Origin of the sequence: Serratia sp. 2880STDY5682894 (assembly GCF_001537385.1) — a bacterium.
Lineage (GTDB): Bacteria > Pseudomonadota > Gammaproteobacteria > Enterobacterales > Enterobacteriaceae > Serratia > Serratia nevei.
In genome coordinates this window covers 56068-112681 of record NZ_FCJA01000002.1, presented here as the reverse complement: position 1 = coordinate 112681, position 56614 = coordinate 56068, and the positions used below count along the sequence as shown (strand labels likewise).

The window sequence follows — 56614 nt, the reverse complement described above, 5'->3', positions numbered from 1 at the left end:
GCGGATTGAGATCGCTGCCGTCGATCGGGAAATTCGGCAGCGTGCGGGTGAACGGGTTGGAGGTCATGATAATGAACAGCAGGAAACCGGCGGTGATCATCCCCATCACCGACAGCACCCGCGCCACCGCATCCTGCGGCATCGCCCGGCTGCACAACGCCACCGCCAGCGACCAACAGCTCAGCAGCAGCACCCACAGCAGCAGCGACCCCTCATGCGCCCCCCAGGTGGCGGCGATGCGGTAATACACCGGTAGTTGGGTATTGGAGTTGGTGGCCACGTAGGCGACGGTAAAATCGTTGACCACGAAGGCGTGCACCAGGCACAGGAACGCCAGCGCAATCGCGGCGAACATGCCGTAGGTCAGCGGGCGGGCGACCGCCATCATGCGGCTGTCTTGCCGCGCCGCGCCCCACTGCGGGTAAATGCTCAGCAACAGCGCAATCGCCAGCGCCAGGCACAGCAGAAAACTGCCCAGTTCCGGCATCATGACTTGGCGCCCTCCGCCCGCGGCGCGTTATACGCTTCCGCCGGGCCTTTGTGGTTCTCTTTCATCGCGTCGGCCACTTCCGGCGGCGTGTATTTCTCGTCGTGTTTGGCCAGCACTTCGCGCGCATTGACCACGTTGCCCTCGCCCAGCACGCCCTGCGCCACCACGCCCTGCCCTTCGCGGAACAGGTCCGGCAGAATGCCGGTGTAGGTCACGCCGATCGCGCCGCGCGCGTCGTAAATCTTGAAGCTGACCTGCAGCGTATTGGGATCGCGTTTTACCGAGCCCGGCATCACCATGCCGCCGATGCGCAGCCGCTGGCCGACCTCGGGCTTCTCATGATTTTCGCCCTTGCCCTGCAGGATCTCACCCGGGGTATAGAACAGATCGATGTTGGAGCGCAGCGCGTACAGCATCAGGGTCGCGGTCAGCGCGATGCCGATCAGCACAACGATCGCCAGATAAAGGCGGCTTTTACGACGTGGATTCACAATGATTTCTCCCGCGGTGCGGCGGATTTTTGTTTTGATTGTTGCGCATGGCGAATGCGCCGCTCGCGCGCCTGACGGCGGCCGATCTCGGCGAGCAACTGCCGCCGTTGCCAGACGGTGTGCGCCACCAGCCCCAACAGCGAAATCAGCGTGGCGGCGACCGCCAGCCAAACATAGAAGGCGTAACCGCCCATGGCGAAAAACGCCGACCAGGAATCGAATGCGGCGTTCATGACTGACGCTCCTTATTCACCAGCCCGGCGACCCACGGGCGCTGGCGCTCCTGGAACAGGATCAGATTGCGCAGGCGCATCAGCGTCAGCGTGACGAACAGCAGCAGGTAACCGAGGATCGCCCAGCGCAGCGGGGTGCGCATGCTTGGCGCGATAGACTGCTGCATATTGGTCGAGCCCTGATGCAACGTATTCCACCATTCGACCGAAAAATGGATGATAGGGATATTTACCACGCCCACCAGCACCAGAATCCCGGCGGCGCGGCCCGCCAGACGGCGGTCTTCAAAGGCGTTGTACAGCGCGATGACGCCCATATAAAGGAACAGCAGCACCAGCTCGGAGGTCAGACGCGCATCCCACACCCACCAGGTGCCCCACATCGGCTTGCCCCAGGCGGAGCCGGTCACCAGCGCGATAAAGGTGAACACCGCGCCGATCGGCGCCATCGCCGCCACCACGGTATCGGACATTTTCATCTGCCACACCAGGCCGATAAACGCCGCCACCGCCATCGAGGCGTAGATGCCCATCGACCACATGGCCGCCGGCACGTGAATATAAATGATGCGGAAGCTGTCGCCCTGCTGATAATCCTTCGGCGCGAAACCAAAGCCCCATGCCCAGCCCAGCAGCAGGCAGGCCGCCGCCGCCAGCCCCAGCCAGGGGATAAAGCGGCCGCAGACGTGATACAGCCGTTCAGGCCGCGCCAGTTGATGTAACCATTTCCACATTGTCGTCAGTGCTCACGGTAATTTTTATGCGTCGGCCGCCCGAGCGATCGAAACGGCGAAAATCTTCTGCGGGGTACGCTCTTGTCGGCCTTGCCCCGTCTGTTCATTCAATACGTTAGCTAGTGCACGCTCACTCGCAGCGCCGCCGCGGTGGCAAACGGCGCCAATGTCACGCTGCCCGCCAGCATCGCGCCCAGTATCGCCAGGTAACCGTCGATCGGCATGCCCATCGAGGCGGCGTCGATCGCGCCGGTGGCGAAGATCAGCACCGGGATATACAGCGGCAGCACCAGCAGGCTGAGCAACACGCCCCCTTTGCGCAGGCCGACGGTCAGCCCCACGCCGATAGCGCCGATCAGGCTCAGCGTCGGCGTGCCGAGCAGCAGCGTCCCCGCCACCGCCAGCCAGGTCTGCATATCGAGCGACAGCAGCAGCGCCACCAGCGGCGATAGGATCAGCAGCGGCAATCCCGTCACGACCCAGTGAGCACACACTTTGCCCAGCACCGTCATCGGCAGCGGCGTCGGCAGCAGCAACAGCTGCTCCAGCGAGCCATCGAGGAAATCGTCGCGAAACAGCCGCTCCAGCGACAGCAGCGAGGCCAACAGCGCCGCCACCCACACGATGCCCGGCGCAATGCGCGCCAGCAGCTGCGGCTCCGGGCCAACCCCCAACGGGAACAGCGTGATCACAATCAGGAAAAACCACAGCGGGTTGACGATCTCCGAACCTTTACGGCAGGCGATCTTCAGTTCGCGGCGCACCAGGGTCAAAAACATCACAGGCTCCCCGCGTCATGTTCCGCCAAACGAACTTTCCCCACCGTTTGGCTGACGCCGGCCAAATCCTGATGGGTGGTCAACAATACCATGCCGCCTCGCTGTGCATGTTGTTCAAAAAGGCTAATCAACTCAGCTACGCCCTGTTTGTCGATCGCCGTCAGCGGCTCGTCGAGGATCCACAGCGGTGCCGCGCTGAGCCACAGCCGCGCCAGCGCCACGCGCCGCTGCTGCCCGGCGGAAAGCTGCGCCACCGGCAGATCTTCGTAACCCACCAGCCCCACTTGCTCCAGGGCGCGCCAGATGGCCGGATGATCGGTTGTACCGCGCACCGCTTGATAAAACTGCAGATTTTCGAAGGGCGTCAATACGGCTTTGATGCCGGGCTGATGGCCGATAAACAGCAAATCTTGCTGGTAACCCGCACGATCGCGCAGCGTGCTGCGCCCGCGCCAGCACACCTCGCCGCCGTCCGGCCGCGCCAGGCCGGCGAGAATGCGCAGCAAACTGGTTTTACCCGCGCCGTTCGGCCCTTCTACCTGAATGATATCGCCCGGCTGAACTGAAAAGCTTAGCTCGCTAAACAGGATGCGCTCATCGCGCACGCAACTCAGACTTTTGGCTTCCAGCATCGGGGAACTCATATTTTTCTTTGGGATAGCGAATCATAGCATAAGCCTTTCCCCGCACGCAGCCCGCGGCGGGCGCGCCGACGGGCCAATATGGCGAGCAGGATCAAGAATGCGTGGAAAAAATCGGCGGATTTTAACTCTTGTTACCTTTTTCTGTATTTCGCCGCATTTGGGCCAGGCAACTACGCTTAATGACGTGAACTCACCCTTAATGAGCAGGAGCGACAGCATGAGCGAGCAGCAGCGCCAAGAGCACGAGCCGGATGAGACGATGCAGGTAGAGAGCGAGGAGCAGGAACAGGGCAAGCGCGAAATCGAAGTCAGGGAAGAGAATCTGCCGTCGCGCGCGGCGGCGGTGCATGAACAGATCCGGATGGAAGGCGAAAAAGAGCTGGAGCGCGACGGGCTGGCGCTGCTGTGGTCGGCGATCGCCGCCGGGCTGTCGATGGGCGCCTCGCTGGCGGCAAAAGGCATTTTCCACGCCCGCCTGCCGGACGATCCCAGCCGCTTTTTCATCGAGAACCTCGGCTATACCTTCGGTTTCATCATTGTCATCATGGCGCGCCAGCAGTTGTTTACCGAAAACACCGTCACGGCGGTATTGCCAATCATGCATAAGCCCACGCCGCGCAACCTGCTGATCCTGCTGCGCCTGTGGGGCGTGGTGCTGCTCGGCAACCTGATTGGCACCGGGCTGGCGGCGCTGGCGTTTACCCATATGCCGCTGTTCGACGCCGAAACGCGCGGCGCCTTCGTCAGCCTGGGCGAAGAGGTGATGCGCCATACGCCGGGAGAAATGTTCGCCAACGGCATCCTGGCCGGCTGGATCATCGCCACCATGGTGTGGATGTTCCCGGCCGCCGGCGCGGCGAAAATCTGGGTGATCGTGCTGATGACCTACCTGGTGGCGATTTGCGATTTGACCCATATCGTGGTCGGTTCGGTCGAGATCCTGTATCTGGTGTTCAACGGCGCGATTAGCTGGCAAGCATTCATTTACCCGTTCGCTCTGCCGACGCTGGCGGGCAACATCATCGGCGGCACCTTTATCTTTGCGCTGATAAGCCACGCGCAGATCCGCAACGATTTGAGCGCCAAAAACCAGGCCGCGCGGCGGCAAGAGAAAAAGCGGCGCCACGGCGGGGAAAAACCGTGATCGCGGTCGGTTAGCCGAGGAAATTTCGGCGTGAACTGGCGAGGTATTGAGCAAACGCGCCGCTAAGCGCTTATTCTGCGGGTAAAAAAAGGTATAATGCCCCGGCAGCGTCGGTTGCCGGCCCGCAACGTCCCCGTAGTTAAACGGATATAACAAGCCCCTCCTAAGGGCTAGTTACTGGTTCGATTCCAGTCGGGGACACCATTCTTTCTTATCACGGCATTCCCCATCATCTGCACCCGCAATTCCCCTGTTCAGGTCCGATTGTCGCCGAGCGTTATAATTGGCATCAGTAAAAAAACTTAATATCCGTCGGCGTTGAAATCGCCGCCGCTTCACCTCTGGCCTGCAATTCGCCCTTCTCATCATCGAAATCGAACAGCGTCACGCTATTGGTGAATACATTCGTCACATAGAGATGGTTACCCCCGGCATCAAAAGCGAGCGCACGCGGCTCAATGCCGCCGGCCTCATAGCGCGTCGGCACGCCTGGCAGACCGTCCCTGCCTATTTTTAATACCAGCAGGTGGTTATCGGTGCCGCGATGGGTGGCAATAAGATATCTGCCGCTCGGGCTCAGGATAATGGCCCCACCGCTTTTCGCCTCCGCCGAATCGAGGCCGCCGTTCAGTTTCACTTTCCCTTGCCGCGTCAATCGATTGTCGTTAACGGCAAACGCCTCGATCTCGCCCGCCATTTCGGTGATGACATAGGCATAGTCGCCTGCCGGCGAGAACACCATGTGCCTTGGGCCGGCGCCGGGCGCAAAGGCGACATCGCGCGAAGCATCCGCCTGCAACGGCTGCGCGTTATCCGAACGATAGCGGTAGGCGTGCAGCTTATCGCCGCCGAGGTCCGCCGCGTACAGGTATTGGCCATCGCGGCTGAAGGTGGTGGAGTGCGCATGCCCGCCTTCCTGGCGCCCCTGCACGATGCCGGAGCCGGGCGTAAACGGATAATGCTGTACGCGTTCACCCAGCCTGCCGTCGCTGCCAATCGGCAATACCGTCACCCCCGCGCCGCCTTTGGCGACGGAATAGTTGGCGACCAACAGAAACTTGCCGTCCGGGCTGAGGGTGGCATGCGTCGGCTGCCGACCCGCGCTGCTCACCGTATTCAGCACCCGCAGGCTGCCAGCCTGGTCTATCGCCAAGGCGGTCACCGTTCCCGCGTCCTCCTCATTGGTGGCATAGGCGAAGCGGCCATCGCGGGATGTGACGATCCACGACGGGCTTTTCATTTTAATGGCATCGAGCAGCGTTAACGTGCCGTCGCCATTAACCGCCAGACGATAGAGCCCTTCACTGGGGCGCGTCGGTTTCTGCACCGTTGGCGCATCCGGAATATGGGTCCAGGTGCCGACTAACGCTATTTGATGCTGTTCCCGATTATTTGCCATCGTATTTCCTGAAAACATGAAGAGCGTTAATGCCAGCGCTAATTGAATTGCCTGCCGGCCTAAACCTTTAACGTTCACTCTGCCAAAGGCAGGCAACGTTAAAGGTAGCATAAAGAGCGCGCGGCGGTGTTTATTAATCGAGCCAGAGGATTTTTCTATACTCATGATGCCTCCTTTCCTCAACACTACGCCACAGGAATAAGTATATCGACATTGATGATCTTACTGTTTAAATGCTCGTGTCTGTATAATTCGATGAAAAAGCTCTCCCTCATTTTGACATTAATAGCCGGCAGATGGGCGTCATAGATACCCTCAAAAAAGGCAATATACTCAGGTAGCTCCCCGATAAAGGGAATGACAATATATTTCCCCATGGGTATATAGAAGTTAAATATGGAATGAAAAACCTCTTGCTCCTTGCCGTTGGCATGCGGCCGCCCCCCTTTTCTTTTTTCTACGCTATAAGCCCTCCCATTTTTACTTAGCCATTTATCATTCGTCTGGGTAATGTCACTGGCATCTCTGTACTTCCTGACGGAGTGGAAAATCAATGCCTTGTACTGCTTCAACATGTCGATGTCATCCGGCATGACCGTATGATAAAAATAGGGTTTATTGTCGCTGCCATACGGTGGAATCTGGGTGGAGAAATCCCATCCCCGGCTGTTCCTAAAGCTGTTGGGCGTTTCGCCAAAGAAACGTTTGAATGCCCGCGTGTAGCATTGCTGAGAAGCAAACCCGGATGCCAGGGCAACATCCAATATGTTACCTTGATGCTGTTTGAGCAGGACAGCGGACCGGCTCAGCTTTCTATTCCTGATATAAGTCCCTAACGTAATGCCAAAATAATGTTTAAATAACCGCTGTAAATGCCATTTAGAGTAACCCGAGATAATGGAAACCTTCTCAACGGAAAGCCCCTCTATAATATTTTTCTCCATATACTCCAAGACCTGTACAAGAATATCCTTTCTATAATCCATGAGCGCTCCCTGCCTTTATAAAGATTGTGTCCTTTTTATTAAAATCGTTAACCTCTCAAATCAAGTCATTAAGATTAATCCTAAAAAAAATCACCCTGTCAATGCAATTTTTACGGCATAGGAAAAGTCATCATATAAATAACTGAAAATGATCATGTTATATAAATACGCTTGCGAAAAATCCGTGAATAAAAAATGCGCCACGCAAAGTGCATCCATTAAAGATGCATTTGCCCCGCCAGGGTGAATCACACTTTATGTTAATTGTTTTATCTTAAAGTGTTTTTTTACGCTCCACGGGCATGGCCGAATAGGAATTTCATCATCACAAATTAAATCGTGTTTTATTGTTTGGCCGGTTGATAAAACTATTGAGCCGAATACGAAAAAGTATGAACGGTGGCGAAGGAAGATGCGGCGGATAAGCGCAAGATCTTAACCTCGGGCCCGATAATCGCAGATCGTCATTGCGAGTTTCTTTTTTATCTTCTCCCGCACGGTGAAGAATCGACGTTTCAACACACCCTGTTCGATGCCCTATTTTCCCTCCATGTCAATGGGATCGCCACTGGTCCCCCGCTGAACCGCCTCCCCTTCCCTCGTAACAGTGCCGCGTCTGCTTGTGCCACGCTTTATTGACCAAGCGCAGCAAAAAGCCCGGCTCGCAAAGCCGGGCTTTTCATTCACGGGCTGCTCAATCAGCCAGGTTGTCGATCTCTGCGGACCTGTGCTTACGCAACAGATACAGCAGCAAAGACACCCGCCGCTCGGTGCGTTCCGGGGTATCCGGCGGCAGGTTGTAGCGCAGGGTATAGCGCTCGTTGTTCTCGTTGCAAAAATCGATGACGAGCACGGGCGCAGAGGCCCCGGCTACTTTTCGATAATTCAGCGAAATGCACGACAGGTTTTTTTTCATCTCAACTTACCGCGAGGGTGCGGCGAGTTGATTCGGCAATCCGCCCCACGCCGGCGCTCAGCGCGGCGCCCAACAGCAGCACCAACAGCGACCCCCATGCGGCGCGCGACAGCTGTTTAGCCGCTTCATCGGCCGCTTCACGCGCTTTCTGCTCGGCCTCAGCCTTGAGTTTCTCCACTTTCTGCACCGCCTGCTGGTAAGCCTGAGCGTAGTTATCGACGATTTGGCTCGCTTCATCACGGCTCTTGCCGGTGCGCGCCGCAACGATATTCACCAACGCATCCTTATCGGCCGCGCTCAACGTCGGCTCACCGGACTGCTTGACGCGGTCGAACCACTGTTTGAGCTCGGAGGCGGCCCGCGCCGGATCGGCCGCCGCGTCCATGGCCGATTGCTTGCCGTCGGCGGTCGCCCTATCGGCCTTCTGTTCCAACCGAGCTGGATCCAGTTCCGGCTTGCCGGTCTGCTTGAGCGTGGCGTTCAACTGGTTTTCCAGGCTTCCCCAGTCAAGGCTGATGCCTTTTTTATCCAGCTGTTGCTTGAGGCCTTCGCCCACGTTTGGCGCTGCCGCAGCCAGGCCGCTGCCCGCCAGCGAAAGCCCTTTGCCCACCGCGCTACCCGCCAGCCCCACCACGCCACTCGCCAATGAAACCACCAGCCAGGTGGTCAGCAAGGTGGTGATCGCCCAGCTCAGCAGGCCATGCAAGCCGCCGCGATTCGGTGCGGTGCGGCCGGCGACGAACGCGCCTGCGGCCAGCGAGGCCAGCGTTGAAACCAGCAGCCAGATCCCGGTGCCGGTGCCAAAGCCGCTCAGCGGGTTGCCCTTTTGCATCATATCCACGGCCTGGGCACCGACAGCCGTACCCAGCACGCTGAAGATCAGATAAGTCACCAGCGCCACGGCACTCCCGGCCAATATCGAGCCCCATGACACCTGAAACGCAAAGCGATTTGATTCATAGACAGTGGTCATCGTTGTTCCTTATATTTTCTGGACAAGTGATTGCACGCACGGCGGATAACCGCGCAGACAAATCCAGTCTGCCGCGCGGCATCGTCGGCCGTCCCGGTTCATTTGCGCCAGAATGACTAGTGCATTCACACCCTGCGAATACGCACGTTATGCACTAAGCTGCTCAGCGAGTAGCGTAACCCGCGGCCCCCGTCAGAGGCCGCTCCCCCTTCTGTCTAGCGGAGAGCACATGAACCCATCCGTCCTGGCCAGCGAAACCCACCGCGGCCACCTGCAGCAAATCATCTCCGGCTTGTCCGACGGCGTGATCCTGACGGATACCGATCAAACGCTGCTTTGGGCCAACGAAGCCGCGTTGGCCATGCATGGCGTGAGCCACCAGAAAGCCCTGGGGGCCAATGCCGACGAGTACGCGGCGCGGTTTGCCCTGCGTTATCGCAACAACCACCCGCTGGCGCTGGAACAGTACCCGCTAAACCGGGTTGCCGATGGCGAGACCTTCACCGATGTGGTAGTGGAAGTTCGGCAGGTCGACGATCCGGACAGCTTCTGGGTGCACCGCCTGCGGAGCCTGATTATCACCGATGCGCAGGGGCAGCCGGAGCTGCTGGCGCTGATCCTGAGCGACGCGACGGAGTGGGCCAGCGCCGAACAGCGCTTTGAAAAAACCTTCAACGCCAATCCAGCGCCGGCGGTCATTTGTCGGCTAAGCGACCTGCGTTACGTCAAGGTCAATCAGGGGTTCCTCGATATGACCGGTTACCAGCGTGAACAGGTCATGGGGCGTTCGGTCTATGAACTCGACGTGTTGGAACAGGCTGAGCACAAAGAGCTGGCGATTCAGCGCCTGGGGGAAGGCGCAACCATTCCACAAATGGAGGCCGAGCTGAAACTGCCCGGTGGCGGAAGCAAGCTGGTGGTGGTTGCCGGCCAACCGCTGGACATCAATGAAGACGACTGCATGCTGTTCACTTTTACCGATCTCGAACCCCGGCGTCAGGCGGAATCGGCGCTGCGGGAAAGTGAAGAGCGGTTCGCCAAGGCATTTCGCCTGAGCCCGGTGCCGACGTTGTTGTGTACGGCGCACGAGCGGCGCGTGCTGGACGTCAACGAAGCCTTCACCCGCACCACCGAGTACGACGCCGAAGCCTTGATCGGCAAAACGGTCGATGAGATCCAATTTATTGACGATCCCGAGGCGAACCGCCGTTTGTTTGCCGCGCTGGAAAAAAGCGGTAACGTCGAAGGGCTGGACATCCGGGTACGCAAGAAAGGGAGCGAGTCGATCGACTGCGTGGCCTCTGCGGATGCCGTCAGCATTCACAATGCGCCCTGCTACCTGCTGGTGCTCATGGACATTACCGAACGCAAACGCTCGGAGCTGGAGCTGGTGAGCGCCATCGAAGAAGTGATGCAGGACGCTTCCTGGTTCAGCCAAACCTTGATTGAAAAACTGGCCAACGTGAAAAGCCTCAACCGGCCCGACCACACCGGATTTAACGCCAGCGATCTCACACCGCGCGAGCGCGATGTGCTGGAATTGATTTGCGAGGGGCTGCCGGACAAGAAAATCGCGGCGCGTCTCAATCTGGCGCTCAACACCATTCGCAATCATGTCGCGACGGTCTATTCCAAACTGGGCGTGCATAGCCGCAGCGAAGCCATCGTCTGGGCCAGGGAGCGCGGTCTGTTTACCGGCGGGCCGGCCACCAGGAACGGCAAGTAGCCTGCAAATGCACTATCCGTACCGATGCAAACGCCCCTTATAGGCACAACGTGAAGTGCATAACATGGAGGTGCAAATGCAGGTTTTCGCCCTGTGCGGAAGCCAAACGGATCGAACCTTAGGAGCGCATCATAATGAACAGCGAAAAAGCCAATGGCATGATGGAAAAAGTGGCGGGCAAAGCGCAGGAAATGGCGGGCGACGTCACCGGAAACGAACGTTTGCAGGCCGAAGGCGCCACGCGCTATGCAGCGGGCGCGCTGCAAGAAAAATACGGCGACGCCCTGAGCTGCGCCGGCAGCATGATGAAGAAAAACCCCCTCGCTGCATTAGCCCTCATTGCCGGCGCTGGCCTGTTGGCCGGCCTGCTGCTGCGCCGCCGTTGATGCGCGCCGACCAGCACACCGTTTTTCCCTGAATGCCGCGCCCGGAGGGTCACCACCGGGCGCGGTTCTTTTCGGCGATGCAGGCCCGATTTGTTATTGAACTCTCAGCAGTTTCTTTAATTCAAGGTATCGAGTATGCAATGAATCATTACCCTCCGTTTTCTTGATTTTATCATCGAGTAAATCAACAAAGTTTTCACCAAATCTATCTTCAATAAACGGATTTGCACCATGTTTAAGCAGAAGATTCATATGGTCAATTCGCCCCAAATAAGCACACTCCACTAATGGTGTTCTCTTTAACCTATCCTGAATGTTAATGTCCGCACCATATTTTATCAGTGTCGCCATTGTCTCTGTATTACTGGATTTAATTGTCTGAAATATTATTGGTAGATCATCAAGTTTGCCTCTTGCATTAGGAGACAATCCCCCATCAAGCAATGCCTTTAACCAAATACCGTTGTCTAATTTTGCCATCCATTCAGCAGGACTGGCACCGCCATTGGGGCGAGGTTGCAGTGGATCGGCTCCGGCCTTTACCAACTCGGTCGCAATCTGCAGCCGTTCCGGCGTGGCATTGTCATGAGTCGACGTCGCCAGGGCATAAAACAATAATGTCATATCGTGTTCACCGGGGCTGTTCAGATCCGTCTCTTTCGCCAGCCGTTTGATGTTGCCGATATTCCCATCGCGGATAGCCTTAGCCAACACAAGCTGTTGACCTGTAAAGTAACCTTCTGGCGGCAAGTCCATTCCTTTCTCCTTACATCCGGTTGTAAACACCAATCCAATCGCGATGAACAGCGCTGCGAACACGTTAAAAACTTGTCTCATCGAGCTTCTATATCCTGTGACCGATTGTGGCGATATCATCGTCTTTTTCCTGTTCGATGCAGTCTATCACTTGTTGGATGCCATGTCGGTCCCCCATATTTCCCACACCGCCATCAAGCGTGTGTTTAACACCAACGGCATCCGGCAAATGTGACGATATTTTTTCCTTCGCGGCCAATAATGCAAGGTTGCCATTAACGTCGATAAAGTCTTGCCTGAGATCGACTTCCTGCAACCTCGTCAAAATTTCGCCCTTCACCCGGTAGGCGTTGATAATATCCTCACTGCACACCAAGGAACCCCCATACTTTTCCACGGTACCCGAATTCAATCCCGCGGCATTAAATGTCCACCCAGATTTACCGCTGGTCATTGATGCCGCCGATGCCAGCCCACCGCCTAGCGAATGCCCGGAGATATCTACCCGGCCCTTTAATAAAGAGCCAATATCTACAGCTCTTTGATAGTATGCAGATTCAGCACCTCTGCCTTGGTTGAAGTTATTCGTCCAGTCTTCCAGGTTCTTTATCTCTGGCAGTTCACGATCGATAAATATCTTCTTCGCCGCATTCAGTTTACCATTAGGAAGTTCAGGCATCCTTGACCCGCGAAAAACAACTGTCGGATTCATATCATCGCCAAACACGGCTTTATCCGGAGCATAAACCCTTGCCAAAAAACCCGGTGATATCTCATTGTCATAAAGCATTTCCCGGCGAACCCCTAAACCATCCAAAAAACCGCCGTCATTACTCACATCCCGCCATCCTTCCGGCACGCCTGGCGTAGCCGCCAACGGATTGGTCGTGTTATAGACATTCTGCGCCAGCTTGGCCTTTTCCACCGCGACGTTATTTTGCGCCAGGCGTTGCGCCGCAATCCGCGCATCCGGATAGATACTTCGCTCCCCCCGACCAATCAGATATTTTCTCGCCTGCCAACGCTCCTGTTTGCTCATTGGGCGAACGACCTCTTTGATGACGGTAAGGCTTGAGCCAACGGCGGCGGCCACCGCCTGCATCAGCGGGGGATTTTTAGCGGTGTTTTGTCTCGGGGGCAAGGAAGTTGGTTTAGGCCTGGCGGCGTATCGGCTGATCATCTCTTCATAACGTTGAATTATACGTTCGACTGGGTACTGCGGCGGTAATACAGTCCCGGGATAACGCTGCAGGCGCCCTTGCGCATTGATGAAAAACGGATATTTGACGGGGCTCCAGGCACCGATACTTGCATCGACGGCAAGCAAACTGCCGCGTTTTAGTTCGTCAAACACGCCGCGCTTCATGCCGCTATCTTCCCGGTAACTCGATACGCCAATACCGGACTGCGTATTGCGCGTGATAGTGTGCCTGCTCGATATCGACGACATGGACGAACCGCCGAACAGGTAATGTCGCTCCAGCTCATAACGCGCATCGGCGGGATTAAGGATGCGGGCGAATTTCTCCGGCGCCAACGATTCCGACATAAAATAAATCAACTGCACAATGGCCTCCCTTCGGCTTGCTACTGGCTTTCCCTTCGTCTGTCAGTGAACGTCACTGGACGAGCCAGTTTTTCATCATACCTACAGCTCTACTTGACCGATACGTGCGTAAGAAATAACGGCCTTATTTTTCACCGTTTCTCCTTATACGTCACATTTATCTTTAACAGGTTTATGTCAGACCTCGTCAATTTCTAATTTCAGTCTGCCAGCAGACAAGTCATTTACCGGTTCATGTTATCTCATCATCTTAATCCTTAAAATCTATGACGGTAATCAGTAAACAGGGTCCTGATATATAACCTGAACATATTAATCAACTTGGGTTTATCACTCATGCCATTAAGTGTTAATATTAGCGCATTACGTGCACGGAGAAATAGCATGTTCCCCAGTAAAAAACATTCACAGCGGGCCACCCCGCTGACCAGCTATCAATTTTCCCGGTTGCATACTTTCGAATGCGTCGCCCGTCATTTATCTTTTGCGCTGGCGGCGCAAGAATTGTCGATCACCCCCAGCGCCGTAAGCCACCGCATTAATCTGCTCGAAAAGGAGTTGGGCTTCCTGCTATTCCAGCGCTTTCATCGCAGAATTACCCTGACCCCGGAGGGCGAGCGCATGCAATGGGCGCTGGACAGCTCCTTCAACACGCTGAATCAGGAAATTCTGGACATCAAAAATCGCGAGCTGACGGGGACGTTGACCCTCTATTCGCACCCCTCTCTGGTGCAATGCCTGTTGCTGCCTCGCATCGGCGACTTTATCGCCCAGCACCCCACCATTCACCTCAACATTCTGACCGGGCAGGAGATCATCAACCTGGCCAACCGCGGCGTGGACTTGGCGATGTACTTCGGCAAACTGCCCTCGGGGCGGCATCTGGACGAGGCTTTTATGCAGGAATCGATGGTGCCGATCTGCACGCCGCAGTATGCCGCCGCACATAGCCTGTACGATGCGCCGGAAAACCTGGCCCACTGCACGCTGCTGCACGATCGCTACAACTCCGGCGAAGACGAGTGGCAAACCTGGTCGCAACACTTTGCGCTGGGGCTGGATACCGACAGCAAGAGCATGGAGTTCGACCGCTCCGATCTCGCGGTGCTGGCCGCCACGCGGCACCTTGGCGTCGCCATGGGGCGGCTCAATCTGGTGCAGGATTGGATCAAAAGCGGCGAGCTGATCATTCCGTTCACCGACATGACCGTGCCCTGCGAGCACTGCTATTTCACCTCGACCATCTCCGAGCGGCAGTGGCCGAAAATCCTCGCGTTTAAGCAGTGGATCATGAAAATCGCCCCTCTGGTCTGATGGCCAGAGGGTTAGCGCTCTATTTTGGGGGAATAAGAAAAATGCAGCGCGCAGGCGTAGAGCCGGCCGGCCTTTGAATAAGAGATATATTTGCGGTTTTTATCCCAGGTAAGCAGGGAATTATTGGCAAAATAATAAACTTCCAATTGTCTCCCATTAGCTAACCTCGACCAGCCTCGGCTTCTTATCACGGTAAAATCACCGTTATCGCTGAGCGTGATCAGCGGCACGCCCCAGGCATAGCGGGATATTTGCAGCTGAATAATGAATTGGCTTTCGCAGCTTATTTGGTAGTTCTGTACATCAACATCCATAATTTATATTTTGGGTGCCACCCTTCGGTCAAAATAAATAAGATAAGAACAACTCACCACGATTAATCCCAGCACGATCAGCACGGCCCCCAATACAAACTCAATTTGCAACGGCTCGCCGAGAATAACGACCCCCGCCAGGATACCGAATACCGGCGTCATAAAGGTGAGAATGCCCAGTGAGGAGGCCTGATAGCGACGCAGCAGCGAAAACCAGATCAGGTAGCTGAAAAACGACACCACCACGGTCTGGAACAGCAGGCTGTACCAGGCCACCGGGCTCAGGGTGAAATGCAGGTTTCCCGTCGCCAGCGCCGGCAACGACAACAGCACACAGGCGCCCGTCAGCTGGCACAGCAGCGTCTGTTTGGCCGGGCACTCCGCCAGGCGCGTGGTGCGGATCACCAGGGTAGAGGCTCCCCAGGCGATCCCCGCCAGCAGGCCGTAGAGATCGCCTTTCAGCCGTTCGGCTCCGCCGCTTCCCTCAGCCATGCCCGATATGGCCAGCACCACGCCGCCAAAGGCGATGAGCATGCCCAGCCACTGCACCGGCGACAGGCGCTCCTGAGGAAGGAGAAAATGCAGGCCAAGGGCGGAAAACAGCGGCGCGGTGTACAAAAACACCGCCATATGCGAGGCGCTGGTGTAACGCAGCCCTGCGGAGACAAAAAAGAACTCCAGCGCGAACAATGCCCCCACGCTCAAACCGGCGCACAGCGTGGCGCGATCCCAGGTGAAGCGCTCGCCGCGGCCGCGCGCCAGCAGGTAAACCGCCAACGCGGCGAGACCCGAGCGAATGGCGATTTGCAGCACCGCCGACACATCCGGCTCGGCGGCCTTGATTGCCACCTGTTGCATTCCCCAGATGGCGCATAGCATCACCATCGCGGCGGCAGCCCTGCCGTCGATTCCGATTCTCGCATTCATAATAGGGTTCTCGCCACCGTGAGAATAATAACGGGCAACCGTCGCGTTATTCTTTATAAACCACGATTTCCTGATAAAGCTTAATAACCTCACCATCGCTATCGACAGAGTCGGTATATTCCGTTTGCTGCGCCAGATGAATCACCCTCCATCCTTTACGCGCTAATTCAGGGATCGTCAGGCGCCCCACGCCGCGGCAGGTGAACAGGGTGTCATCCGACAGCCTAAGCTTACTAACCTCTGCATAATCATACGCTTGAGAATGACAAACGTGCGACTCCGCCGCCATCGCCGGCAGTGAAAACAGCCCCACTAACAACATTAACAGGTTTCTCATGGCGACCTCCCAATCGCTTATTCATGCCGGCCGATTACGCAGACAAAGGCTGACGTTAATACACCGGTAAAAGGCTCAAATTAATTACCTCTTGCACGGATGAAATTACAGGCTGGCGCCGGTGACTGACAAATGAAAAATATAAACCTTGGCGTTAAATGAATTCATCCGAATCGAGAAACATGAACAGCGGCCCTTTGCACCGCACGGAATGGTCAAAAACCGGCCAATAATTAGCAAGAAAAGTAATTATTTATGTCCCTGTTTATGTTACAAATGCCGCCCGCCGCTAAAACACCAAAAAAAACCGTCAAAATGCGCAAAAACGCAGCGTTCTGCGCAAAACATCGGCATGGCGGCGCTGATGGGGGCGGTCATACATAAAACAGGGATAACACATGGCAATGAAATTGCGCGTATTGACTCAAGCGGTGGCGCTGGGTCTGGCGATCGGCAGCGCGTCGTTCGCCGCTCAGGCGGAAATCACCCTGCTGAAGCAGGATCCACAGGCCGGTGATCCGCTCAGCCGCCTGAACTTCACCGTTGGCGGCAGCATCCGTCCGCAGTTCAACAACATGACGGGCGACGGCGACAAAGGTTCCTACAAGCGTAACGGCTTTGACGGCGGCACCCGCTTCCGTTTCGCGGCGGACTACTACCTGTTCGACGATATCAGCTGGATCAGCTACTACGAGCTGGGCGTAAACATTCCGGCGCTGTTCGACTGGGATCATCACTATGCCGACGGCGCGAGAAACACCAGCCGCCGCATGCTGTACACCGGCCTGAAAAGCAACACCTGGGGCCAGATGACCTTCGGCCAGCAGAACAGCGTTTACTATGATGTGGTTGGCGCCAAGACCGATATCTGGGACTACGACATGTTGGCCCAGGCGCCGGGCAACGGCATCAACGGCGACTACGACGGCTCTTACCGTTCACGCAAAATGCTGAAGTACAAGAACCGCTTCGGCGATGCGGACGTTTATGCGTCGTACCTGTTCAGCGACAGCGACTACCTGCCGGGCAACGGCCTGCGCTATAAGCGCAAAGGCGGCGGCTCACTGGGCGTGGATTACCACATCACGCAGGATCTGACCTGGGGCACCGCCTGGAACTACACCCGCGCCGAAATGCGCAACCCGTCCACCAGCGGCAGCAAGAGCTACGATCAGAACATCGTCGGCACCGCCCTCAGCTGGAAACCGGACAACTGGACCCTCACCTTCGGCGGCGGTTACTACCACGACTTCCTGACCACCAAGAAAGCCGACGTCAACAATTACTTCGCCGGCGATGCGTGGGGTATCGAATACCTGGCCGGTTATACCGTGCCGGTTGGCCAGTACGCGGTGAAATCGGTGATGCCGTACTTTATGGGCGATCGCCTGGAATACGTCACCGGGCGCAACTACCAGCGCATCGACAACGGCCTCGGGGTTACCGTGCAGTTTGACTACGGCTTCCGCGTTGACGTAGAGCACGTGCTGACATCGAGCACCGACAACCTCGGCGATATGACCGTGGTGCGTCTGCGCTACGATTTCTGATTGCTCAGAACGTAAAAAAGGCCGCGCAAGCGGCCTTTTTCGTTTATGGGCGCAGCGTCAGAAACCGCCGCGCGCCGAGCGCCCTACCGCTTCGCCCAGCTGCCATACCGCCATGGCGTAATGGGTGCTGTGGTTATAACGGGTGATGGTGTAGAAGTTCGGCAGGCCGTACCAATACTGGTAGCCGGTGCCGACGTCCAGCCGCAACAGGCTGGCTTCCTGGTTATCCCCGAGCGATCCCTGCGGGCTCAGGCCGGCTTCCGCCAGCGCGGTGACCGAGTAGCGGGTCTTGAAGCCGTTTTCCAACCCCGGCGCCTGGCCGTTGGCCTGAATCGCGACCGGCTCGCCTTTGGACCAACCGTGCGCCTTGAAGTAATTGGCCACGCTGCCGATGGCATCGACCGGATCCCACAGGTTGATATGGCCATCGCCGTTGAAGTCGACCGCATAGCTCTTGAAGGAAGAAGGCATGAACTGCCCATAGCCCATCGCGCCGGCGAAGGAGCCGCGCAGCTCGAGCGGATCGTCGCCTTCGGTGCGCGACATCAGCAGGAAGGTTTCCAGCTCACCGGCAAAGTAATCGGCGCGGCGCGGGTAGTCGAAGGCCAGCGTCGCCAGCGCATCGATAATGCGGGTTTTACCCATTACGCGGCCCCAGCGGGTCTCCACGCCGATAATCCCCACGATGATCTCCGGCGGCACGCCGTACACCTGCCAGGCACGCTGCAGCGCATCCTGATATTGATTCCAGAACACCACGCCGTTTTGCACGTTATCCGGCGTGATGAACTTGTTGCGGTAGCGCAGCCAGGAGCCATTCGGCCCGGTTGGCCCCTGGGTCGACGGCGTCGGCGCCTGCCTGTCCATCAGCCGCAGTACCGAATCCAGGCGCCGTGCCTGCGCCAGCACGTCGTGCAGCTGCTGCCGATCAAAGCCGTGTTCCTGCACCATCTTATCGATAAAGCGCGCGGTATTCGGGTTATTGGCGAAATCACCACCCAGCGGCGCGCCGCTGTGCGCCGGGCTCAGCAAAAAGCCGCCCTTTACCGGGGTGCCCTGCGGCGTAGCGGTGGGACTGGGTTTCGGCGTGCTGCTACAGGCAGCAAGCAAGGTAATCAGCGGTAAAAGCGCAACCAGGTGACGCATCGGATATCCATATAACCATGCAAGAGATAAGTGGGAGTTATGTTAATGCATTGTTCGGCGCGAACAAACTGGATTATGTCGCCAATTACCGCGTCAGGTAGCCAAACGTGCCAAATTGTGACGTTTTGCACGGTGAAAGGACGCCCGGTGCGGCCGCGCGGAATCTCAACCGCGACTAAATGAGAAAAATTATCACCTTGACGCCCCCTTTTACCCCGATAAAATGCCCGGCTGCTTGCCATCCGGCTATCGCCGCAATGATCACAACAATGGACTGTAATGGAATCTCTCGGACAACTCGCCAAAGATCTTTACCGTGGGCGCATCTCGCGCAAACCCTTTGTTTTCTCGCTGGCGATCTTCGCCATTGGCATCGTGTTGCTGTCGTTTCTGTCGACCTACCTGGATAAAAACCATTTTCGCGCCCATGCGCACGGCGATACCGAGGAATTCGTCTCGGTATTGCTGTACCTGCTGTGCATTATGGTCTGGGCGCTGTTCTGTTTCGGCCTGGTGACGTGGTTTATGGCCAAAACCGCGTTTCGGCTCAACGATATCGGCCTGCCGGGTTGGGCGCTGGCCGTGGCGTGCTATGTTTGCTCGGTGCTCAACAACTACTCCCCCGGCCCGGTGGCGCGCTGGCTGCCGCTGTTCAGCCTGGCCGTCATGATCTGCGCCCTGCTGTTGCCGCCGGGCGGGCTGCGCCGCAAGCCGGACGGCAACGCTGACGACTAACGCAGCTGCACCACCTTGTTCGCTGCCGGTTCGGCCGCCGTCAGCCTGCCGCTGACCTGGCTGATGCCGCCGCCGCTGTTATGGGACACCACGGCGATCGGCAAATGCCGCAGCTGCCGGGTTAACTCCGGCGTGATATAGCCGATGTGGGTGTTCGGTTGCTGTTTCCGCCAGCGGCCGGCCGCCCTGCGGCGGGAGAAATACTGGTTGTATTTGGCCCAGGCGATCAACGTGACGGCATTGAACAACGCCACAATGATATACAGCGAGATCACCTCCAGCAGCGACAGGGCGGAACCCACCCCGTGCTGATCCATCACCGACATCAGGCCTCGGCTGAACAGATAAAGGAAGCCGCACCAGGCAAAAAGCGTCAACAGGCTGTCTACCACGCGCGGCAGCAGGCCGCGTTCGGAATAAATCAGAACGTCCGTCATTCTTTGATCCTCCCAATGCCCCGATCGGGGCTGATCCAGCGCGCACGCCCGCGCCGAGCTTTCAACATCACTTTGGAAAACGCCACCAGCGTGGTCAGCAGGCTGAGCAGCCAATACACCAGCGGATACCAGATGATCCAGAACAGCGAGCGGCCGAAGCCCTTCTCATAGCGCTTCTCCAGCAGCAGGCTGACGGTGAACTGCAGCAGGCACACCACGCCCAGCACCAGGCCGGTAAACGCCGGCGTCAGCAACGAGTGAATGCGAATGCCCTCCGGCAGCGGCACCGCCAGCCCGACCAGGAAAATCAGCACGCTGACCAGGTAAGTGAACGCCCACAACGTAGAGAGGCAATACTCGGCGAACAGCAGCCACATATGCCGGTGCTCCCAGGCCCACAGGTTGCGCAGATTCTTTAAAAACACCTCGGCGCCGCCCTGCGCCCAGCGCAGGCGCTGCTTCCACAGCCCGCGCAGGGTCTCCGGCATCAGGATCCAGCACAGCGCCCGCGGTTCGAAGAAGATAGCCCAGTGCTTGAGCTGCAGCTTCCAGCTGATGTCGATGTCTTCGGTGATCATGTCCTGGCTCCAGTAGCCGACATCGGTAAGCGCTTGCTTACGAAACGCGGCCACCACGCCGGAGATGGTGAACAGGCGGCCATAGACGCGCTGCGTGCGCTTGATAAGGCCGATGATCGACGAAAACTCACCGACCTGGATGCGGCCGATCAGCGTGGAGCGCGTGCGGATGCGCGGGTTGCCGGTCACGGCGCCGACGTGCGGATTGGCCAACAGCGGCGCCACCAAATAGGCCGCCGCATCGCGATCCAGCAGCGCATCGCCGTCGATGCACACCAGAAACTCGCTGCGCGCCGCCGCCGCGCCCGCCTGCAGCGCGATCGCTTTGCCCTGATTTTGCGCCAGATGGATCACCCGCAGGCGGGGGAACTCCAGCGTCAACTGATCCAGCACCTCGGCGGTGTCATCGCTGGAACCGTCGTTGATGGCGATCACTTCGATATTTTCATAGCGCTGCGCCATCGCCGCCGAAATGGTTTCACGCGCGTTCAACCCTTCGTTGAAACAGGGGATCAGTACGCTGATCGACGGGTTGCCCGGCAGCACCGGCGCGGGCATGTCCGGGCTCCAGCGCCAGTGGCGCTCGCGGTGCAGCCAGAAATAGATGCCGCCGGCGATCCAGATACCGGACATGAACAACGGCCAGAAAAACACGAAGTTGAGCAGCACTTCGCCGGTAAACAACAGGACGATGCCGAAAGGCACGCTCAACACCAGACACAGAATAAATAAGGCAATTAAACGATCGGTCATGGCAGTGGGAACCAGGCTGAGGACAACACCGGGCGAACGGCATCCAGCTTAGGCCGATCGTCGAGGAAGTTGTCGGGGTAATAACCAAAGCTCTGAGCGCCATTGCGCTGCAGGCGACGCATCCATTCGGCCAGCAGTTGACCGTCATCCAGGCTGATCCGGCGCTCCTTGCGCCAGTCGACGGCCTGCAACTCAAACACCGTTTTATCGAGCGCGCCGGGGTAAGCGGCCACTTTGCCCACCAGTTGATCCAGCCAGCGGCCGCTGTCGGCGCGCGACACGTTTTCCATCAGCGGCATCGCCATCGGCGCCACCCAGTCGTAGGCCTGCAGGAAATCCGCCAGATTCTGGCCGAACCAGGCTTCGCTGGCGGGATCGAGCACCGGCATCGCATAGATGTTGCGCGCGGTTTGCACCTGCGGGCCGCGGATCGCCCGCACCCGCTCGGTCAGCGACTGGGTAAACGCGATCAGCGCCCGGCTCTTGAAGCGCGTCCAGCGCACCATCTGCTGCGGATCCTGGCGTATCGCCGCCACCGAATCGGCGAAGCCGGCCTGGCGGTAGGCCGCAACGGCGTCGGGGCCGGCGTCCTCGAAGTCCGACAGCAGGGCATCGTCGTGGAACAGGATCCCTTTGAAGGTGGCGTGGGCCGCCAGATCCTCGTAGATCTCACCGATGCGCTGGCGCGCCACCGGGCTGAACGGCGACAGGCGGCGGTACTGCTTGTCGTCTACCGACAGCTGCCCGCTTTGCGGATCGAGGCGCTGTACGCGCGGCACGTCAGAGCCCAGTTCGAACGCCAGCACCGGCATCCAGGCATACACGGCCACGCCGGTGCGCGAAGAGAGCTGCCAGGAGACCCGGTTGAACAGGTCGGCCTTCATCGGCAGCCAGCGGTTGGGGAAATAGAGCTCGCGCACGTTGCCGTCGCCTTTTGGATCGGCGAACGCCTGCAGGAAAACGGTATTGATGCGCAGGTCGTAGATGCGCTGGATCAGCTTGTCGAGGTTTTTGGCCTGCTGCTGCGGATCGGGATCGTAGAGGTAGTCGAGATCGACGTGCGCCACCCGCATGATCTGCCGGTTCTGTATCTGCGTCAGCTGCTGGGCGAAGCTCGTCAGCGACGGGTTACCGGCCACCAGCATGCGCGGCACGTTTTCAGGCGCGTTGACGTCTCCCAGCCCGTTCTCCAGCGTCAGCGCCATGCGGTAACCGTGCTTGCGCGCGATGTCCAGCGCCACGCCGCCGGCCGCGCCGTACGGCCAGACCCACACGCGCGGCGCCTTACCGGTGGCGGCGGTGATGCGCTGGGTGATCAACGCCACGTCCTTCTCGATGCGTTGGCGATATTCCGCCTCGCTTTCGTAGCGGCCCTGTTTGGCGTCGTACAGCCGATTGGCGACCGCCGGTTCGGTATTGCCCTGCGGGTTGGCGATGCCGCCGTAATGCGACGCGTAGGTGTGCGCGCCGATCTCCACCAGCCCGGAGTCCGACACCTCCCGCACCTGCTGCCAGGTGAGGAAGCGATCGCGCGGCGTCATCAGGCCGCCGAAATCGACCGGCTTGCCGGCCGGCGCATCCAGCCAGACGCCGACCGGCGCCAGCACCGCCGGCCAGTTGTAGGCCTTCAGCAGCGGGAAGACCCGGCTGTAGAAGCTGCGGTAGCCGTCGTCGAAGGTCAGCAGCACCGCCTTGTTCGGCAACGCCGGGCCGCCGTTTTGCGCCTGCAGGATCTGCTCGACCGACACCGGTTGGTAGCCGTTTTGCTTCAGCCAGGCGAACTGTTCGTTGAGCGCGCTGGTGCGCACCGACATGTAGCGCTGGTCCGCCGCGCCGTCTTCCACGTCGTGATACGCCAGCACCGCGTAACGGTTGGCCGGCCAAGGGCGTTCCATCGGCCCCACGGGGCGCTCCGCCGGCGGCGTGAAGCGCGGCACGTCCGCCTGGCTGCAGGCGGTGGTCAGCAACGCGGCCAACACGAAAAGCGAGGATCGAATAAGCATGATTATTCCTTTAAAAACGATAATTCAGATCAAACGTCACGCCGATGTTCCGCTCGCGTTTGCCGTCGTACGGATGCTTCTCAAACTGCAGCATCGCGCCGGCGTCCAACACCCCGTTCCAGCTGATGCGCTGGCCGTAACCCAGCTGGGTGATCGGCTTGTGCGCATAGTCCCGCTGCCAATAGCTGCCGGCACCGGCCTGGAACTGCTGGCTCCACTCGGTCTGATAATGGCGATACAGGGTGTGATCGAGCGTTAACGACGGCAGCAGCGTGAAGTCGCGCTTCGGGTTGTAATACGGCACGTTCTCCTGGCTGTTGCGGCTGCCGGACAGCGTCAGGTTCATGTCCAGCCGATAGCGGGCGCCGGCGAGCAGCCGTTGCCGCCCTTCCAGGCCGTATTCCAGCCGGTTGTTGCCGTCCGAGAAGTGCGAAGGCGCCACGCTGGCGCGCAGCTCGCGGCTTTCGTTCTGCTGCCAACGCAGCCACAGGTTGCCGCCGTTGGCGCTGATGCCGTTGGTCAACGCACGCAGCGGCGTCTCGGCCGACAGGCGCGCCACCGAACCGCCGAGGCGCCATTGATCATTCAGGTCATACCAGGATGAGAGGCGCAGGCCGAGCTCATTGCCGTGGCCGTAGTTGCGGTTGGCCACCTCGGCCTCCAGCCACAGATCGCGCGAGCGCCACTCGGCGCCGGCGCTGAGATCGCGGTTGATGCCCTTGCCCTCGTCGAACTGGCCGGTGTTGAATCCCCAGCCGGTGAACAGCCGCCAGTTGTCGTCGATCGGCGGTGAATAGAGCGCGGCGTGAATGCCAAAATCGTGGCTGCCGCTGACCGGCCCGTCGGAATCGATGCCCTGATTGCCGCTGATGCGCAGTTCAGACATGTGGTGAATGCGTCGCGAACGTTCAAGCTGCTGAGCGGCGACGCTTTCCGGCGCGCGCTGAATGACATCGTCGGCCAGCAAATCCAGCTGGCGCCACTCCTGCAACGCCTGCGCGACATAGCCCTGCTGGATCTCCAACGGCAGGCTGCGCGGCTCCAGCCCTTCCACCTGCTTGAGCTCATCCTCGGCGCGACGCGGCCAGCCGCGCGCCAAATAAACGCTGGCCAAGGAGATGCGCAGACCCTGATTGCCCGGCGCCGTGCGCGCCAGATGGGTCAGCTGCCGTTCGGCCTCGGCCAGATCGCGTTGATAAACCCGCGACTGCGCCAGCAGCGATTGGCCGACCAGCCAGTCATCGTTGTAGGCCAGCGTCGGCAGCTGGTACAGGCGGGTCGCGTAGGGATAGCGCTGGCTGACGCGCTGCGCCAGCAACGCCGCCTGATCGATGCGTTCGTTCTCCGCCTGCGCGTAAAACAGATCGGTTTCGTCTTCGGCGGTCACCGCCTGCGGTGCGGCGGCGTTCAGGCGGCCGAAAATGGCCTGCGCCTTGTCCGGCTGCTGCAGATAGAGGTAGGCGGACGCCGCCCAGCGCTGGGCATAATCCGGCACCGTGCGCCCTTCCGCCTGCAGGGTTTGATACTCGCTCACCACGTCGGCCATTCGATAACGCGCCAGCAGCGCACCCAGGCGATCGATACGCGCCTGTTGGTAGCTGTCCTGTGCCTCTGGCAGCGGCCGCCACTGCGTCAGCAGTTGGTCATAGCGCGCCAGCGCGCGGTCGGCGATGACGAAACGTTCCTGTTCGCCGCGAGCATCGATAAACGACAGCCGCACCAGTTCGGCGGCTTCATCCGTCTGCAGGCGGCGCTGCTGCGCGGGCGGCAATGCCAGCCCCTGGCTTTCACGCAGCGCCGGATCCGCGACCCGATTCGCCGCCAGCAGCGTCACGTAATAAGCCTGAATTCCGGTGTCGGACGGCGCCAGCGCACGAGCATGGGTGGCGTTTTCCAGCGCCGCCCAGCTGCGGCCGGCGGCCTGGTCCACATAGGCGCGCGTCAGATACCACGTCGCCGGCTCCAGCAGCTTCTCCGCTTTTGCCGCTTCCGTTTGCGCCTGCACATCCTGCCCGGCATCTGCCAGCGTCATCACATAGCCACGCTGCAGACCGCCGTCGGCGGGAGCGAGCTGCAACGCCGCACGCCAAAGGCGCAGCGATGGTTGCCACTGCTTCAGGTTGCGATAGGCGCGGGCCGCCGTCGCCAAACTGGCGCTATCCCGCTGCAGCGCAGCGCCGTCGGCACGCCAAAGCGCGACCACCTCTTCATCGTGGCCGGCCCAGCCGGCCACCTGGATATAATCGGCTCGCTGCTGCAGGCTCAACCCCTCCTGAGCGCGCCGCTGCGATAAATACGCCAGCACCGGCGCGGTATCACCCGACCTGGCCTGACGGATCAGCGCGTCATAGCGTTCATCCGCCAGCGCGGCGGCCGGCAGGGATAAACCGATAAACAGCAATGACGCCGCATATTTGGTGGCGTGGCGTTCGGTAAAGCGTAACGAACGCGAGTTAACTTTAGGCACGAGGTATTCCTTTAATCCGTGAGCTGCTGTCCTGGCAAAGTGGAAATGCGAGCAGGCACCCGAAAAATCGGCTAAGGCCGTCGGGTAATAAGCATGGAGTAATGAATATTTCTGTCTGGCGCACGCTTAAATAGAATCGAATGCGCCTTTGCCTAAAAAGAGTATTTTATAAATCTGCCGATGAATACCGCAGCCAGGTGATATCTGAATGAAAATGGAATTTCACAATTGTTAAAAAGTGAAATAATAAAAATTAAAACCATAAAAATCATAAATATACATTTTTATCATGATCAATATTCTCATCTTCATCCCTTCGTGTGAAATTGTATAAAAACCGACGTGATATTTGATTTCAATTCTCATTATCAATCATTAATGGGGATGTTAATCCAAGCACCTAATTAAATAATCTTTCTTTCCGTAAAAAATAATAAGAATATTGCTAACAAGAAAATTAAATTTGCCTGCTAATAATTATTACTTTCAATTTAAATTCCCCCACGGCGACGTTCATGCTGGCTATCTCCCGGGCATGCCGTCACAATAGCGCCTCATTCAGGCTTCAATCAGGGATTGCCATGTACAGCCACTACCCCGCCCATTACACCTTCGATAGCGACAGCGACGCCTGGCAGATCGGTTTCCACGACTTCCCCGAGTGGCAATCGGCCTGCTATAAACGCGAAGACGTCGAGCTGGAAGCGCAGGAAAGCCTGCTGGCCGCCATCGCCGCCGCGATGGACGAAGGGCTGCCCCTGCCTGCTCCTTCCCCGCTGCAAACCGATGACTTGAGGGTACACCTGTCGGTGCTGGTGGCGCTGAAGATCGAACTGCACAACGCCATGCTGCGCAAAAACACCGGCAAAGCGGAGCTGGCACGCAAGCTGGGATTCAACAGCGGGCAAATGGAGCGGTTGCTGGATCTCGGCTACGCCTCGAAGGTTGAGGCGTTGGAGCAGGCGCTGTATCTGCTGGGCTACGAAGTGCGCGTGACAATAAGCGAAGTTTGCCAATAAGTTAGCGGCAGGTAAGCGAAATATTATCCGATGGGGCTAAATTTTCCCCATTGTGCGCCGATATGATCGTTACCTAATCACTTGTCGCAACAACGAAGGCTAAAAATGGAGTGGAGTCGCCGTCATATTTGGGCCGTTATTCTGCTGTCTTGTCTCGTTTTTTGGGCCATTTTGGTGACCGGCATCAACGCCGTCGCTTGAACGCCTGCCACCGCATTGCAATACCCCGATTTTAAAACCCGCAGCGGCAGGCTACTTCCTGTCGCTTGCCCATAAAAAGCGTTATAAAACAGTCCATGCTGTGCAAAAAACAGCCGAAAATTGTGATCAAAAACACAGTATTGAAATCAGACCAGTATTGAGAGTACATTAGCGCCGATCCTGTCGCGGTTCGGATTTTACCTCACGGAGCATGAGGCGCGACAACCGGACAACCCGTACGTGGGGCCGTTGTTCTTTCGCTTGGAAGAACCCACCCGACAGGCAGGTTGCCCATAAAATACTCAGCACAACAATCGGGATCATTGCTGGCGAGGACTCCAGACAGGAGTTGTTCAGTGAAATATTTTTTGATGGGCGTGTCATTCATGCTGGTTGCCTGGGTTGGCACCTTCATGTTGATGGTTGCCTGACAGCAGCCAGACCAGGAACACAGCCAAAGGGACGCGCAAGCGTCCCTTTGTCGTTTCGGCTTGCGATCATTTGCCCGGCATCATGCGGCGCAGGGTGTCGTCTTTGCGCAGGTAGTGATGATACAGCGCCGCCAGCGCATGTGCGCCAATGATAAAGTAGCCGATGTTTGCCAGCGTCTCATGAACCGTTTTGACCAGCTTGCGCATCACCGGATCCGGCATCACCCACTGCGGCACCGGCCAGCCCAGCAAAGACCACGATTTCCCGCCGTAGGCCAGGGTTAACATGCCCAGCAGCGGCAACATCAGGAAAACCACGTACAGCAGCCAATGGAAGATCTTGGCACCAACCTCCTGCCATTCTTCCAGCGGTGGCGTGGTCGGCGGCGGCGTGTGGAAAGAACGCACCGCCAACCGAATCAGCATCAGGGCAAAGACCGAAGCCCCAAAATTAAAGTGCAGATTTTTGACCATCGGCACCCACGCCTCCGGCACTGAATCTTTCAGCAACATCGCCGCATAGGTGAGGATCACCATCAGCAGCGTCAGCCAATGTAAAACGATTTGCGATCGCGCGTAGCGGTTGCTCATACACTCTATCCAAAAAATAAAATTCAGCGTAGATGAGCATAATGGGGAAATGATGAAGAAAACCTTGGGACGGAAAAAATAAGGCCGGGCGAACGCCCGGCCTGACAGCATTATTTGGCGCTGCCGGCTTTGCCCGGCTTCAGCAACCCGTCCGCGCGGAACATCGCCTTGATACCGCGCACCGCCTGGCGGATACGGTCCTGATTCTCGATCAGCGCGAAGCGCACGTGGGTATCGCCGTAGTCGCCGAAGCCGATGCCCGGCGAGACGCAGACCTTGGCCTCTGCCAGCAGGCGTTTGGCGAACTCCAGCGAACCGAGGTGGGCATAAGGCTCGGGAATTTTCGCCCACACGTACATCGACGCCTTCGGATTTTCCACCATCCAGCCGGCCTCGTGCAGCCCCTTCACCAACACGTTGCGGCGCTGCCGATACTGCTCGGCGATATCGCGCACGCACTGCTGATCGCCTTCCAGCGCGGCGATGGCCGCCACCTGCAGCGGCGTAAAGGTGCCGTAATCGTGATAACTCTTGATGCGCGCCAGCGCGCTGACCAGTTCAGGGTTACCGACCATGAAACCGATGCGCCAGCCGGCCATGTTGTAGCTTTTCGACAGGGTGAAGAACTCCACCGCAATGTCTTTCGCCCCCGGCACCTGCATGATCGACGGCGCTTTCCAGCCGTCATAGACGATATCGGCATAGGCCAGATCGTGGATCACCAGCACGTTGTACTGCTTGGCCAGCGCCACCACTCGCTCGAAGAAATCCAGCTCCACGCACTGTGCGGTCGGGTTGGACGGGAAGCCGAGGATCATCATTTTCGGACGCGGGATGGTTTCCCGAATGGCGCGCTCCAGCTCACCGAAGAAATCCACGCCGTCCACCAGCGGCACCGAACGCACCTGGGCGCCGGCGATCACCGCGCCGTAAATGTGGATCGGGTAGCTGGGGTTCGGCACCAGCACGGTATCGCCGTGATCGAGGGTCGCCAGCATCAGATGCGCCAGCCCCTCTTTCGAACCGATGGTGACGATGGCTTCGCTTTCCGGATCGATATCCACCTGATAACGATCGGCATACCAGCGCGAAATGGCGCGGCGCAGGCGCGGAATGCCGCGCGAGGTAGAGTAACCATGGGTGTCGTCGCGCTGGGCGACGGCGCACAGTTTTTCCACGATGTGCGGCGGCGTCGGGCCGTCGGGGTTACCCATGCTGAAGTCGATAATATCCTCGCCGCGACGGCGTGCGGCCATCTTCAGTTCGGCGGTGATGTTGAATACGTAAGGGGGAAGGCGTTCAATGCGCGTGAAACGGCGCTGTGGACTGTTATCAGCCATAGGGGATTCCTCGATAGACGTTAGCGCCCGGACCGTCCGAGCGACGCAGGCCAGCGAACTGACCGAATATCGAACATAGCGCAGCGCCGACGAGCTTGTCGATACCCGGCGCGATATTTTTATTTGCCGCCCTGAAACTCCGCCGCCAGCAGCCCGAACAGCCAGTCGTCGCACCACTGCCCCGCCAGACGGTAGTTGTCGCGCAGCGTGCCTTCCAGCTGAAAGCCGCACGATTCCAGCAGGCCGCGCGAAGCGAGGTTGCCCGCGGTCACGGTGGCGGTCAGCTTGTGAAAGCCGCAGGCGTTCACCGCAAAATCCAGCACCGCCCGCAGCGACTCCTTGCCATAGCCCTTGCCCTGCCCGGCAGGCAAACTCCCGTATCCCACTTCCGCCTGCCGATACGGCACCCACTGCGGGCGAAAACCGGTAATGCCCACCGCCTCTGCGCTGTGCTTCTCACGCATCACCAGGCACAGCCACTGCTCGCCGTGTTTGTCCCAGGCCGGCAGCCGCTCCTCGAACCGGGCGCGGATCTCCGCTTCGCTGCGCGGATCTGAGATGTAACGGATCACCTCGGGATCTTGGTACAGGCGCAAAAACAGCGGCCAATCCTCGGCGGTTATCGACTGCAAGCTCAGACGTTCAGTGACCAGCTTCATATAATCTCCGAAAAACGAAAAAGAGGAACTTACGAATGAAAGATATTTCTTTATTTTCCCCGATGGGTTGCCGATAATCATTCACGTTAAAACCACAAAACCATAACGTCTTGCCCGATTCCCTACAACCGCTCGCCGCAGTCACTCATGCGGCACGAGGAGAACACCATGGCCTCTTTAGTCATCGACGATATTCCGCAAACGATCGTTAACGTCAAACGCCAGCTGCGCCAGGCATTGCCGAACTACCGCGACGTGTTTCTGGCGCTGGAAGAGAACATCCGCGGCCAGGTCGAACAGATCCGCCGCGAGCTGGCCGCCGGCCACAATCCGGTGCCGCAGATCGACGCGGAAGATATCCTGCAGCAGCGCGTCAGCGAGCAGCAGATAGCGCTGATCAAACAGCGCGGCGCCTGCGCCATTCGCGGCGTGTTTCCCCGCGCCAAGGCCGAGGGCTGGAACCGGGAAATCGGCGACTACCTTGAGCGCAACAACTTCGTCGAGCGGTTGAAAAACGCCGCCGAAGACAACTATTTCGGCAAGCTGGCCGCCAGCAAACCGCAGATCTACGGCATCTATTGGTCGAAACCGCAGGTCGAGGCGCGGCAGGATGCGCGCATGCATGCGGTGCAGGTGTTCCTCAACAGCCTGTGGGCCACCGAGAGCAACGGCAAACAGCATTTCGATCCGACCCGCGTCGCCACTTACGCCGATCGCACCCGCCGCCGCCCGCCGAACTCCTCGTCGCTGGGCCTGTCGCCGCACGTCGACAGCGGCACCATCGAGCGCTGGCTGGACGAAAACTTCCGCTATGTGTATCGCCACGTTTTCTCCGGCGACTGGCAGCAGTACGATCCCTTCGCCGCCGACGGCCGCACCGAGGTGCGCGAGATAGCCTCCCCGGCGGTCTGCTCGATGTTCCGTACCTTCCAGGGCTGGACGGCGCTGACGCCGCAGCGCACCAACGCCGGCACGCTGAACCTGGTGCCGATCGCCAACGCCATGGCCTATGTGCTGCTGCGCGCACTGCAGGACGACGTCGCCGACGACGATCTGTGCGATGCGGCGCCGGGCCGCGCGCTGTCGATCTCGGAAAAGTGGCATCCCCTTTTATTAAGTGGGATTTCCCCTATTCCCGATCTGGAGCCGGGCGACACGGTCTTTTGGCACTGCGACGTGATCCACGCGGTGGAGAACGAGCATAACGGCGAATTCGACAGCAACGTGATGTACATCGCCGCCGCGCCGGGCTGCGAGAAAAACGACGCCTATCTGCAGCGCCAGCTGCCGAGCTTTATCGACGGCAGAACGCCGCCGGACTTCGCCCCCGACGATTTCGAGGTGGATTTCGACGGCCGCGCCACCGCCGACCTGCTGACGCCGCTGGGCAAAACGCAGCTCGGCATGGGCTGATCCCCCCGCCCGTGGCGCGCGCCACGGGCCCCTTTCGCTGTGGTATACTGCCGCCATCCGTAGGCCGCAGCGAGAACCCGTCGTGCACCCTTTTTTTGAAATGCTGTTGGCGGTGTTTGATCGCGCCGCGCTGATGTTGATCTGTCTGTTTTTCCTGACCCGCACCCGGCTGTTCCGCCAACTGCTGCAAAAAGAAGACCATACGCCGCTCGAGCTCGGCATCGTCACGGCGATCTTCTCGCTGTTCGCGCTGTTCAGCACCTACTCCGGCATCAACGTCGAAGGGTCGCTGGTCAACGTGCGCGTCATCGCCATCATGGCCGGCGGCATCCTGTTCGGCCCCTGGGTGGGGATCGTCACCGGCATCGTCGCCGGGGTGCACCGCTATCTGATCGATATCGGCGGCATCACGTCGGTGCCTTGTCTTATCACCAGCATCATCGCCGGCATCAGCGCCGGCTACATCAACCTCAAGGTGAAAAAAGAGCAGCGCTGGCGCGCCGGCATCGTCGGCGGCATGCTGTGCGAATCCCTCACCATGCTGTTGATCGTGCTGTGGGCCAAGCCGACCGAGCTTGGGTTGGACATCGTGTCGCAGATTGCCCTGCCGATGATCCTCGGCACGGTGTGCATCGGCCTGATCGTGCTGCTGGTGCAGAGCGTCGAGGATGAAAAAGAGGTGATCGCCGCGCGCCAGGCCAAGCTGGCGCTGGATATCGCCCACAAGACGCTGCCCTATTTCCGCAACATCAACAGCGAATCGCTGGCCACCATCTGCGATATCATCCGCCAGGACATCCGCGCCGATGCGGTAGCGATCACCGATACCCATCAGGTGCTGGCCTACGTCGGCGTAGGGCGCGAAGCCTACCCAATCGGCCGCGAAGGGCTGAGCCGCGTCACCCGCGAAAGCATTCGCCACGGCAAGATCATCATCAAGAACAACCTGGAAAACCCGGCGGCGCCGCAGATCCATTCGCAGCTGGTGGTGCCGCTGTGGGAAAAAGGCGAAGTGACCGGCGCGTTGAAAATCTACTACTGCCACGCTCACCAGATCACCAACACGCTGAAGGTGATGGCGGTCGGGCTGTCGCAAATCATCTCCACGCAGATGGAAGTGTCCCGCATCGAGCACCTGCGCCAGATGGCGGACAAGGCCGAAATGCGTGCGCTGCAGAGCAAGATTAACCCGCACTTCCTGTTCAACGCGCTGAACGCCATCTCTTCCTCTATCCGCCTGAATCCGGACACCGCGCGCCAACTGATCATTAACCTGTCGCGCTACCTGCGCTACAACCTGGAGCTGAACGACGAACTGATCGATATCCGCAAGGAGCTGCATCAGATTCAGGACTATATCGCCATCGAACAGGCGCGCTTCGGCGCCAAGCTGACGGTGATTTACGACATCGACGACGACGTCTCGGTGCGCATTCCGAGCCTGCTGATCCAGCCGCTGGTGGAGAACGCCATCGTGCACGGCATCCAGCCCTGCAAGGGTAAAGGGGTGGTGGTGATCGCGGTGAAAGATCAAGGCGATCGGGTGAAGATTTCGGTGAAGGATACCGGCCACGGCATCAATCAGGAAACCATCGATCGGGTGGCGCGCAACGAGATGCCGGGCCACAATATTGGCCTGCTCAACGTGCACCACCGCGTGTCGCTGCTGTACGGTGAAGGGCTGCATATTCGCCGCCTGGAGCCAGGCACCGAAATCGCGTTCTACATCAGCAAAAACGGCGGCAAGCTGCATCAGGAAGCGAGCGCGCCGCCGGTCGGGGAGGCCTCATGAAAGCCATCATCGTGGAAGACGAATTCCTCGCGCAGGAAGAACTCAGCTACCTGATCAAGAAACACAGCAATATCGATATCGTCGCCAGCTTCGAGGACGGCCTCGACGTCCTGAAATACCTGCAAACCCACCAGGTCGACGCCATTTTCCTCGACATCAACATCCCCTCGCTGGACGGCGTGCTGCTGGCGCAAAACATCAGCAAGTTCGCGCATCGCCCGTCGATCGTGTTCATCACCGCCTATAAAGAGCACGCGGTGGAAGCGTTCGAGATCGAGGCGTTCGACTACATCCTCAAGCCCTATCACGAGGCGCGCATCGTCACCATGCTGCAAAAGCTGGAGGCGCTGCATCAGCGCCCCGCCGGTGGGGCGGAACCGACCAGCGCGCCGAGCCGCGGCAGCCACAGCATCAACCTGATCAAAGACGAGCGGATCATCGTTACCGACATCAACGACATCTACTACGCCGCCGCCGATGAAAAGGTGACGCGGGTCTATACCCGCCGGGAAGAGTTCGTGATGCCGATGAACATCACCGAGTTTTACGGCCGGCTGCCGGAAGCGCATTTCTTCCGCTGCCACCGCTCTTACTGCGTTAACCTGGCGAAGATCCGCGAGATCGTGCCCTGGTTCAACAATACCTACATTCTGCGGCTGAGCGATCTTGAGTTTGAAGTGCCGGTCAGCCGCAGCAAGGTGAAAGAGTTTCGCCAGCTGATGCGCCTGTAAGCGCTTACCAGCGCGGGCCCGGACGGTAGTAATAGCCGGGCGGCGGCGGTGGCGGCATGCGGTAATGCGGCCGGTCGCGCCAGTCGCGCGGCGGCGGCCCGTAGTAAATCACCCGTGGCGGCGGGCCATAATAGTACCCGCGCGGGCGTTCATACCGGTGGTGATCGGCCCACCAGCGCGGATCGCGCCAGCGATAGCCGTCCCAGTAGTGGCCGCGATTATCGCGATCGCCGATATGCAACGACAGGCCCGGCACGTTCACGCCGATGGACACGTCGGCCTGGCTCGCCAGCGGCAGCGCCAGCAGCGCGGCCAGTAACAACAGCGTTTTTTTCATTTCATGGACTCCTGCAGAGCGGACCTCGTCCGATCGCAGATAACATAGTCCCGCGCTCATCGCCGCTCTATAGGTGCAATGCCGATTTACGCCTTTCAGACGCATCCTTCACAATTTCACCACAATCGTTCACCGGCAGTTAACAATAAATCGTTGATATCTTTGATGTAGATCACGTGCCACCCACGGCATTTCACGCGCTTTTCGGTGCAAAAACGGCAGCTCACGCCGCATAACATGCATTTCATTCCTTCCGCCGTGCAACTCATTCCCGATCCGCCGCCCACCGGGGGGGCCGGCCATATAATAAGCCCATACCGCGGGAACCCAGCTTCACCCCGCAAATTTCAGCCAGCGGCTCACGCCCGGCAACGCACACACAGGAAGGAGACCGGCCATGAACACCAAACCGGCAAATCGCAGCTTAATCGTTCTCGGCACCATCATCTGTCAGATGGGCCTGGGCACCATCTACACCTGGAGCCTGTTCAACCAGCCGCTGGTCGACAAGTTCCATTGGGGACTGGCGGACGTCGCCACCACCTTCTCCATCACCAGCTTCTTCCTGGCCTTCGCCACGCTGTTCGCCGGCAAGCTGCAAGAACGCTTCGGCATCCGCAACCTGACGCTGTGTTCCGGCATCCTGGTCGGCCTGGGCCTTATCGCCAGCGCTCACGTCAGCTCGCTCGACATGATCTACCTGCTGGCCGGCGTGGTGGTGGGCTTTGCGGTCGGTATCGCCTACATCTCCACCCTGTCCAACCTGATTAAGTGGTTCCCGGCCAACAAAGGCCTGATTTCCGGCATCTCCGTCGGCGCCTTCGGCAGCGGCAGCCTGCTGTTCAAATACGTCAACGCCGCCCTGATCGCCGACGTCGGCGTTTCCGGTGCCTTCTTCTACTGGGGCGCCATCGTGATGGGTCTGATCGTCGTCGGTTCCCTGCTGCTGAAAGAGCCGGTGCTGGCGACCAACGCCGCGCAGCAAGGCGCCAACGGTCTGGGCAACGACTTCAGCGTGCGCCAGATGTTGGCCACCAAAGAAGCCTACCTGCTGTTCACCATCTTCTTCGCTGCCTGCATGAGCGGTCTGTACCTCATCGGCATCGTGAAAGACATGGGCGTTCAACTGGCCGGGATGGATTTGGCCACCGCCGCCAACACCGTGTCCGCCGTCGCCATCTTCAACACCGCCGGCCGCATCATCCTGGGTACGCTGTCCGATAAAGTTGGCCGTATGCGCGTCATCAGCTTCACCATGCTGGTTACCGTGCTGGCGATTGTCGCGCTGAGCTTCATGACCCTGAACCACACGCTGTTCTTTATCTGCGTCGGCGCGGTAGCCTTCTGTTTCGGCGGCAACATCACCGTGTTCCCGGCGATTGTCGGCGACTTCTTCGGCCTGAAGAACCACAGCAAAAACTATGGCATCATCTACCAGGGCTTCGGCCTGGGCGCGCTGGCCGGTTCGTTCGTCGCCAAATACTTCGGCGGCTTCCACGCCACCTTCATGGTGATTGGCGTTCTGTCCGCCGCCTCTCTGCTGATTACGCTGTTCATCAAAGCGCCGAAGGCGGTGGAAGCGGAAACGGCAGAAACCACCCAAACGGCGGAGCTGGCCAAAGCCTGATACCCCGTGAAAACGACAAGGGGCGCAACCTGTGGGTTGCGCCCCTTTTTTATTGCCCCGCCCCTGAGCTTACAGGTGCATGCCCAGCGTCTGGCGCAGATGCGCGCCGGCACCCAGCAGGCCCGGCTGGCCGTGCGTTATCATGAACACCGGGATTTCGCGCACATAGTCGCGGAAGCGCCCCTTGTCTTCAAAGGCGGCGCGGAAGCCAGAGGCCTTGAAGAATTCCATAAAGCGCGGCACGATGCCGCCGGCGATGTACACGCCGCCGAAGGTGCCCAGATTCAGCGCCAGGTTGCCACCGAAGCGCCCCATGATCACGCAAAACAGCGACAGCGCGCGGCGGCAGTCGATGCAGCTGTCTGCCAGCGCCCGCTCGGTGATGTCCTTCGGTTCCCATTTCTCCGGCAGGCGGTTGTCCGCCTTGACGATGGCGCGATACAGATTGACCAGGCCCGGCCCGGACAGCACGCGCTCGGCGGAAACGTGCCCCACTTCCGCGCGCAGCACCTCCAGAATGATGTCCTCTTCTTCGCTGTTCGGCGCGAAATCGACATGGCCGCCCTCGCCTGGCAGGCTGACCCAACGGCGATCGACGTGCACCAGGTGGGCAACGCCCAGCCCGGTGCCGGCGCCATACACCGCGATCGGTTTGCCCGGCTGCGCATCGCCGCCGCCAAACTGCAGCACGTCGTCCGGCGAGAGCATCGGGATCGCCATCGAGACGGCAGTGAAATCGTTGATCACTTCCAGATGGCTCAGCCCCAGGCTGGCCTTCATTTCTTTGATCGAGAACGCCCAGCTGTGGTTGGTCATCGCCACCCAGTCTTCGGTCACCGGGCAGGCGATCGCGATACAGGCGTCCTGCACCTCGATATCGCACGCTTTCAGGTATTGGCGGATCACCGCCTCCAGGCTGTCGAACTCCAGGCCGGAATAGGTTTTCGCCTGGGTAATCTCACCCGTCGCAACAGTGCACAACGCCAGGCGGGCATTGGTGCCGCCAACATCACCTACGAGGGCATAGGTCATTGATTTCGTCTCCGCAAAATGAAAAATAAAAAGCTGCCCACACTGTAAAATCCTGCTGCAAAAACAACAATCACCCGCCTCGGATCTGCACCCCAATAGCGATCCGGATCACAAAAAACGTTTCAGCTGGCCTGCGGCGCCGCGTTTTGAAACAAATTGCGGCAAAAAACGCCCCCCGCCGACTGTTAACCGTCATCGACGCCGGGCAATATCAATGCGTGCCTGCGCGCCGATAGTCTGGCAAGCTGTGGCCACTGCTCAACCACCCGCTCTCCCTGCCCTGCCGGGAGGCATCGACAAGGGATTATCCATGCTGCATCCGCGCGCCAATGCCATGTTGGCCTTTGCTTTGCCTGCGCTGATTATCGGTTCCGCTTCCAGTCTGGTGCTGCTGTTGGTGATGAACATTGCCGCCGCACTGCAGCAATTACTGTGGGTGACGCTGCCCGGTGCGCTGAGCCTGGACGCCCAGTCGCCCTGGTGGCCGGTCGCGATGCTGACGCTGACCGGCGTGGCGGTCGGCCTTATCGTGCGCTATATGCCGGGCCACGCCGGGCCGGACCCGGCGACGGAATCGTTGATCGGCATGCCCCTACCGCTCTCCGCCCTGCCGGGACTGGGGTTAGCGCTGATCGTCGGCCTGGCCGGCGGCGTCAGCCTGGGGCCGGAGAACCCGATCACCGCCATCAATATCGCGCTGGTAGCGGCCGCCGGAGCGCGCCTGCTGCCGAAGGTGCCGCGCATGGACTGGATCATCCTGGCGGCTGCGGGCACCATCGGCGCGATGTTCGGCACGCCGGTCGCCGCCGCGCTGATCTTCTCGCAAACCCTGGCGGGCAATAACGAAACGCCGCTGTGGGATCGGCTGTTCGCCCCGCTGGTTGCCGCCGCCGCCGGCGCGGTCACCACCCAGATGTTCTTCGTGCCCAATTTCGCCCTGCAGCTCGACGCCTACGATGTAACTCGGCTGCCGGACATCTTCAGCGGCGCCATCGTGGCGCTGATCGCCATCGCGCTCGGCATGGTGGCGCTGTGGTGCTTCCCGCACGTTCACCGCCTGTTCCATTCGATGAAAAATCCGGTGTTGATGTTAGGGCTGGGGGGCTTTGTGCTGGGCCTGCTGGCGCTGGTGGGCGGAGAGATTACCCTGTTCAAAGGGCTGGATGAAATGAAGCGCCTCGCGCAAGACGACGGCTATTCGGTGCCGGCGCTGTTGACCATTACCCTGACCAAGCTGGCGGCGCTGGTGATCGCCGCCGCCAGCGGCTTTCGCGGTGGGCGTATCTTCCCGGCGGTGTTCGTCGGCGTGGCGCTGGGGCTGATGCTGCATCAGCACGTTCCCGCAGTGCCGGCGGCGATCACCGTCTCCTGCGCCATCATGGGGCTGGTGCTGGTGGTCACGCGCGACGGCTGGCTCAGCCTGTTCATGGCGGTGGCGGTGGTGCCGGATCTGCACCTGCTGCCGGTGCTGTGCATCGTGATGCTGCCCGCCTGGCTGGCGCTGGCGGGCAAACCGCTGATGCTGGTGAATCGCCGGCAGCCGCCGCACGACGATTAGGTCAACGCGAACGCCGCGGCGGCGCGGGCGTGGATCGCGGTGGTGTCGAACACCGGCACCGACGCATCACGCTCGCTCACCAGCAAACCTATTTCGGTGCAGCCGAAAATAATCCCCTGCGCGCCCTGCTGCTCCAGATCGCTGATGATCCGGCGATACTCGTCGCGCGAGGCGTCGCGAATTTTACCCAGGCACAGTTCGTCATAGATGATTCGGTGTACGATGTCGCGATCGGCGCTGACCGGCGTCACCACGTCGATGCCGTGCAATTCCTGCAGGCGGCCGCGATAGAAGGTCTGCTCCATGGTAAAGCGCGTGCCCAGCAGCCCGACGCGGCGAATGTTTTTTTCCCGCACCTGCAGCGCCGTGGCATCGGCGATGTGAATCAGCGGCAGGCCGCTGGCCTGCTCGACCGCCTCCGCCACCTTGTGCATGGTGTTGGTGCAGATCACGATAGCTTCGGCGCCAGCGGCGCGCAAAGCCACTGCGGCGGCGGCCAGCAGCCGGCCGGCATCGTCCCAATCGCCCTGGTGCTGCAAGCGTTCAACCTCCTGAAAATCGACGCTGTAGAGCACGATTTTGGCCGAATGCAGCCCGCCGAGGCGTGCCTTTACCTGCTCGTTAATAGTGCGGTAATAAGGAATGGTGGATTCCCAGCTCATGCCACCCAGCAAGCCCAACACTTTCATCATTCGTTCCTCAGCATTTCCGACGATCCTCTGACCTTACCTGAGAATCGCCGGGCTGACGACGCCTTATTTGGCGCCGGAATTGATCGGCTGGCGCGCTTCGAACCAGCGCTGGCGCAGCGTGTCGTACAGCCAGTTATAGGCCATGGTGTACGGCAGGAAGAACAGGAAGAAACCGATTTCCAGCATAAACGCCTGCGCCCAGGAGATGCTCAGCATCCAGGCGGCGATCGGCACGCCGATCAGGATAAAACCGGCTTCAAAGCCGACGGCGTGCAGCGCACGCACTTTCAGGTTACGCACCACCCGGCTGACCGGCCACAGGCGGTCGAACACCGTGTTGTAAACCATGTTCCACAGCATCGCGACGGTGGAGAGCATCACCGCCAACGCACCGACCTGCACCATTGAGCGGTTCAGCAGCCACGCGCCCAGCGGGGCGCAAACCATCACGGCGATGGCCTCGAAACCGACGGCGTGGACGATACGTTCAATGAGAGACTTGTTTTGCAGTTGCATACATCACCTTTTTTCAACAGTTGTTGCGAAAGCCAGGTGATTATCATCGCTTTTTCGGGTAGGTTAAAAATAGATTCCATCGATAAAGTAGATAGGTTATGCACTATTCTCCGGAAGCGCTGCATGCGTTTGTCGAAGCCGCCGCCCTCGGCTCGTTTTCCGCCGCCGCGCGCAAGCTGCGCAAAAGCCAATCCACCGTCAGCACTGCCATCGCCAATCTGGAGGCCGATCTGGCGCTGACGCTGTTCGATCGCAGCGCGCGCCAGCCGGTGCTCACCGCCGCCGGCCGCAAGGTACTGGGGCATGTGCAGGCGATCCTCGCGGCCAGCGAACGGCTCGACGCCCTGAGCATTCAGCTGGCGGGCGAGGTTGAACCGCGCCTGAGCATGGTGTTTTCCGATACCTACCAGCCCAAGCATCACGATCGGTTGATGCAGCTGTTCGAACAGCGCTACCCGGAGATTGAGCTGGAATGGATGATCGCCGAAGAAGGCGACGTTATCGATCTGCTGCAAAGCGGCCGCGCGCACTTGGGCATGGTGGAAGTGCAAAAAAGTTATCCGCCGGATATCGCCTTCTCCCGGCTGCCTGAACAGACCGAAATGGGGCTGTTCGTCGCCCATCAGCACCCGCTGGCCCAGGTCGCCGCGCCAACGCCGGAGCAGCTGTCCAGCATCCGCCAGCTGATCCTGAATACCTACACCGGCGCCGAAGCGGCCAGACAGGGTGGCCTGGTCTGGTCGGCGCCCAGCTATCTGCTGTTGCTGGAGATGGCGGAACAGGGGTTCGGTTGGGCGGTACTGCCGCACTGGCTGGTGCAACAATACGGCCACGGCAAACTCACCCAGCTGCGGCCGCGCGGCTGGCCAAAACTGATTTCGGTGGATGCGGTCTGGTCCAAACTGACCCCGCCGGGCCCGGCGGGGTTCTGGATGCTGGATCGCCTGCTGGGCGATACCCTGCCTTAAGCGGCGGCGTTGCGTGCCTGAATGGCGCGTGAGACGGTATCGAGCAGTTCCGGCATGTCCATCTTCGGCAGCATCACTTCGATGAAGGCCAGCCGATCGTCGTCCGCTACCTCGCGCAGCGCCTGGCGCAATCCGTCCGGATCGCTGACCCGCAACGCTTTCACCGGCCGCTCGCCGGCCAGCGCCGGCGGCAGCTGCGTCCAGTTCCAGCGCGCGATGTCGTTGTAACGTTGCTCCGGCCCGTGGATCGCACGCTCGATCGTGTAACCCTGATTATTCAGCACGAAGATCACCGGCTTAAGCCCGTCGCGCAGCATCGATCCCAGTTCCTGTACGGTCAGCTGCGCAGCGCCGTCGCCGATCAGCAATATTGCCCGCCGCTGCGGTTCAGCGGTCTGTACGCCGAACGTCGCCGGCAGGGTATAGCCGATCGATCCCCAGAGCGCCTGCACGATCAGGCGGCAGCCACGCGGCAACGTCAACGCCGCCGCGCCGAAACAGGCAGTGCCCTGATCGGCCAGCACGATATCCCCGGGCCGCAGGAAATCCTGTATCTGCCGCCAGAAGGCGTGCTGATCCAGCCCTTCCCCATCGGTTTCCGGCAGCGTCGGGCGGACGATCGGCGGCAACGGCCAGCGTGACGCCAGCGACAGGCTCAGGCGGTGCAGCGCCTGCACCGCCTCGCGCATCGGAATGCGGCTAAAGCGCTGCCGCCCGACCCAGGCTTCGAACGGTTGAATGTCGATGCATTTTTCCACCGGCAAATGATGCGTGAAACCGGCGGTAATGGTGTCGGTCAAACGCACGCCGACGTTGATCACCACATCGGCGTTTTCGATAAGCTGTTTCACCGCCGGATCGCTGGCGCCGCCGCAGTAGGTCCCGACAAACCCGGCTCGGTTCTCATCCAGCACGCCTTTGCCGAGCAGCAGCGTAGCGTGCGGAATGTCGACCGCCTGCAGCCACTCGTCCAGCGCCGCTTCGGCGCCGAAGCGATCGGCCAGGAAGTCCGCCAGCAGCGATACCCGCCGCGCCGGCAGCAGCTTTTCGCGCGCTGCGGCGATAAATGCCTGCAATGCGCTGCGCGACAGTTTGGCCTGACGCAGCATCAGCGGCGCCGGTTTGGCCGACAGCGGCGCTTGTGCGACGTCGCTGGGCAACATCAGGTAAACTGGGCGATGTTCCAGCAAGGCGACGCCGATCAGGCGGTCTATCTCCACGGCGGCGTTGTCGGCGGTCAGGTCGGCCTGCGCGACGGTCACCTCTTTGGCTATCCGCGCGAAGTGGGTAAAGTCGCCATCCCCCAGCGAATGGTGCAGCAAATCACCGGCGCGCTGGGCGCGCTGCGCTGGCGTGCCGACCACGTGGATCACCGGCAGGTATTCGGCGTAGCTGCCGGCCACCCCATTCAACGCGCTCAGCTCCCCCACGCCAAAGGTGGTGAGCAGCGCCGCCGCCGGTTTGCAGCGAGCGTAGCCGTCGGCGGCATAGGCGGCGTTCAGCTCGTTGGCGCAGCCTACCCAGGTGATTTGCGGATGAGCGAGAACGTGATCGAGGAATTGCAGGTTGTAATCCCCCGGCACGCCGAAGAAATGACGGATGCCGATTTGGGCCAGACGATCGAGCAGATAATCGGCCACCGTATAGGTCTGAGTCATGATCATCACCTGTCTGCAGCTGGAGCGATTATCTTAAGTATCGAAGATGCCGTTCAAATTTCGAACAAACGCGCCTGCCTCGATCGGCAACCTGGCGTTACATGCCGGCGCTGTGATCGCTCCCCCGGCAGCGCGGTGTGAAAGCGTATACACTCAAAGCACTTCACCTCCCGCCGACAAGGATAACTATGTCCTACCAAGCCTCCCCTACGCGTTATCAAGATATGGAATACCGGCGCTGCGGCCGCAGCGGGCTGAAGCTGCCCGCCGTCTCGCTCGGGCTGTGGCACAACTTCGGCGACGCCACGCTGTATGACAACGCCCGCGGCCTGATCCGCTGCGCCTTCGATCGCGGCATTACCCATTTCGATTTGGCCAACAACTACGGCCCGCCGCCCGGCGCCGCCGAGGAGAACTTTGGTCGCATACTCAACGCCGATCTGCGGGCCTGGCGCGACGAGCTGATCGTCTCGTCCAAAGCCGGTTACACCATGTGGCCCGGCCCCTACGGCGATTGGGGCTCGAAAAAGTACCTGGTCGCCAGCCTCGATCAGAGCCTGAAGCGCATGGGGCTGGAGTATGTGGATATCTTTTATCACCACCGGCCGGATCCGGACACGCCGCTGGAAGAAACCATGGCGGCGCTGGATCTGCTGGTGCGCCAGGGCAAAGCGCTGTATGTCGGCCTGTCTAACTACCCGGCCGAACGCGCGCGGCAGGCGTTCGACATTCTGCAGCGGCTCGGCACGCCGTGCGTGATCCACCAGCCGAAGTATTCGATGTTGGAACGCACGCCGGAAGCGGGATTGCTGGATACATTGGCAGAGCATGGCGTCGGGTCGATCGCCTTCTCGCCGCTGGCGGGCGGCCTGCTGACCGACCGCTACCTGCACGGCATCCCGCAAGATTCCCGCGCCGCCAGCGGCAGCCGCTTCCTGCAGCCGGAGCAACTGACCGCCGAACGGCTGGACAAAGTGCGCCGCCTCGATGCGCTGGCGCGGCAACGCGGGCAAAAGCTGTCGCAAATGGCGCTGGCCTGGGTGCTGCGCGGCGATCGCGTCACCTCGGTGCTGATCGGCGCCAGCAAGAATGCGCAGATAGAAGACGCGGTAGGCATGCTGGCCAATCGTCATTTCAGTGAAGAAGAGCTCGTGCAGATCGAACAAATCCTACTGTAATCGCTTACAAATACCGCCGCTCCACCGAGCGGCGATCCCCCAGAAAAATCTCAAATCTCGGCCTGCGGCGCCGTTTTCAGAGTGGCTCTCAGATTCAACCCTATGCGCCGGCGCTATGATGCCGATATTGCAGCAAAAATAACGATAAGGCCGCTTTTTAAACTGATGAACGCGCTTCATAAAGTGATTAACGGCCAGGCCGCGCAAGCGGAAAGGAGAAGTCATGTTTAAACCTCTGCTCTTGGCTGCCATCTTGGCGGCGACGGTGTTGCCCGCCGTACAGCAGGCTCACGCCGAAGGGCTCAGCATCGATCTGATGCCGGGCGTTTCATTGCGCATCGGCGATCAGGACAATCGCGGCCGTTACTGGGACGGTTACGACTGGCGCGATCGTGACTGGTGGCAAGGCCATCAGGGCCGCTATCTCGGCGACCGCAGCCCGCGTGGCTATTACTGGGACGGCTATCGCTGGCGCGATCGCGACTATTGGCGCAAATACTACTACTCTCGCGATGGCCGTTATTACAAATGCGACCGCCGTTGCGACAAGCATTACTGGAAGAAAGAGAAAAAGCACCACCACGATCACGATCGCGATCGCTGGCGCCGCCACGGCGATGACGACCGCGATTAACGACGACGGGCCGGCACCATGCCGGCCCGCGCTTTTTTTGCCTACAGCACGCTGCCGATCAGCAGATAGCCGTTCAATCCCACCACCACCAGCACGATCAGCTTACCCAGGTTTTGCACCACTGGGCCGTTGACCATCTCCCCCATCAGCGCCCGATTGCCGGTGAAAGCCAGCAGCGGCACCAGCGCCAGCGCAATGCCGAAGCTGAGCAGCACCTGGCTCAGCACCAGAATGCGCGTCGCGTCCATCCCCAGCATGATGACGATAAACGACGGCAGCATGGTCACCGCGCGCCGCAGCCACAGCGGGATATGGAAATGCACGAACCCTTGCATCACCACCTGCCCCGCCAGCGTGCCCACCACGGTAGAGGAGAGGCCGGCGGCCACCAGACTCAGGCCGAACACGGTAGCAGCGGCTTGCCCGAGCAGCGGTTGCAGCGTCAGGTAAGCCACATCGAGATCGGCGATGCCGCTGTGGCCGCTGAAATGAAACGCGGCGGCAGCGGTGGCCATCATCGCCAGGTTAACGAAACCGGCAATGGTCATGGCCACGGCGACATCGACTTTGGTGGCGGCATAGCGCTCCGCCTTGTCGTGCTCGCCGCCGATTTGGGTGAGCGACGAATGCAGGTAGATCACATGCGGCATGATGGTGGCGCCCAATACCCCGGCGGCCAGAAATACCGCATCGCCGTTAGGCAGATCGGGCAGCGCCATGCCCTTCAGCAGCGGCGCGAGCTGCGGCTGGGAGAACGCCAGCTCGACGATATAAGCGGCGGCGACGAACAGCAGCAGGCCGCCAATCACCAGCTCCAGCGGCTTTTGCCCGCGCTTTTGCAGCATCAAGATTAAAAAGGTGGCGATGCCGGTCAGCACTGCGCCCTGCAACAGGGAAACGCCGAGCAGCAGCTTGAAGCCGATCGCCGCGCCGATAAACTCGGCCAGATCGGTCGCCATGGCGATGATCTCCGCCTGCACCCAATAGGCCCACACCGCTGGCCGCGGAAAGCGATCGCGAATATGCTCGGCCAGGTTTTTCCCGGTGGCGATGCCCAGCTTGGCGGACAACAGCTGGATCAGCATCGCCATCACGTTGGCCCAAACCACCACCCACAGCAGGCTGTAGCCGAACGAGGCGCCGGCCTGGATGTTGGTGGCGAAGTTACCGGGATCGATATAACCGATAGCGGCGATGAAGGCGGGCCCCATCAGCGAGAGTTTGATTTTTCTGGCGGAGCGCCCGGAGGTGGTTTCAACCACGCGACTGTTCAGCATATGTTGAACCCTTACTGAAATTACGTTTATCTCCACTCTATATAAATGATAATAATTATCAAGCGCATTTAGAGCGGTAAAACTTATCTCTGTAATAGCCAACATTAACGGTTTTATCGAAGGGTTCAGCGCGGAGCTTGCCGATTTCCGTGCTTTTCTGATGGGATTTGGGCTGCAATACCCCTGAAAGACAGGTTAGCACAAGAATACGAATTTCCTATTGCTGCTTTAACATCTTGATTTTTTATGCTTTTGCGCAACACTTTAGGAGAACTCCCACTATGATTTTCCATATTTGCAATAGAAGTCTCGTTTTTAAACGTAGCGTTACATAAAATGACAGCCGAAATTCAGCCTGCCTCAAATTTGGAGCAAACATGTCCCATATTGCGCACTTTGCGTTGGCGATAGTGGTGGTGGCGATCCTGGCCCTGTTGGTGTGCCGCGATCGTAAAAGCATCCGCATTCGCTATGTTATTCAACTACTGGTTATCGAAGTACTGCTGGCCTACTTTTTCCTGCATTCGGAAGCGGGTTTGGGCTTCGTAAAAGGATTTGCCGCGCTGTTTGACAAACTGCTCGGATTTGCGGGACAAGGGACTGATTTCGTATTCGGCGGCATGGGCGACAAAGGCCTGGCGTTCTTCTTCCTGAAGGTGCTGTGCCCGATCGTCTTCATTTCGGCGCTGATCGGTATTCTGCAGTACATCAAGGTGCTGCCGTTCATCATCCGTATTATCGGTACCGTGCTGTCGAAAGTGAACGGCATGGGCAAGCTGGAGTCGTTCAACGCCGTCAGCTCGCTGATCCTGGGCCAATCCGAAAACTTCATCGCCTACAAGGATATCCTGGGCAAGATGTCGGAAAAGCGCATGTACACCATGGCGGCGACCGCGATGTCTACGGTGTCCATGTCCATCGTCGGCGCCTACATGACCATGCTGGACGCCAAGTTCGTGGTGGCGGCGCTGGTATTGAACATGTTCAGCACCTTTATCGTGCTGTCGCTGGTCAACCCGTACGACACCAATAAAGAAGAAGAGCTGCACCTCGGCAACCTGCACGAAGGCCAGAGCTTCTTCGAAATGCTGGGTGAATATATCCTGGCCGGCTTCAAAGTAGCGATTATCGTTGCCGCGATGCTGATCGGCTTCATCGCCCTGATCGCCGCGCTCAACGGTGTGTTCAGCGCCATCTTCGGCCTGAGCTTCCAGGAAATCCTCGGCTACTTCTTCTACCCGTTCGCCTGGATCATGGGGATTCCTAAACACGAAGCCCTGCAGGTTGGCAGCATCATGGCCACCAAGCTGGTTTCCAACGAGTTCGTGGCAATGATGGAGCTGCAGAAAGTGTCTGCCGAACTGTCGCCGCGCAGCCTGGGGATCCTGTCGGTGTTCCTGGTGTCCTTCGCCAACTTCTCCTCCATCGGCATCGTGGCCGGTGCGATCAAGGGTCTGAACGAACACCAGGGCAACGTGGTGTCGCGCTTTGGCCTGAAACTGGTGTACGGCTCTACGCTGGTCAGCATCCTGTCCGCTTCCATCGCGGGTCTGGTACTGGGCTAAGCCTCGAACCGACTGCGATAACAAGGCGCCTGCGGGCGCCTTTTCTATGCCTGTATCCTGGCCGTCTGCACTGGCGCATGCTGACAGAAAATAAGCATTCGTCGCTCGGCTAAACTTCCCCCAATAATAATGCTTCTGCATAAAATGGAATGGCTATGGCAACAATCTGCGTAGTCAGAACAGGTCGATTTTTGTCCTTACAACAGAACGCTTTTGATACGCCATACGGTGTTGCATTTAGCTGTGCGCACGCCATAAAACAAACAATCAGTTGATAATCAGCGTTAATAGCGTAGTGATCTCCTCCGCAACAGCAGGTGAGGCATTGTAGTAGGAGTCCACACTTTCAACGACGACTATCTTTTTATTGTCATCACTGACTGTCCAGCATGGAATCACTGACCTGGCATCTTCAGAAGAGACGCCACATGAGCTAATTGAAAATATCGAACTGGACATTAAGTCAATTTTACTTCTTGATAAATAAGCATCAATGTTTAAATTCCGCACCAATACCTCTGCCGATTGGGGGAAGTGAACATCCATGCCAACCCTGATAACACGTCCATCGACAGAGGGTACGAGCGATATATTAAACTCATTTTCAGAAATCCATATGGGCTGTGTTAAATGACCGATGGTGTCTGACAGATAAAAGTCTTTAAAAATCGTTTTAGCCTCGACACCTACGGTCTCGAAAGAATTCATCTCATTGATTTTAAAATCATTTGTAAACTTAACCACGATATCATACAGATGTTTCTTTTCGTCAACAAAAATCACACCGCCTTCAATGCTACCTAATCCACCAATATTTTTATTTCTGAAAACATTCACACTCGTGAAAAATGCCAATTCATCACTAAAATATGAAAATATTTCAGCAACGTTAAGCAAAATAGAATCATAACTCACGAAGACAAATTTATTCTTACAATCAAGGAAAGGTGGCAATACAATTGATTCATCATCACCACAGTTTTTCACTTCATAGGGTAAATTATACAGCTCATACAATTTTATCAGTTGGTTGAGTTCCGCACGCTCAACCACGCGTACCATTCTTTCTTTTCGGCCAAACTCACCGCTAGAGGCCAGAATAAATTTTTCCCATATCCATTGAGACTGGGCCGCAAATCGACTCAGGCGCAGATTATCTTCATGAACGCTTCGCCATAGACAATGGCTACCCAAAGAGGTCTTGAACTCATCGTAATCCATCTCATCGAGAAAAAAATCAACGGAGATCCCTTTCCTCGCACAGGCTAAGGCCGTCATCACCGCCGTTACCCCGCCACCACCAACAATTGCGATATTTTTATTTTTTTTCATGGATAACCTCATCCAACGATGGTGAAACAATGACAATAGTTTCATCAAGAAAACAATATCAATGTCAACACATACCCATCACCAACATTAATTAGCACATTAACAATCACAAGATTAATCAGAGGATCAAACTATTAGGATTGCTTAAATTCAGGATACACACTCAAACAAATAGCATAAAAAACTATAAATATAGAATTTAACTCTGAAAATAGCGCTTTTTATGATCTTTACCACTGAATAAATTTTTTTCATATAGACTAAATTTCGTTAACAAATAGCGGCCGGAGAAAAATCATCTGACAGCATTAAAAACCAGTAAAAGTGATAATTGCAGCTTTCAAATTCAAACTAACACACATTTTCAAGCATCAATCACCTGAAAAATGGAGTTTTATCGCGTATTCAAGAAGCATAGGGATTGATTTAAAAAACTATGATTTACATACAGTTATAAAAGGATAGAGAATATGAAATTACGCACCCAGATAACCATGCTGTTAGCAGGAGCCTCTCTAGTCATATCATCTGCATCATACGCCGCAGACGGTACTATAAACTTTACCGGCACGGTGACCGACCAAACCTGCACGGTTGAGGCGGGCAGTGCCAACCAGACAATCCCAATGGGCAATGTCAGCGCCAAAGCGTTTAGAAGCATTGGCGATACAGCGCTACCGACAAAATTCAATATCGCCTTAGTCAGTTGTCCGGACACGGTCAAAAAAGCGTCTATCAAGTTCGATGGTATTTACGCAGATGGCAACACAACTCTGCTGTCGCTCAATAAAGAAACTAACGCCGCTACAGGCATCGGCGTTGCGCTCTATGAGGCCGATGGCACAACGCAAATACCAGTGGCGTCATTCTCTAATGCGCAAAGCGTGCAAAAAGACATCAGGAACGTCTTTACTTATGTCGCAAAATATATGTCTACATCCGGCACGGTTACCGTCGGCCCGGCAAATGCCACGACACAATTCAGCATCTCATATAATTAATAAAGCCCTCTTATCTGGCCGGTAACAACGCCGGCCAGATAATTAAAACACCCACGGGAATAACGATGATTAAAAAAAGAATCTTTTACTTTCTGCTATTATTTTCTTTTAATACTGTCGCCAGCGTAACCTTGGGAGGAACGCGAGTTATTTATGAGGAAAATAAGAAAGAATCGAATATTTCAGTAAGCAATCAAGACAGCAGCTCACCGGTACTCATCCAAACCTGGGCAGAAAATTTCCGTCCCGAGGATAGCAGTGAAGTCCCATTCATTGTTACCCCGCCATTGTTCAGGTTGGAACCGGAACAGGATAATATTATTAGAATCATCCATGCCGGCAAGCTTTTGCCACAGCATGAAGAAACTGTATATTGGCTTAGCGTAAGATCGATACCATCAACGAAAAGAAACAAGGAAAATAAACTACTCATCACCGTACAAAACAGAATAAAAATAATCTACCGGCCCAGCGCCCTGTCAAAAAAAGAGGCAAGTGACGCATACAAAAAAATCAAATTCTCACGAGAAAAAAACATGTTGACTGTGAGTAATCCAACGCCGTTTTATGTCTCATTTTATTCTCTCGTTGTTGGCGGAAAAGAGCTTAAGGAAGCCGACATGGTCGCACCAAAAAGTAAAAAACAATGGGCCATACCAAACGGAATACGCAGCTCTGAAATAAAATGGCAAGCCATTAACGACTATGGAGGCGTAACCCAGGAAATAAAAGCATCGTTATAACAACATGTAAAGGGATGCAAAGATGATTATGCCAAGTATCGCCAACAACAAAAAGTCGGTGCTATTTTTCTGTTTTTTATCCTCACCGGTTGCACTGGCAGAGGACTACTTTGAGCCTTCTGCATTAAACAGAAATTATCAGAAAGTTGCTGACTTATCCCATTTCAACAATCCGAGCGATCAATTGCCTGGTGAGTATTGGGTGGATATCTATTTGAACAACGCTTTTTTTGTTAATCAAAAAGTGGAGTTTTTCCGCGTTGCCGGTGCTTTGCAACCTCGCATCCATCGAAACGATCTTGAAAATTTCGGCATCCAACTTGACACATTGAAAGTAACGACGAGCGAAAACAGCATAGCCGCTCACCCTATCAATGAGATGATTCCGGGTAGCTACGCAAAGTTTGACTTCAATCGCCAAAGATTAGACTTAAACATTCCTCAGGCTTATCTTAAAAATCAGCCGCGGGATTGGGTAAACCCGACGCTTTGGGATGATGGCATAAACGCCTTCCTGATGGATTACAGCTTCAGCGGCACCGAGTCTTGGCAACATGGGAATGCGAAAACGGGTGACAATCAATATTTGAACCTGCGCAGCGGTGCAAACTTCGGTGCCTGGCGATTGAGAAACTACTCCACCTACTCAAGCCAAAACAGCACCAAATGGAAAAGCATCAATTCCTATGCTGAGCGAGGGTTTAGAGACAGCAAAAGCACTTTGACCGTGGGTGATAGTTCAACCTCTGGCGACGTCTTTGACAGCTTTCAATTTCGCGGCCTGAAACTCGCGAGCGACCCCTCAATGATCCCTGACAGCCAACGGGGCTTCGCCCCCACGGTGCGAGGCGTCGCGCAAAGCAATGCCGAAGTCATTGTGAAGCAAAATGGCTACATCATTTATCAAACTCATGTTCCCGCAGGAAGTTTTGAAATAACAGATATTTACCCCACCACTTCCAGCGGTGGGCTGCAAGTAATCATCAAGGAGGCAGATGGTTCAGAACGCAGTTTCTTTCAACCCTTTTCCGCAGTGCCCATCATGCTGCGAGAAGGCATGAAAAAAAATGAATTAACGCTAGGCGAGTACCGCACTGCGCAACACGATAAATCTAAATATAAATTTCTTCAGCAGTCATTAATTTATGGTCTTAGAGACGATAAAACGCTCTATGGGGGCGCAATCATCTCAGAAAAACACCAGGGAATCTCTTCCGGCATCGGCAGCAGCTTGAAAAAGCTCGGATCATTTTCAGCCGATGTCACCCATACTAAAAGCCGGCTCATTACGGGCACTGCCCGTTCGGGGCAACAATATCGGCTCCAGTACGCAAAAAACCTTGAAACCACGGGCACGAACTTCACGCTTGCAGGATATCGATACTCGACATCGGGTTATTTAAACTTTTCTGAATTTAGCGAGATGAATACCAACCTTGAGAAAAAGTGGCTTGCGCGTGACATAAAAAGAAGCAAGCTGGTACTCAATATTAACCAACCCATTCGCGATTTCGGTAGTTTCTACCTCAACGGTTATCAACAGAACTACTGGCATAACAGCAGCGTTGAGAAGAATTTTCTGCTTGGGTTTTCAACCAGTCAGCGTGGCATTAGCTACAATCTTGCTTTGAGTTACAATAGCGGCCCTTATACGGATAAACCCGACAAAATTGCCACACTTAACGTTCAGATCCCGCTGAACAAATGGCAATCGAACAGCTGGGCTAACTATACCGCCAGCAAGAACAGCAAGGGCAAGTTCAATCAGCAATTGGGTCTAAGCGGAACGGCTCTTGAAAATAATCAGCTCAGTTATAACGTCTCGGCCTCACAAAGCAGCACCAGATCCAGCCCCTCCGGCAACGGCTCCGCTTACTATCGCGGCGGGTATGGTGAAGTCGGGGCCGGATACAGCTTTGATCAAAATATTCAGCGGGTTAATTACAGCCTACGCGGCGGCGCCATCGTCCATGGCAACGGCATTACATTATCGCAATCGCTGGGTGATACCGTTGCTTTAGTTAAAGTACCCAATGCCCATAATATTGAAGTGATTAACAGTGTCGGCGTCAAAACTGACTCTCGTGGCTATGCGGTAGTACCTTACATCAGCAGTTATCATAAGAATCGGATTGCCTTAAATCCGCAAAGCTTTGGCGATGACGTTGAAATAGCAAAGAACAGCAAGATTGTCATCCCGACCAAAGGCGCTGTTGTAGCTGCCCACTTTAAATCTAACATCGGCAATAGAATCATCTTAAAGCTGCAACACAATACCGACGCAATCCCATTCGGCGCCGTCGCTACGCTGCAGGGAGAAAACGAAACGACGGGGATCGTAGGAAATGATAATAGCGTTTATATGAGCGGCATGCCTGACTCAGGAACGGTGTTGGTTCATTGGGAGGGGAAGCAACGCTGCCAAGGCAGTTATGTTATTACAGCTAAAGAGTCTGAATCAAAAATAAAAATGCTCAATATGATATGTAAATAGCATTGAATTATCGATAAAAGCACATTGCGTTACATGCAGGATAAAATCGCAGAGTTTTTCCGGCCAATACCGCCATATAACATGGTAAAAATAACGCTATGCACAGTACGAGCAATATCTAATAGGAAAAGTGAATATGCCAACACTATTTAAAACAACAGCTATAGCCAGGATCGCTGGCATCCTGGCCTTATTATTTTCCTTTTCAGCCCAAAGTGAAGGCGATTGCTATGCGATATGGCATCATCCGCTAAAAATCGAGCAATCCGGCATTACCGTCCCGGCAGACGCTAAAGTCGGCGATCTTATCGGTCGTGGGGAATCTTACTTTTCCGTCAGGCTGTTGGCTAATGCCATACAGTTCTCCTTTGGCGAACCCGGCGATCTGGTGTTGCAAGCCTATACCCACTTGAGTGCGACAGCATTACAATACCACGGTATTCCCGTCTATCAGACTGGTTGGCAGGGGGTCGGCATTGCCATGTCGCTCAATGACCAACCGGGGCTTTGGGATATTTATGCGCCGCGTAATACACCCGTGAACTATGTTCTTGGCGGAAACTTCAAATATTATCTGGTCAAGACCGGCGACATACAATCTGGTGCCATGTCTGCACTTTCCCCTTTCTCCTTTAACTATACCTGCTTGAGAGCAACCAACGCCAGACGGCTGGGTGAGACCTATTTTCCTGCCGTCAATATCGCAGTGGAAGGTTGCCGCCTCAGCACGCCGTCGAAACAGGTTTTTCTGGGAAAAATCAACCGGCGGACGCTCTCTGGTATAGGGGCCACGGCGGGAAATACCCCTTTTAACATCGCGATGGAGTGCAATGTCAACACTAAAGTCGATCTGGAGATACGCGGTGACATGGTTAATGGCAATCGTCAGGTATTGGCCGTTATCCCATCAAAAGAGGCGGCCACCGGCGTTGGTCTGCAGATACTGCGTAACGGCATTCCCTTTGAGTTGGGGACGAAAACCGGCATGCTAAACCAGACGCTGGTAGGTATAAACGAAATCCCGCTCAGCGTGCAATATTATCAAACGGAAGAAAAAGTTACGCCGGGAGAAGTCAATGCCGTGGCGCAGTTCACCGTATCCTATCGCTAGTTTTGGTGAGCTGGCGGCATAACTCCGAGCTATCGAAAAGCCAGAGTCATTTTTCCAAGCGTCAGGCAAGCATTAGACGCACGCATAAAGCAAAAAGCCGACCCTAAGGTCGGCTTTTCAAATGGTGGTGGAGCTAGACGGGATCGAACCGTCGACCTCTTGCATGCCATGCAAGCGCTCTCCCAGCTGAGCTATAGCCCCAAAAAAGTGGTACGCGTTGACCGGCGTTACGGTATTCCCCAACCTCTCTGAGAAGAAGGTTGGTGGAGCTAGACGGGATCGAACCGTCGACCTCTTGCATGCCATGCAAGCGCTCTCCCAGCTGAGCTATAGCCCCGTTCCACAATCACTTTGTGCTGTGAACGGGGCGCATAATATGAAACCCGCTCAAAGCTGTCAACGGCTAAATTGAATTCCTGAATCAAGCGTTGAAAAAGCCGCCAAATCAGCATGTTTGGCGCCAAAAAATCATCACTTTGTGCAGAGTTCATCCATTTTGCGCGCTACATCTCAAAATGGCAAAAGACCCTGCATATCACGTTGATTTTTAATTAACGGAATGTTAGTGAAATGCGCTTGAGTCGGACTCCCGAGCGGCATAGACTGCCCGCGCCACAAACTTCATTACTATAAACCGAGTCCGTCATGTCTTTGCATTCACCAAAAGAAATCGCCGCCCTCGCCGTTCAGGCCGGGGTAAACAAAAGCCGCGCCCCTCTCGCTAATCTGTTGATTCTGGGCTTTCTCGCCGGCGCTTTTATCGCCACCGGCTTTCTGCTGGATATTCACGTCATCGGCACCCTGCCGGCCGAATGGGGCTCTTTCGGCGCCCTGTTGGGTGCCGCGGTCTTTCCTATCGGTTTGATCCTGACCATTCTGGCCGGTGGCGAACTGCTGACTGGCAACATGATGACCTTGCCGATGGCCTGGTTTGCCCGCGAAATCCCCGCCATCGCCGTGCTGCGTAACTGGTTTTGGGTCACCCTGGCCAACCTGGCCGGCAGCCTGGCCGTCGCCTACTTCTTCGGTCATTTGCTGGGCCTGACCGAAGGTGCGTTCTTGCATAAAACGCTGGCGATCGCGCAGGCCAAAGTGGATGCGGACTTCCTGCACGCCTTTATTTCCGGCGTCGGCTGCAACTGGCTGGTGTGCCTGGCGGTATGGTTAGCCTTCGCCAGCAAGGATGTGCCGGGCAAAGTGATCGGCATGTGGTTCCCGGTCATGGCTTTTGTCGCCATCGGCTTCCAGCACGTGGTGGCGAATATGTTCATCATCCCGGCGGCCATCTTTGCCGGCGGCATGGGCTGGGAGCAGTATCTGCCCAATTTCGTCGCGGTATTTCTCGGCAACGCGCTGGGAGGCGCCGGCTTTGTCGGGCTGATGTATTTCCTCGCCTACCGCCCGGGGCTGCCGGCTAGCGAGCAAGCCTGACGCATCGCCATGAAAAAAGCCCCGGGATCGCTCCACGGGGCTTTTTCTTTATGGCGTATCAGCGAATCAGGCTTGCGCTTCGCGCTCGGCGATGTAAGCCAGCGCCATGTCGATGCGCTGCAGCGAACGCTTCTGGCCGATCGCATGCACGGTCACGTCCATGCCCGGCGACTGGCCGGCGCCGGTCACCGCAACGCGCAGCGGCATGCCGACTTTACCCATGCCGACACCCAGCTCATCCGCCGTGCCCTGAATGGCGTCGTGCACGTTTTCCGGCGTCCAGACGGTGATGGCAGCCAGCTTGGCGCGCACCGCTTCCAGCGGCTGACGCGCCACCGGGCGCAGGTGTTTCTTGGCCGCGTCGGCGTCGAACTCGCTGAAGTCTTCGTAGAAGTAACGGCAGGACTCCGCCATCTCTTTCAGCGTTTTGCAACGCTCGCCCAGCAGCTTGACGATGTCTTTCAGTTCCGGGCCGTTGCGGGTTTCAATGCCCAGTTGCTCAACGTGCCATGCCAGATGCACCGCCACTTCTTCCGCCGGCATATGGTTGATGTAGTGGTGGTTCAGCCACTGCAGCTTCTCGGTGTTGAACGCGCTGGCGGATTTGTTGATCGCTTCCAGCGTGAAGAACTCTTTCATCTCATCGATGGAGAAGATCTCCTGATCGCCGTGGGACCAGCCCAGGCGCACCAGATAGTTCAGCAGCGCCTGCGGCAGATAGCCGTCGTCGCGGTACTGCATAACGCCGACGGCGCCGTGACGCTTGGACAGCTTTTTACCGTCGTCGCCGAGGATCATCGACACGTGCGCGTATTCCGGCACCGGCGCGCCCAGCGCTTTGAGAATGTTGATCTGGCGCGGGGTGTTGTTGATGTGGTCTTCGCCGCGGATCACATGGGTGATTTCCATGTCCCAGTCATCGACGACGACGCAGAAGTTATAAGTTGGCGAACCGTCGGTGCGGCGGATGATCAGATCGTCCAACTCCTGGTTGCTGAATTCGATCGGGCCACGAATTTTATCGTCGAAGATCACCGAGCCTTCCTGCGGGTTGCGGAAGCGCACCACGTGCGGCTCGTCGTCGGTGTGGCTGCACTGGCTGTCGCGGCAGTGGCCGTCGTAACGCGGCTTCTCGCCGTTTTCCATCTGCTTCTCGCGCAGCGCTTCCAGACGTTCCTTGGAGCAATAGCATTTATAGGCCGTGCCCTGCTCCAGCATCTCGTCGATGACCGCGTTGTAACGATCGAAACGCTTGGTCTGGAAATACGGGCCTTCATCCCAATCCAGGTTCAACCAGTTCATGCCATCCATAATTGCGTCGATCGCGTCCTGGGTGGAGCGTTCCAGATCGGTATCTTCGATACGCAGAACGAACTCACCGCCCGCATGGCGGCTGAACAACCAGGAGTAAAGTGCGGTACGCGCGCCGCCGACGTGAAGATAGCCGGTCGGGCTTGGTGCAAAACGGGTTTTGATTTTCATTGGGTTCACTGCCTTA

General features: G+C 57.5%; 53 protein-coding genes and 3 tRNA genes (1 of these 56 cut by a window edge). 23 read left to right on the top strand and 33 right to left on the bottom strand.

The window, feature by feature from the left end; translation table 11 throughout:
• From AWX27_RS05330 to ccmA, 6 genes are all read right to left on the bottom strand, one after another.
• Positions 1-490, bottom strand: the start of a protein-coding gene (locus tag AWX27_RS05330; protein ID WP_039564915.1) for a heme lyase CcmF/NrfE family subunit. Its footprint begins 1481 nt before the window's first position; only the first 490 of its 1971 coding nucleotides appear in the window; its start codon is at positions 488-490; its stop codon lies off the left edge, out of view.
• The gene (gene ccmE / locus AWX27_RS05325) at positions 487-981 is read right to left on the bottom strand and encodes a cytochrome c maturation protein CcmE (RefSeq protein WP_060419969.1); all 495 of its coding nucleotides are present in this window, start codon (positions 979-981) and stop codon (positions 487-489) included. Before ccmE ends, AWX27_RS05330 begins: the two co-directional genes overlap by 4 nt.
• Positions 978-1214 (bottom strand): heme exporter protein CcmD, encoded by a 237-nt coding sequence (gene ccmD, locus AWX27_RS05320; RefSeq protein WP_004936267.1) that lies wholly within the window; start codon positions 1212-1214, stop codon positions 978-980. Before ccmD ends, ccmE begins: the two co-directional genes overlap by 4 nt.
• On the bottom strand, positions 1211-1948 hold the full coding sequence (locus AWX27_RS05315) for a heme ABC transporter permease (RefSeq protein ID WP_004936270.1): 738 nt from the start codon (positions 1946-1948) through the stop codon (positions 1211-1213). The genes ccmD and AWX27_RS05315 overlap by 4 nt, the downstream gene beginning before the upstream one ends.
• Before the next feature lie 119 nt (positions 1949-2067).
• Positions 2068-2727: a heme exporter protein CcmB gene (ccmB, locus tag AWX27_RS05310; RefSeq protein ID WP_060419965.1), complete on the bottom strand. Its 660-nt coding sequence runs from the start codon at positions 2725-2727 to the stop codon at positions 2068-2070.
• Positions 2727-3359, bottom strand: a complete 633-nt coding sequence (gene ccmA / locus AWX27_RS05305) for a cytochrome c biogenesis heme-transporting ATPase CcmA (protein ID WP_060419962.1) — start codon at positions 3357-3359, stop codon at positions 2727-2729. The genes ccmB and ccmA overlap by 1 nt, the downstream gene beginning before the upstream one ends.
• Before the next feature lie 229 nt (positions 3360-3588).
• Between ccmA and AWX27_RS05300 the strand changes: the two genes are divergently transcribed.
• Together AWX27_RS05300 and AWX27_RS05295 are read left to right on the top strand one after the other, a co-directional pair.
• Positions 3589-4515: a formate/nitrite transporter family protein gene (locus tag AWX27_RS05300; RefSeq protein WP_060419960.1), complete on the top strand. Its 927-nt coding sequence runs from the start codon at positions 3589-3591 to the stop codon at positions 4513-4515.
• Between the two features lie 129 nt (positions 4516-4644).
• Positions 4645-4719 (top strand) — tRNA-Arg (locus tag AWX27_RS05295).
• Positions 4720-4804: 85 nt separating this feature from the next.
• Here the strand turns inward: AWX27_RS05295 and AWX27_RS05290 are convergent.
• From AWX27_RS05290 to AWX27_RS05275, 4 genes are all read right to left on the bottom strand, one after another.
• Positions 4805-6079 (bottom strand): lactonase family protein, encoded by a 1275-nt coding sequence (locus tag AWX27_RS05290; RefSeq protein ID WP_230200952.1) that lies wholly within the window; start codon positions 6077-6079, stop codon positions 4805-4807.
• A gap of 20 nt (positions 6080-6099) precedes the next feature.
• Positions 6100-6900, bottom strand: a complete 801-nt coding sequence (locus AWX27_RS05285) for a helix-turn-helix domain-containing protein (protein ID WP_060419953.1) — start codon at positions 6898-6900, stop codon at positions 6100-6102.
• 694 nt (positions 6901-7594) lie between these two features.
• The gene (locus AWX27_RS05280) at positions 7595-7816 is read right to left on the bottom strand and encodes a hypothetical protein (protein WP_004936288.1); all 222 of its coding nucleotides are present in this window, start codon (positions 7814-7816) and stop codon (positions 7595-7597) included.
• 1 nt (position 7817) lies between these two features.
• Positions 7818-8789: a YrzE family protein gene (locus AWX27_RS05275; RefSeq protein ID WP_038876539.1), complete on the bottom strand. Its 972-nt coding sequence runs from the start codon at positions 8787-8789 to the stop codon at positions 7818-7820.
• A 229-nt stretch (positions 8790-9018) separates the two neighbouring features.
• Between AWX27_RS05275 and AWX27_RS05270 the strand changes: the two genes are divergently transcribed.
• Positions 9019-10515 carry a helix-turn-helix transcriptional regulator gene (locus tag AWX27_RS05270; protein ID WP_060419949.1) on the top strand — a complete coding sequence of 499 codons (1497 nt, stop codon included), beginning with the start codon at positions 9019-9021 and terminating at the stop codon, positions 10513-10515.
• Positions 10516-10649: 134 nt separating this feature from the next.
• On the top strand, positions 10650-10901 hold the full coding sequence (locus AWX27_RS05265) for a CsbD family protein (RefSeq protein ID WP_047730161.1): 252 nt from the start codon (positions 10650-10652) through the stop codon (positions 10899-10901).
• Between the two features lie 93 nt (positions 10902-10994).
• Here the strand turns inward: AWX27_RS05265 and AWX27_RS05260 are convergent, their stop codons facing one another.
• Both AWX27_RS05260 and AWX27_RS05255 read right to left on the bottom strand, forming a co-directional pair.
• Positions 10995-11738, bottom strand: a complete 744-nt coding sequence (locus tag AWX27_RS05260; RefSeq protein WP_060419947.1) for an ankyrin repeat domain-containing protein — start codon at positions 11736-11738, stop codon at positions 10995-10997.
• A gap of 7 nt (positions 11739-11745) precedes the next feature.
• Positions 11746-13224, bottom strand: a complete 1479-nt coding sequence (locus AWX27_RS05255) for a DUF8093 domain-containing protein (RefSeq protein ID WP_060419945.1) — start codon at positions 13222-13224, stop codon at positions 11746-11748.
• A 384-nt stretch (positions 13225-13608) separates the two neighbouring features.
• Here AWX27_RS05255 and dsdC point away from each other — a divergent pair, with 384 nt between their 5' ends.
• Positions 13609-14538: a DNA-binding transcriptional regulator DsdC gene (dsdC, locus tag AWX27_RS05250; RefSeq protein ID WP_033648097.1), complete on the top strand. Its 930-nt coding sequence runs from the start codon at positions 13609-13611 to the stop codon at positions 14536-14538.
• Between the two features lie 11 nt (positions 14539-14549).
• On the opposite strand, the gene AWX27_RS05245 is transcribed toward dsdC, so the two are convergent.
• The 3 genes from AWX27_RS05245 to AWX27_RS05235 are packed head-to-tail and all read right to left on the bottom strand — an operon-like array spanning position 14550 to position 16116.
• A complete protein-coding gene (locus AWX27_RS05245) occupies positions 14550-14852 on the bottom strand; it encodes a hypothetical protein (protein WP_060419942.1) in 303 nt (100 codons plus the stop codon).
• Positions 14853-14855: 3 nt separating this feature from the next.
• Positions 14856-15779, bottom strand: a complete 924-nt coding sequence (locus AWX27_RS05240) for a DMT family transporter (RefSeq protein ID WP_060419941.1) — start codon at positions 15777-15779, stop codon at positions 14856-14858.
• 46 nt (positions 15780-15825) lie between these two features.
• On the bottom strand, positions 15826-16116 hold the full coding sequence (locus AWX27_RS05235; protein WP_049200124.1) for a hypothetical protein: 291 nt from the start codon (positions 16114-16116) through the stop codon (positions 15826-15828).
• A 398-nt stretch (positions 16117-16514) separates the two neighbouring features.
• Here AWX27_RS05235 and AWX27_RS05230 point away from each other — a divergent pair, with 398 nt between their 5' ends.
• Entirely contained in the window at positions 16515-17666 is a 1152-nt protein-coding gene (locus AWX27_RS05230) for a porin (protein WP_038876548.1), read from the top strand.
• 57 nt (positions 17667-17723) lie between these two features.
• Here the strand turns inward: AWX27_RS05230 and mltB are convergent, their stop codons facing one another.
• On the bottom strand, positions 17724-18812 hold the full coding sequence (gene mltB / locus AWX27_RS05225) for a lytic murein transglycosylase B (RefSeq protein WP_038876549.1): 1089 nt from the start codon (positions 18810-18812) through the stop codon (positions 17724-17726).
• A 279-nt stretch (positions 18813-19091) separates the two neighbouring features.
• On the opposite strand from mltB, the gene AWX27_RS05220 reads away from it, so the two are divergent.
• Complete coding sequence (locus AWX27_RS05220; protein WP_060419938.1) at positions 19092-19547, top strand: DUF805 domain-containing protein; 456 nt, start codon at positions 19092-19094, stop codon at positions 19545-19547.
• On the opposite strand, the gene pgaD is transcribed toward AWX27_RS05220, so the two are convergent.
• The 4 genes from pgaD to pgaA are packed head-to-tail and all read right to left on the bottom strand — an operon-like array spanning position 19544 to position 25785.
• A complete protein-coding gene (pgaD, locus tag AWX27_RS05215; protein ID WP_060419934.1) occupies positions 19544-19984 on the bottom strand; it encodes a poly-beta-1,6-N-acetyl-D-glucosamine biosynthesis protein PgaD in 441 nt (146 codons plus the stop codon). The genes AWX27_RS05220 and pgaD overlap by 4 nt on opposite strands.
• Positions 19981-21315, bottom strand: coding sequence for a poly-beta-1,6-N-acetyl-D-glucosamine synthase (gene pgaC, locus AWX27_RS05210; protein ID WP_038876552.1), 1335 nt, complete (start codon positions 21313-21315; stop codon positions 19981-19983). Before pgaC ends, pgaD begins: the two co-directional genes overlap by 4 nt.
• Positions 21312-23318, bottom strand: coding sequence for a poly-beta-1,6-N-acetyl-D-glucosamine N-deacetylase PgaB (gene pgaB, locus AWX27_RS05205; RefSeq protein WP_060419930.1), 2007 nt, complete (start codon positions 23316-23318; stop codon positions 21312-21314). Before pgaB ends, pgaC begins: the two co-directional genes overlap by 4 nt.
• 10 nt (positions 23319-23328) lie before the next feature.
• On the bottom strand, positions 23329-25785 hold the full coding sequence (pgaA, locus tag AWX27_RS05200; protein WP_072265428.1) for a poly-beta-1,6 N-acetyl-D-glucosamine export porin PgaA: 2457 nt from the start codon (positions 25783-25785) through the stop codon (positions 23329-23331).
• A 581-nt stretch (positions 25786-26366) separates the two neighbouring features.
• Here pgaA and AWX27_RS05195 point away from each other — a divergent pair.
• Together AWX27_RS05195 and ypdK are read left to right on the top strand one after the other, a co-directional pair.
• Positions 26367-26804, top strand: coding sequence for a type II toxin-antitoxin system HicB family antitoxin (locus AWX27_RS05195; protein ID WP_060419926.1), 438 nt, complete (start codon positions 26367-26369; stop codon positions 26802-26804).
• Positions 26805-27361: 557 nt separating this feature from the next.
• Complete coding sequence (ypdK, locus tag AWX27_RS24990; RefSeq protein WP_099782600.1) at positions 27362-27436, top strand: membrane protein YpdK; 75 nt, start codon at positions 27362-27364, stop codon at positions 27434-27436.
• A gap of 66 nt (positions 27437-27502) precedes the next feature.
• Here ypdK and AWX27_RS05190 read toward each other — a convergent pair whose 3' ends face one another.
• The 3 genes from AWX27_RS05190 to AWX27_RS05180 all read right to left on the bottom strand — a co-directional run bounded on the left by AWX27_RS05190 (position 27503) and on the right by AWX27_RS05180 (position 30026).
• Positions 27503-28027: a cytochrome b gene (locus tag AWX27_RS05190; RefSeq protein ID WP_060419922.1), complete on the bottom strand. Its 525-nt coding sequence runs from the start codon at positions 28025-28027 to the stop codon at positions 27503-27505.
• A gap of 110 nt (positions 28028-28137) precedes the next feature.
• Positions 28138-29367, bottom strand: a complete 1230-nt coding sequence (gene alaC, locus AWX27_RS05185; protein ID WP_016926818.1) for an alanine transaminase — start codon at positions 29365-29367, stop codon at positions 28138-28140.
• Positions 29368-29486: 119 nt separating this feature from the next.
• Positions 29487-30026: a GNAT family N-acetyltransferase gene (locus tag AWX27_RS05180; RefSeq protein ID WP_060419919.1), complete on the bottom strand. Its 540-nt coding sequence runs from the start codon at positions 30024-30026 to the stop codon at positions 29487-29489.
• A gap of 168 nt (positions 30027-30194) precedes the next feature.
• Here AWX27_RS05180 and AWX27_RS05175 point away from each other — a divergent pair, with 168 nt between their 5' ends.
• The 3 genes from AWX27_RS05175 to AWX27_RS05165 all read left to right on the top strand — a co-directional run bounded on the left by AWX27_RS05175 (position 30195) and on the right by AWX27_RS05165 (position 33962).
• Positions 30195-31439, top strand: coding sequence for a DUF1479 domain-containing protein (locus tag AWX27_RS05175; protein WP_060419917.1), 1245 nt, complete (start codon positions 30195-30197; stop codon positions 31437-31439).
• 100 nt (positions 31440-31539) lie between these two features.
• Positions 31540-33231 carry a sensor histidine kinase gene (locus tag AWX27_RS05170; protein ID WP_060419914.1) on the top strand — a complete coding sequence of 564 codons (1692 nt, stop codon included), beginning with the start codon at positions 31540-31542 and terminating at the stop codon, positions 33229-33231.
• Complete coding sequence (locus tag AWX27_RS05165; protein ID WP_060419911.1) at positions 33228-33962, top strand: LytR/AlgR family response regulator transcription factor; 735 nt, start codon at positions 33228-33230, stop codon at positions 33960-33962. Before AWX27_RS05170 ends, AWX27_RS05165 begins: the two co-directional genes overlap by 4 nt.
• Positions 33963-33966: 4 nt before the next feature.
• Here AWX27_RS05165 and AWX27_RS05160 read toward each other — a convergent pair whose 3' ends face one another.
• Complete coding sequence (locus AWX27_RS05160; RefSeq protein WP_019453817.1) at positions 33967-34299, bottom strand: DUF2502 domain-containing protein; 333 nt, start codon at positions 34297-34299, stop codon at positions 33967-33969.
• 397 nt (positions 34300-34696) lie between these two features.
• Here AWX27_RS05160 and AWX27_RS05155 point away from each other — a divergent pair, with 397 nt between their 5' ends.
• Entirely contained in the window at positions 34697-35926 is a 1230-nt protein-coding gene (locus tag AWX27_RS05155; RefSeq protein ID WP_033635420.1) for an L-lactate MFS transporter, read from the top strand.
• A gap of 69 nt (positions 35927-35995) precedes the next feature.
• Here AWX27_RS05155 and glk read toward each other — a convergent pair whose 3' ends face one another.
• Complete coding sequence (gene glk, locus AWX27_RS05150) at positions 35996-36958, bottom strand: glucokinase (protein ID WP_060419908.1); 963 nt, start codon at positions 36956-36958, stop codon at positions 35996-35998.
• Between the two features lie 310 nt (positions 36959-37268).
• Here glk and AWX27_RS05145 point away from each other — a divergent pair, with 310 nt between their 5' ends.
• On the top strand, positions 37269-38516 hold the full coding sequence (locus tag AWX27_RS05145) for an ion channel protein (protein WP_060419906.1): 1248 nt from the start codon (positions 37269-37271) through the stop codon (positions 38514-38516).
• Here AWX27_RS05145 and AWX27_RS05140 read toward each other — a convergent pair.
• Together AWX27_RS05140 and AWX27_RS05135 are read right to left on the bottom strand one after the other, a co-directional pair.
• A complete protein-coding gene (locus AWX27_RS05140; RefSeq protein ID WP_060419903.1) occupies positions 38513-39205 on the bottom strand; it encodes an aspartate/glutamate racemase family protein in 693 nt (230 codons plus the stop codon). The genes AWX27_RS05145 and AWX27_RS05140 overlap by 4 nt on opposite strands.
• A 66-nt stretch (positions 39206-39271) precedes the next feature.
• On the bottom strand, positions 39272-39724 hold the full coding sequence (locus AWX27_RS05135) for a multidrug/biocide efflux PACE transporter (protein ID WP_016926809.1): 453 nt from the start codon (positions 39722-39724) through the stop codon (positions 39272-39274).
• Positions 39725-39822: 98 nt separating this feature from the next.
• Here AWX27_RS05135 and AWX27_RS05130 point away from each other — a divergent pair, with 98 nt between their 5' ends.
• Positions 39823-40692, top strand: a complete 870-nt coding sequence (locus AWX27_RS05130) for a LysR family transcriptional regulator (RefSeq protein WP_060419900.1) — start codon at positions 39823-39825, stop codon at positions 40690-40692.
• Here AWX27_RS05130 and AWX27_RS05125 read toward each other — a convergent pair.
• A complete protein-coding gene (locus AWX27_RS05125; protein WP_060420836.1) occupies positions 40689-42350 on the bottom strand; it encodes an alpha-keto acid decarboxylase family protein in 1662 nt (553 codons plus the stop codon). The two genes, AWX27_RS05130 and AWX27_RS05125, sit on opposite strands and share 4 nt — an antisense overlap.
• Positions 42351-42538: 188 nt before the next feature.
• Between AWX27_RS05125 and mgrA the strand changes: the two genes are divergently transcribed.
• A complete protein-coding gene (gene mgrA, locus AWX27_RS05120) occupies positions 42539-43528 on the top strand; it encodes an L-glyceraldehyde 3-phosphate reductase (RefSeq protein WP_060419898.1) in 990 nt (329 codons plus the stop codon).
• Between the two features lie 223 nt (positions 43529-43751).
• Entirely contained in the window at positions 43752-44162 is a 411-nt protein-coding gene (locus AWX27_RS05115) for a DUF2502 domain-containing protein (protein WP_060419895.1), read from the top strand.
• Positions 44163-44203: 41 nt separating this feature from the next.
• On the opposite strand, the gene AWX27_RS05110 is transcribed toward AWX27_RS05115, so the two are convergent.
• Positions 44204-45439, bottom strand: a complete 1236-nt coding sequence (locus AWX27_RS05110) for an Nramp family divalent metal transporter (protein ID WP_033635427.1) — start codon at positions 45437-45439, stop codon at positions 44204-44206.
• Between the two features lie 377 nt (positions 45440-45816).
• On the opposite strand from AWX27_RS05110, the gene AWX27_RS05105 reads away from it, so the two are divergent.
• Entirely contained in the window at positions 45817-47004 is a 1188-nt protein-coding gene (locus tag AWX27_RS05105) for a NupC/NupG family nucleoside CNT transporter (RefSeq protein WP_004936373.1), read from the top strand.
• 267 nt (positions 47005-47271) lie between these two features.
• Here AWX27_RS05105 and AWX27_RS05100 read toward each other — a convergent pair whose 3' ends face one another.
• Positions 47272-48336: an FAD-dependent oxidoreductase gene (locus AWX27_RS05100; protein ID WP_060419892.1), complete on the bottom strand. Its 1065-nt coding sequence runs from the start codon at positions 48334-48336 to the stop codon at positions 47272-47274.
• 470 nt (positions 48337-48806) lie between these two features.
• Between AWX27_RS05100 and AWX27_RS05095 the strand changes: the two genes are divergently transcribed.
• From AWX27_RS05095 to AWX27_RS05080, 4 genes are all read left to right on the top strand, one after another.
• On the top strand, positions 48807-49337 hold the full coding sequence (locus tag AWX27_RS05095) for a fimbrial protein (protein ID WP_060419889.1): 531 nt from the start codon (positions 48807-48809) through the stop codon (positions 49335-49337).
• Positions 49338-49402: 65 nt separating this feature from the next.
• Complete coding sequence (locus AWX27_RS05090) at positions 49403-50080, top strand: fimbrial biogenesis chaperone (RefSeq protein ID WP_060419886.1); 678 nt, start codon at positions 49403-49405, stop codon at positions 50078-50080.
• Between the two features lie 22 nt (positions 50081-50102).
• Positions 50103-52574 (top strand): fimbria/pilus outer membrane usher protein, encoded by a 2472-nt coding sequence (locus tag AWX27_RS05085; RefSeq protein WP_060419882.1) that lies wholly within the window; start codon positions 50103-50105, stop codon positions 52572-52574.
• A 136-nt stretch (positions 52575-52710) separates the two neighbouring features.
• Entirely contained in the window at positions 52711-53685 is a 975-nt protein-coding gene (locus tag AWX27_RS05080; RefSeq protein ID WP_060419880.1) for a fimbrial protein, read from the top strand.
• Between the two features lie 125 nt (positions 53686-53810).
• On the opposite strand, the gene AWX27_RS05075 is transcribed toward AWX27_RS05080, so the two are convergent.
• Both AWX27_RS05075 and AWX27_RS05070 read right to left on the bottom strand, forming a co-directional pair.
• A tRNA-Ala gene (locus AWX27_RS05075) sits at positions 53811-53886 on the bottom strand.
• Between the two features lie 60 nt (positions 53887-53946).
• Positions 53947-54022, bottom strand: a tRNA-Ala gene (locus AWX27_RS05070).
• A gap of 308 nt (positions 54023-54330) precedes the next feature.
• On the opposite strand from AWX27_RS05070, the gene AWX27_RS05065 reads away from it, so the two are divergent.
• Positions 54331-55116: a formate/nitrite transporter family protein gene (locus AWX27_RS05065; protein ID WP_047730144.1), complete on the top strand. Its 786-nt coding sequence runs from the start codon at positions 54331-54333 to the stop codon at positions 55114-55116.
• 66 nt (positions 55117-55182) lie between these two features.
• Here AWX27_RS05065 and gltX read toward each other — a convergent pair whose 3' ends face one another.
• The gene (gene gltX, locus AWX27_RS05060; RefSeq protein ID WP_033643946.1) at positions 55183-56598 is read right to left on the bottom strand and encodes a glutamate--tRNA ligase; all 1416 of its coding nucleotides are present in this window, start codon (positions 56596-56598) and stop codon (positions 55183-55185) included.
• Between the last annotated feature and the right edge of the window lie 16 nt (positions 56599-56614).

Bases quoted from the DNA above. Each gene is read 5' to 3' on its own strand.
- ccmD (WP_004936267.1), bottom strand. From the start codon at position 1,214: ATGAACGCCGCATTCGATTCCTGGTCGGCGTTTTTCGCCATGGGCGGT.
- AWX27_RS05315 (WP_004936270.1), bottom strand. From the start codon at position 1,948: ATGTGGAAATGGTTACATCAACTGGCGCGGCCTGAACGGCTGTATCAC.
- ccmB (WP_060419965.1), bottom strand. From the start codon at position 2,727: ATGTTTTTGACCCTGGTGCGCCGCGAACTGAAGATCGCCTGCCGTAAA.
- ccmA (WP_060419962.1), bottom strand. From the start codon at position 3,359: ATGCTGGAAGCCAAAAGTCTGAGTTGCGTGCGCGATGAGCGCATCCTG.
- AWX27_RS05300 (WP_060419960.1), top strand. From the start codon at position 3,589: ATGAGCGAGCAGCAGCGCCAAGAGCACGAGCCGGATGAGACGATGCAG.
- AWX27_RS05290 (WP_230200952.1), bottom strand. From the start codon at position 6,079: ATGAGTATAGAAAAATCCTCTGGCTCGATTAATAAACACCGCCGCGCG.
- AWX27_RS05285 (WP_060419953.1), bottom strand. From the start codon at position 6,900: ATGGATTATAGAAAGGATATTCTTGTACAGGTCTTGGAGTATATGGAG.
- AWX27_RS05280 (WP_004936288.1), bottom strand. From the start codon at position 7,816: ATGAAAAAAAACCTGTCGTGCATTTCGCTGAATTATCGAAAAGTAGCC.
- AWX27_RS05275 (WP_038876539.1), bottom strand. From the start codon at position 8,789: ATGACCACTGTCTATGAATCAAATCGCTTTGCGTTTCAGGTGTCATGG.
- AWX27_RS05270 (WP_060419949.1), top strand. From the start codon at position 9,019: ATGAACCCATCCGTCCTGGCCAGCGAAACCCACCGCGGCCACCTGCAG.
- AWX27_RS05265 (WP_047730161.1), top strand. From the start codon at position 10,650: ATGAACAGCGAAAAAGCCAATGGCATGATGGAAAAAGTGGCGGGCAAA.
- AWX27_RS05260 (WP_060419947.1), bottom strand. From the start codon at position 11,738: ATGAGACAAGTTTTTAACGTGTTCGCAGCGCTGTTCATCGCGATTGGA.
- dsdC (WP_033648097.1), top strand. From the start codon at position 13,609: ATGTTCCCCAGTAAAAAACATTCACAGCGGGCCACCCCGCTGACCAGC.
- AWX27_RS05245 (WP_060419942.1), bottom strand. From the start codon at position 14,852: ATGGATGTTGATGTACAGAACTACCAAATAAGCTGCGAAAGCCAATTC.
- AWX27_RS05240 (WP_060419941.1), bottom strand. From the start codon at position 15,779: ATGAATGCGAGAATCGGAATCGACGGCAGGGCTGCCGCCGCGATGGTG.
- AWX27_RS05235 (WP_049200124.1), bottom strand. From the start codon at position 16,116: ATGAGAAACCTGTTAATGTTGTTAGTGGGGCTGTTTTCACTGCCGGCG.
- AWX27_RS05230 (WP_038876548.1), top strand. From the start codon at position 16,515: ATGGCAATGAAATTGCGCGTATTGACTCAAGCGGTGGCGCTGGGTCTG.
- mltB (WP_038876549.1), bottom strand. From the start codon at position 18,812: ATGCGTCACCTGGTTGCGCTTTTACCGCTGATTACCTTGCTTGCTGCC.
- AWX27_RS05220 (WP_060419938.1), top strand. From the start codon at position 19,092: ATGGAATCTCTCGGACAACTCGCCAAAGATCTTTACCGTGGGCGCATC.
- pgaD (WP_060419934.1), bottom strand. From the start codon at position 19,984: ATGACGGACGTTCTGATTTATTCCGAACGCGGCCTGCTGCCGCGCGTG.
- pgaC (WP_038876552.1), bottom strand. From the start codon at position 21,315: ATGACCGATCGTTTAATTGCCTTATTTATTCTGTGTCTGGTGTTGAGC.
- pgaB (WP_060419930.1), bottom strand. From the start codon at position 23,318: ATGCTTATTCGATCCTCGCTTTTCGTGTTGGCCGCGTTGCTGACCACC.
- AWX27_RS05195 (WP_060419926.1), top strand. From the start codon at position 26,367: ATGTACAGCCACTACCCCGCCCATTACACCTTCGATAGCGACAGCGAC.
- AWX27_RS05190 (WP_060419922.1), bottom strand. From the start codon at position 28,027: ATGAGCAACCGCTACGCGCGATCGCAAATCGTTTTACATTGGCTGACG.
- alaC (WP_016926818.1), bottom strand. From the start codon at position 29,367: ATGGCTGATAACAGTCCACAGCGCCGTTTCACGCGCATTGAACGCCTT.
- AWX27_RS05180 (WP_060419919.1), bottom strand. From the start codon at position 30,026: ATGAAGCTGGTCACTGAACGTCTGAGCTTGCAGTCGATAACCGCCGAG.
- AWX27_RS05175 (WP_060419917.1), top strand. From the start codon at position 30,195: ATGGCCTCTTTAGTCATCGACGATATTCCGCAAACGATCGTTAACGTC.
- AWX27_RS05170 (WP_060419914.1), top strand. From the start codon at position 31,540: ATGCTGTTGGCGGTGTTTGATCGCGCCGCGCTGATGTTGATCTGTCTG.
- AWX27_RS05165 (WP_060419911.1), top strand. From the start codon at position 33,228: ATGAAAGCCATCATCGTGGAAGACGAATTCCTCGCGCAGGAAGAACTC.
- AWX27_RS05160 (WP_019453817.1), bottom strand. From the start codon at position 34,299: ATGAAAAAAACGCTGTTGTTACTGGCCGCGCTGCTGGCGCTGCCGCTG.
- AWX27_RS05155 (WP_033635420.1), top strand. From the start codon at position 34,697: ATGAACACCAAACCGGCAAATCGCAGCTTAATCGTTCTCGGCACCATC.
- glk (WP_060419908.1), bottom strand. From the start codon at position 36,958: ATGACCTATGCCCTCGTAGGTGATGTTGGCGGCACCAATGCCCGCCTG.
- AWX27_RS05145 (WP_060419906.1), top strand. From the start codon at position 37,269: ATGCTGCATCCGCGCGCCAATGCCATGTTGGCCTTTGCTTTGCCTGCG.
- AWX27_RS05140 (WP_060419903.1), bottom strand. From the start codon at position 39,205: ATGAAAGTGTTGGGCTTGCTGGGTGGCATGAGCTGGGAATCCACCATT.
- AWX27_RS05135 (WP_016926809.1), bottom strand. From the start codon at position 39,724: ATGCAACTGCAAAACAAGTCTCTCATTGAACGTATCGTCCACGCCGTC.
- AWX27_RS05130 (WP_060419900.1), top strand. From the start codon at position 39,823: ATGCACTATTCTCCGGAAGCGCTGCATGCGTTTGTCGAAGCCGCCGCC.
- AWX27_RS05125 (WP_060420836.1), bottom strand. From the start codon at position 42,350: ATGACTCAGACCTATACGGTGGCCGATTATCTGCTCGATCGTCTGGCC.
- mgrA (WP_060419898.1), top strand. From the start codon at position 42,539: ATGTCCTACCAAGCCTCCCCTACGCGTTATCAAGATATGGAATACCGG.
- AWX27_RS05115 (WP_060419895.1), top strand. From the start codon at position 43,752: ATGTTTAAACCTCTGCTCTTGGCTGCCATCTTGGCGGCGACGGTGTTG.
- AWX27_RS05110 (WP_033635427.1), bottom strand. From the start codon at position 45,439: ATGCTGAACAGTCGCGTGGTTGAAACCACCTCCGGGCGCTCCGCCAGA.
- AWX27_RS05105 (WP_004936373.1), top strand. From the start codon at position 45,817: ATGTCCCATATTGCGCACTTTGCGTTGGCGATAGTGGTGGTGGCGATC.
- AWX27_RS05100 (WP_060419892.1), bottom strand. From the start codon at position 48,336: ATGAAAAAAAATAAAAATATCGCAATTGTTGGTGGTGGCGGGGTAACG.
- AWX27_RS05095 (WP_060419889.1), top strand. From the start codon at position 48,807: ATGAAATTACGCACCCAGATAACCATGCTGTTAGCAGGAGCCTCTCTA.
- AWX27_RS05090 (WP_060419886.1), top strand. From the start codon at position 49,403: ATGATTAAAAAAAGAATCTTTTACTTTCTGCTATTATTTTCTTTTAAT.
- AWX27_RS05085 (WP_060419882.1), top strand. From the start codon at position 50,103: ATGATTATGCCAAGTATCGCCAACAACAAAAAGTCGGTGCTATTTTTC.
- AWX27_RS05080 (WP_060419880.1), top strand. From the start codon at position 52,711: ATGCCAACACTATTTAAAACAACAGCTATAGCCAGGATCGCTGGCATC.
- AWX27_RS05065 (WP_047730144.1), top strand. From the start codon at position 54,331: ATGTCTTTGCATTCACCAAAAGAAATCGCCGCCCTCGCCGTTCAGGCC.
- gltX (WP_033643946.1), bottom strand. From the start codon at position 56,598: ATGAAAATCAAAACCCGTTTTGCACCAAGCCCGACCGGCTATCTTCAC.